This is a genomic window from Ignavibacteriales bacterium (genome assembly GCA_016709765.1).
Lineage (GTDB): Bacteria > Bacteroidota > Ignavibacteria > Ignavibacteriales > Ignavibacteriaceae > IGN3.
This window is the reverse complement of the sequence record JADJMD010000012.1, coordinates 1-57,671: the sequence shown is the minus strand read 5'-3', so window position 1 is coordinate 57,671 and position 57,671 is coordinate 1. Positions and strand designations below refer to the sequence as shown.

39 protein-coding genes, 1 tRNA gene and 1 pseudogene (1 of these 41 running past the window's edge) are annotated in these 57,671 nt (G+C 32.8%); 20 read left to right on the top strand and 21 right to left on the bottom strand.

All coding sequences use genetic code 11. The features are described 5' to 3' along the window. The 3 genes from IPJ23_06255 to glgC all read right to left on the bottom strand — a co-directional run. A protein-coding gene (locus IPJ23_06255) for a hypothetical protein (GenBank protein MBK7630284.1) crosses the window boundary here: on the bottom strand, positions 1-697 show its 5' portion. 479 nt of this gene lie to the left of the window's left edge; 697 of the gene's 1,176 nt are visible here — the first part of the coding sequence; its start codon is at positions 695-697; its stop codon lies off the left edge, out of view. Positions 698-810: 113 nt separating this feature from the next. After that, positions 811-2,625 carry an excinuclease ABC subunit C gene (locus tag IPJ23_06250; protein ID MBK7630283.1) on the bottom strand — a complete coding sequence of 605 codons (1,815 nt, stop codon included), beginning with the start codon at positions 2,623-2,625 and terminating at the stop codon, positions 811-813. A gap of 95 nt (positions 2,626-2,720) precedes the next feature. Continuing rightward, a complete protein-coding gene (gene glgC, locus IPJ23_06245; protein ID MBK7630282.1) occupies positions 2,721-3,962 on the bottom strand; it encodes a glucose-1-phosphate adenylyltransferase in 1,242 nt (413 codons plus the stop codon). 207 nt (positions 3,963-4,169) lie between these two features. Between glgC and IPJ23_06240 the strand changes: the two genes are divergently transcribed. The 4 genes from IPJ23_06240 (at position 4,170) to IPJ23_06225 (ending at position 8,964) form a co-directional block, all read left to right on the top strand. Further along, positions 4,170-5,762 (top strand): M1 family metallopeptidase, encoded by a 1,593-nt coding sequence (locus IPJ23_06240; GenBank protein ID MBK7630281.1) that lies wholly within the window; start codon positions 4,170-4,172, stop codon positions 5,760-5,762. Positions 5,763-5,827: 65 nt separating this feature from the next. Next, positions 5,828-6,550, top strand: coding sequence for a UDP-2,3-diacylglucosamine diphosphatase (locus tag IPJ23_06235; GenBank protein ID MBK7630280.1), 723 nt, complete (start codon positions 5,828-5,830; stop codon positions 6,548-6,550). A gap of 16 nt (positions 6,551-6,566) precedes the next feature. Beyond that, positions 6,567-8,792 (top strand): PBP1A family penicillin-binding protein, encoded by a 2,226-nt coding sequence (locus IPJ23_06230; GenBank protein ID MBK7630279.1) that lies wholly within the window; start codon positions 6,567-6,569, stop codon positions 8,790-8,792. Between the two features lie 88 nt (positions 8,793-8,880). Next, positions 8,881-8,964, top strand: a tRNA-Leu gene (locus IPJ23_06225). A gap of 167 nt (positions 8,965-9,131) precedes the next feature. Here the strand turns inward: IPJ23_06225 and IPJ23_06220 are convergent. Further along, positions 9,132-9,536 (bottom strand): STAS domain-containing protein, encoded by a 405-nt coding sequence (locus IPJ23_06220; protein MBK7630278.1) that lies wholly within the window; start codon positions 9,534-9,536, stop codon positions 9,132-9,134. A gap of 265 nt (positions 9,537-9,801) precedes the next feature. Here IPJ23_06220 and hpnC point away from each other — a divergent pair, with 265 nt between their 5' ends. The 10 genes and pseudogenes from hpnC (at position 9,802) to IPJ23_06170 (ending at position 24,723) form a co-directional block, all read left to right on the top strand. Beyond that, positions 9,802-10,605, top strand: coding sequence for a squalene synthase HpnC (gene hpnC, locus IPJ23_06215; GenBank protein ID MBK7630277.1), 804 nt, complete (start codon positions 9,802-9,804; stop codon positions 10,603-10,605). Then, positions 10,605-11,448: pseudogene (gene hpnD / locus IPJ23_06210) on the top strand (presqualene diphosphate synthase HpnD). The gene hpnC and the pseudogene hpnD overlap by 1 nt, the downstream one beginning before the upstream one ends. Then, a complete protein-coding gene (locus IPJ23_06205) occupies positions 11,448-12,731 on the top strand; it encodes an oleate hydratase (GenBank protein MBK7630276.1) in 1,284 nt (427 codons plus the stop codon). Before hpnD ends, IPJ23_06205 begins: the two are co-directional and overlap by 1 nt. 23 nt (positions 12,732-12,754) lie before the next feature. Continuing rightward, on the top strand, positions 12,755-13,255 hold the full coding sequence (locus tag IPJ23_06200) for a cupin domain-containing protein (GenBank protein ID MBK7630275.1): 501 nt from the start codon (positions 12,755-12,757) through the stop codon (positions 13,253-13,255). Between the two features lie 336 nt (positions 13,256-13,591). After that, a complete protein-coding gene (gene sprA, locus IPJ23_06195; protein ID MBK7630274.1) occupies positions 13,592-20,443 on the top strand; it encodes a cell surface protein SprA in 6,852 nt (2,283 codons plus the stop codon). 62 nt (positions 20,444-20,505) lie between these two features. Next, positions 20,506-22,074 (top strand): response regulator, encoded by a 1,569-nt coding sequence (locus IPJ23_06190; protein MBK7630273.1) that lies wholly within the window; start codon positions 20,506-20,508, stop codon positions 22,072-22,074. Between the two features lie 2 nt (positions 22,075-22,076). Beyond that, entirely contained in the window at positions 22,077-22,505 is a 429-nt protein-coding gene (tsaE, locus tag IPJ23_06185) for a tRNA (adenosine(37)-N6)-threonylcarbamoyltransferase complex ATPase subunit type 1 TsaE (protein MBK7630272.1), read from the top strand. Then, positions 22,498-23,172, top strand: a complete 675-nt coding sequence (tsaB, locus tag IPJ23_06180; protein ID MBK7630271.1) for a tRNA (adenosine(37)-N6)-threonylcarbamoyltransferase complex dimerization subunit type 1 TsaB — start codon at positions 22,498-22,500, stop codon at positions 23,170-23,172. The genes tsaE and tsaB overlap by 8 nt, the downstream gene beginning before the upstream one ends. Further along, positions 23,165-23,881 (top strand): DUF1573 domain-containing protein, encoded by a 717-nt coding sequence (locus tag IPJ23_06175; protein MBK7630270.1) that lies wholly within the window; start codon positions 23,165-23,167, stop codon positions 23,879-23,881. The genes tsaB and IPJ23_06175 overlap by 8 nt, the downstream gene beginning before the upstream one ends. A 2-nt stretch (positions 23,882-23,883) precedes the next feature. Continuing rightward, positions 23,884-24,723, top strand: coding sequence for an acetyl-CoA carboxylase carboxyltransferase subunit beta (locus tag IPJ23_06170; protein ID MBK7630269.1), 840 nt, complete (start codon positions 23,884-23,886; stop codon positions 24,721-24,723). A 5-nt stretch (positions 24,724-24,728) separates the two neighbouring features. Here IPJ23_06170 and IPJ23_06165 read toward each other — a convergent pair whose 3' ends face one another. Continuing rightward, positions 24,729-25,502 carry a biotin--[acetyl-CoA-carboxylase] ligase gene (locus IPJ23_06165; GenBank protein ID MBK7630268.1) on the bottom strand — a complete coding sequence of 258 codons (774 nt, stop codon included), beginning with the start codon at positions 25,500-25,502 and terminating at the stop codon, positions 24,729-24,731. Between the two features lie 256 nt (positions 25,503-25,758). On the opposite strand from IPJ23_06165, the gene dnaK reads away from it, so the two are divergent. The 4 genes from dnaK to IPJ23_06145 all read left to right on the top strand — a co-directional run bounded on the left by dnaK (position 25,759) and on the right by IPJ23_06145 (position 31,817). After that, the gene (dnaK, locus tag IPJ23_06160) at positions 25,759-27,672 is read left to right on the top strand and encodes a molecular chaperone DnaK (GenBank protein ID MBK7630267.1); all 1,914 of its coding nucleotides are present in this window, start codon (positions 25,759-25,761) and stop codon (positions 27,670-27,672) included. Positions 27,673-27,794: 122 nt separating this feature from the next. Beyond that, on the top strand, positions 27,795-28,892 hold the full coding sequence (locus tag IPJ23_06155; protein ID MBK7630266.1) for a DUF1624 domain-containing protein: 1,098 nt from the start codon (positions 27,795-27,797) through the stop codon (positions 28,890-28,892). A 2-nt stretch (positions 28,893-28,894) separates the two neighbouring features. Next, complete coding sequence (ruvB, locus tag IPJ23_06150) at positions 28,895-29,920, top strand: Holliday junction branch migration DNA helicase RuvB (protein ID MBK7630265.1); 1,026 nt, start codon at positions 28,895-28,897, stop codon at positions 29,918-29,920. Positions 29,921-29,936: 16 nt separating this feature from the next. Then, the gene (locus tag IPJ23_06145; GenBank protein MBK7630264.1) at positions 29,937-31,817 is read left to right on the top strand and encodes a M1 family metallopeptidase; all 1,881 of its coding nucleotides are present in this window, start codon (positions 29,937-29,939) and stop codon (positions 31,815-31,817) included. 83 nt (positions 31,818-31,900) lie between these two features. On the opposite strand, the gene IPJ23_06140 is transcribed toward IPJ23_06145, so the two are convergent. The 7 genes from IPJ23_06140 to IPJ23_06110 form a co-directional block, all read right to left on the bottom strand. Further along, a complete protein-coding gene (locus IPJ23_06140; protein ID MBK7630263.1) occupies positions 31,901-33,679 on the bottom strand; it encodes a DEAD/DEAH box helicase in 1,779 nt (592 codons plus the stop codon). A 297-nt stretch (positions 33,680-33,976) separates the two neighbouring features. Then, positions 33,977-36,082 (bottom strand): glycoside hydrolase family 97 protein, encoded by a 2,106-nt coding sequence (locus IPJ23_06135; protein ID MBK7630262.1) that lies wholly within the window; start codon positions 36,080-36,082, stop codon positions 33,977-33,979. Between the two features lie 56 nt (positions 36,083-36,138). Then, complete coding sequence (locus IPJ23_06130; protein MBK7630261.1) at positions 36,139-37,464, bottom strand: SpoIID/LytB domain-containing protein; 1,326 nt, start codon at positions 37,462-37,464, stop codon at positions 36,139-36,141. 116 nt (positions 37,465-37,580) lie between these two features. After that, positions 37,581-43,571: a PAS domain S-box protein gene (locus IPJ23_06125; GenBank protein MBK7630260.1), complete on the bottom strand. Its 5,991-nt coding sequence runs from the start codon at positions 43,569-43,571 to the stop codon at positions 37,581-37,583. 304 nt (positions 43,572-43,875) lie between these two features. Further along, positions 43,876-45,159 (bottom strand): HlyC/CorC family transporter, encoded by a 1,284-nt coding sequence (locus tag IPJ23_06120; GenBank protein MBK7630259.1) that lies wholly within the window; start codon positions 45,157-45,159, stop codon positions 43,876-43,878. A gap of 188 nt (positions 45,160-45,347) precedes the next feature. Next, positions 45,348-45,545, bottom strand: a complete 198-nt coding sequence (locus tag IPJ23_06115) for a hypothetical protein (protein MBK7630258.1) — start codon at positions 45,543-45,545, stop codon at positions 45,348-45,350. 215 nt (positions 45,546-45,760) lie between these two features. After that, complete coding sequence (locus IPJ23_06110) at positions 45,761-46,630, bottom strand: isocitrate lyase/phosphoenolpyruvate mutase family protein (GenBank protein ID MBK7630257.1); 870 nt, start codon at positions 46,628-46,630, stop codon at positions 45,761-45,763. Between the two features lie 549 nt (positions 46,631-47,179). Here IPJ23_06110 and IPJ23_06105 point away from each other — a divergent pair. Next, on the top strand, positions 47,180-47,449 hold the full coding sequence (locus IPJ23_06105) for a type II toxin-antitoxin system Phd/YefM family antitoxin (protein ID MBK7630256.1): 270 nt from the start codon (positions 47,180-47,182) through the stop codon (positions 47,447-47,449). Then, positions 47,440-47,748 carry a type II toxin-antitoxin system RelE/ParE family toxin gene (locus tag IPJ23_06100; protein MBK7630255.1) on the top strand — a complete coding sequence of 103 codons (309 nt, stop codon included), beginning with the start codon at positions 47,440-47,442 and terminating at the stop codon, positions 47,746-47,748. Before IPJ23_06105 ends, IPJ23_06100 begins: the two co-directional genes overlap by 10 nt. A 271-nt stretch (positions 47,749-48,019) precedes the next feature. On the opposite strand, the gene IPJ23_06095 is transcribed toward IPJ23_06100, so the two are convergent. The 9 genes from IPJ23_06095 to IPJ23_06055 all read right to left on the bottom strand — a co-directional run bounded on the left by IPJ23_06095 (position 48,020) and on the right by IPJ23_06055 (position 57,643). Then, entirely contained in the window at positions 48,020-48,469 is a 450-nt protein-coding gene (locus IPJ23_06095; protein ID MBK7630254.1) for a hydrogenase, read from the bottom strand. Between the two features lie 340 nt (positions 48,470-48,809). Continuing rightward, a complete protein-coding gene (locus IPJ23_06090; GenBank protein MBK7630253.1) occupies positions 48,810-49,424 on the bottom strand; it encodes a hypothetical protein in 615 nt (204 codons plus the stop codon). Positions 49,425-49,669: 245 nt separating this feature from the next. Beyond that, the gene (locus IPJ23_06085; protein ID MBK7630252.1) at positions 49,670-50,029 is read right to left on the bottom strand and encodes a hypothetical protein; all 360 of its coding nucleotides are present in this window, start codon (positions 50,027-50,029) and stop codon (positions 49,670-49,672) included. 252 nt (positions 50,030-50,281) lie between these two features. Beyond that, entirely contained in the window at positions 50,282-52,138 is a 1,857-nt protein-coding gene (locus IPJ23_06080; protein ID MBK7630251.1) for a T9SS type A sorting domain-containing protein, read from the bottom strand. 524 nt (positions 52,139-52,662) lie between these two features. Then, positions 52,663-53,277: a hypothetical protein gene (locus IPJ23_06075; GenBank protein ID MBK7630250.1), complete on the bottom strand. Its 615-nt coding sequence runs from the start codon at positions 53,275-53,277 to the stop codon at positions 52,663-52,665. 256 nt (positions 53,278-53,533) lie between these two features. Beyond that, on the bottom strand, positions 53,534-54,910 hold the full coding sequence (locus IPJ23_06070; protein MBK7630249.1) for a hypothetical protein: 1,377 nt from the start codon (positions 54,908-54,910) through the stop codon (positions 53,534-53,536). A 224-nt stretch (positions 54,911-55,134) separates the two neighbouring features. Further along, positions 55,135-55,566: a hypothetical protein gene (locus IPJ23_06065; GenBank protein ID MBK7630248.1), complete on the bottom strand. Its 432-nt coding sequence runs from the start codon at positions 55,564-55,566 to the stop codon at positions 55,135-55,137. 246 nt (positions 55,567-55,812) lie between these two features. Further along, entirely contained in the window at positions 55,813-56,571 is a 759-nt protein-coding gene (locus IPJ23_06060; GenBank protein ID MBK7630247.1) for a T9SS type A sorting domain-containing protein, read from the bottom strand. Between the two features lie 55 nt (positions 56,572-56,626). Next, positions 56,627-57,643 (bottom strand): hypothetical protein, encoded by a 1,017-nt coding sequence (locus tag IPJ23_06055; GenBank protein ID MBK7630246.1) that lies wholly within the window; start codon positions 57,641-57,643, stop codon positions 56,627-56,629. Positions 57,644-57,671: the final 28 nt, after the last annotated feature.

Sequence of the window (57,671 nt, the reverse complement as noted above, 5' to 3'; positions counted from 1 at the left end):
CCAGACTTCTAATTTCTTTTACAACAAGAGAATCAAATGAATTATTTGAACTTGTGTATTTATTGGTTGGGACATCAAATCTAAAAACATCTTTTCCAGTTTTGCTGTTTTTAGCAGCGGGATAAAAAATACTAGTTATAATTGCAGTATCCGAAATAACTGATATTACTTGTTCGGCTTCTTTATTCGGCGTTTTAATTTTTATGAACTGACGAAAAACAAGTTCAGACATGTATTCCTCAAGTGAATAATATGAAATTCTTTTTAAATTTATAATATCTTTTGAATTAAAATCTTCTAAAACCACTGCAAATCTACGCGATCCAGATTTTTTAAAATTTAAATTAAGATAACCGTTTAAAGATTCATCTTTTAGAATAAGATTTAAATCCTTATCAACAATCGCAAATAAATTATAAACCGGATTTTGGTTTTCTAAAAGTAGCGTATAATAATTTGAATTGTTAACCTCAATACTATCAACATCAATTTTATTAAATGATTTTAGTTCAGCATCAAAAGTAAAAAGTCGGTTTAAAATTTTTCTACTATTTTCATCGCCATTAATTGCAGTTCGTGTTAATTTCAGAAAAGTTTCACCATTAAAAAAAAATGGTTCTTCTTCTACTTTTTCTTTGCAGGAAAAAACAGTTAACAGAGCTGCAAAAACTAAAAATAATTTTATTTGATTTTTCATATCAGTAACATTTATTGATTCAAAGATAAGCAAAAGTGAATTTTAATTTGCCACAAATTACACGAATTAAATCTTTTGTGAAAATTATTGTAATTCGTTGTTAAGAAATCAAATTAAGCCTTAAAATAATTAAAAAGTATTGCAGTTTTTTTTTTACCCACAATTTTTTCAAGTTCTTGTTGAGTAGATTTTTTTATTACTTCTAAACTGCCAAGCTTTTCCAGTAATAGGTTTGCTGTTTCAGTTCCAATTCCTTTTATATCAGTCAGTTCAGATTTTATTGTACGCTTGCTTCTTCTTACACGATGAAATGTTATCGCAAATCTATGCGCTTCATCTCGAACCTGTTGAAGTAACTTTAACCCCGAAGATGTTTTGGGAATTAATTCAGAATCAGAATTACCTGGTAAAAAAACTTCTTCTAATCTTTTTGCAAGACCTATAATGTTGTAATTAGTGAATCCAAGATTATCTAAAATCTCAACTGCACTGGAAAGCTGTCCTTTTCCGCCATCAACCATAATTAAATCCGGCAAGGGCTGTTTTTCTTCCTTTAATCTGGTATATCTTCGTTCGATAACTTCTCGCATACTGGAAAAATCATCAGGGCCTTCAACAGACTTAATTATAAATTTTCTATAAAGACTCTTTTTAGGTTTGCCATCTTCAAACACAACCATACTTGCGACAGTGTCTGTTCCCTGTAAATTAGAAATATCAAAACATTCAATTTTTCTTGGAAGAATTTTTAATCTTAAATCTCTTTGCAATGCAGAAACGGAATAAGAGACGTTGCCAAGATTTTTCATCTTTTGTAATTGTATCTCTTTTAGTTGAAGTATTGCATTTTCTTTGCACATTTTTACTAATGATTTTAAATCGCCGCGTTGTGGTACAAAAATTTTAACTTTTCTATTTGATTTCATCTTAAGCCATTCTGCAAGGGCTTCAGCATCTTCTGGCGGAATTTCAACAATTACTTCTCGTGGAATTTCTACTTGATCACTATAATAAAACTTAATTGCGGCTGAATATATGTTTGCTAATTCTTCACCTTCTTCAATTGCAAGTTTAAGTTGCTTTTTGCCAATCAGTTTTCCTGATCTAATATTAAACACTGCACAAGTGGAATCTTTAGCTTCAAAAGCGATGGCAAAAATATCTCTATCTTCAGCATCATCATTAACAATTTTTTGTCTGGATGAAATTGAATTTAACTGATCAATTTTATCTCGAAGTTCTGCCGCTTTTTCATACTCAAGATTTTCTACCGCAGTTTGCATTCGTGTTTTTAAATCTTTTATGAGATCATCAGTTTTGCCTTTCAAAAGTTTTACAACCTCATCAACCATTTCATTGTATTCTTGTGCACTTACAAGATTTTCGCACGGTCCATCGCATTTTTTTATATGATAATCCAAACAGACTTTAAATTTTTTATCAGCAATATTCTTTTCGGTAAGATCTAATTTGCAGCTACGGATTTTGAATATCTGATTTATCATTTTTAAAGAACCGCGCATACTTCTTACATCCGTATAAGGACCAAAATATTTTGAGCCATCGTTAAAAACTTTTCTGGTAGGATAAATTCTAGGAAACAGTTCATTGGTTACTTTTATAAACGGAAAAGACTTATCGTCTTTAAGATTTACATTGTATCTTGGTTTTAACTCTTTGATTAGATTACTTTCAAGAATCAATGCTTCAAGCTCACTATCGGTTACAACAAGCTGTAAGTCATCTATTTTGCTAACCATCGCCACAGTTTTAGCTGATCCCGGATTTTCTTGAAAATAACTTCTCACTCGGTTTTTTAAATTCTTAGCTTTACCTACATAAATAACATTTCCACTTTTATTTATAAACTGGTAAACTCCGGTTAATGATGGTAAGTTTTTTAAATTAGTTTCTAATTTAGAATTCATAGTCTTGGGGTCATAAAATTAATTCCGCTGATTTTATTCATTAATTGCACAAAGCAGCGAATATCAAGTCTGATTATAAGAATTGTATCGAAATTTTACTCTGGCAAAACAGTATTCTTAGCTATTACAACGATACCGGTTTCGGTCATTGTAAATTTTTTCCTGTCGCCTTCAGGATCAAAGCCAACTTCGTATCCTTCAGGAATAACAACATTTTTATCTATGATTGTTCTTCTAATTCTTGCGTGTCGTCCTATAACCACGTTATTCATTATTATAGAATCTGTAATATAGGAATAACTGTTTACCTTAACGTTTGATCCGAGTAATGATCTTTCAACCAAACCTCCCGATACAATAGTGCCATCGCAAACCAAGGAGTTTAAAGTTCTACCAACTCTTTCGCCTTCATGTGAAACTGTTTTTGCGGGCGGATATTGATATTGATATGTTCTTAACGGCCAATCAGGATCGTATAGATTAAAATCAGGAATAACACTTATCAAATCCATATTTGCTGCATAGTAACTATCAAGAGTTCCAATATCTTTCCAGTAAGGAAGCGTTTTTTTATTTTCATCTTGAAATCGGTATGCAATAACTTTTAATTTTGATTGAACCATATATGGAATTACGTGTAGACCAAAATCATGATTCTTAATTTTTTTAGATTCCATCTCCAATAAAACTTCTCTTAAAACATTAGCGTTAAAAACATAAATACCCATGTTAACAAATGAGAACCCCGGTTTATCCGGAATCTGTGGTGGGTTAGCAGGTTTTTCTATAAAAGATTCGACATTGTATTTATCATCAACACCAACTATACCAAATCTGTTTGCTTCATCTTTTGGAACTTCAATACATGCGATTGAAAGATCAGCCGATTGATCTATATGGTTATCAAGAAATTTTAGATAATCCATTTTATAGATGTGATCACCGCCAAGAATTAAAACCCATTTCGCTTTTTTATCAGAAAATAAATTTAAGTTTTGATGAATTGCATTTGCAGTGCCAAGATACCATTCGTTATTTAATTTTCTTTGTGGTGGGACAGAATATATAAATTCACCAAGCTCTGGATTGAATATACTCCACGCTTCGTAAAGGTGCATATTTAGGGAATCAGATTTATATTGGGTAAGCACATAAACTCTTCTAAAACCTGAGTTAAGGCAATTTGAAAGTGCAAAATCAATAATTCGGTATTTACCACCGAAGGGAACAGCAGGTTTACTTCTTACAGCGGTCAAGGGATGAAGTCTTTCACCTTGACCACCAGCCATTATTACAGTAACTGTATCTCTCAAAATCGAAGAACCAGGCGAAATCATAAATACTCCTTAAAATTGCACTAAAATATATTTAATTATCGTTTGTTTAGCAATTAAACAAATGGTTAAATTATTTTTAGTTGTTATTAATAATTTTTATTTAGAAAGTATTCTCCTGTTATGATTAAGCAATTAAACTTTTCAATTCTTTTACTTTTTGTGTTTCTGATGAACAGTGGCTTTTCGATAGCACAATTTGGATCCAAATTGTCTGATACCAAATCTGTTGTTAGCAAAATACAAAAGCAGGTTGATATGCTTCACTATGATCTAAAGATTGATCTAAACATCAATGATAAAATATTAAACGGCATTGCCACAATAACGGCTATTAAAATTAATAATCAATCTTTTGATTTATTATCCTCATCCAATTCTAAACTTGAACCGGAACTTGAGGTCAATCTATATGACAACATGAAGGTAACAAGTCTTAAAGTGAATGGCATCGTCACGGAATATTTAAGAGATAAAAATAAATTATACATTAATCCAGCAGTTGAGCTAAAAGATACTTTTAAAATTGAAATTATTTACTACGGAACTCCTAAAAGAAGCGGATTTGATGGATTTGTGTTTGGGAATGTAAATGGTCAATCACTTGTTTATAATATAAGTGAGCCGATTTACGCATCAACTTGGTTTCCTTGCGATGATGATCCTGCAGATAAAGCTTTGCTCGATATTGAAATTACAAACGATTCCCAATTTGTATCGGTATCAAATGGTAATCTTATTGATGTTGAAGCAAAAGGAGCTAAAAAAAACTATTATTATAAAACTGTTTATCCAATCTCAACATATCTTATCGCAGTTTACTCGGCGCCGTACAAATCTTATTTTGATGTGTACAAAGGACTTGACGGAAAAGATTCAATGAGAATAGAGTATTATGTTATGCCTGAGCATTTTTATGAAGCAAAAATCGATTTTGCTGAACATTTAGATATGATGAAAACACTTTCAGAACTTTTTGGTGAGTATCCTTTTATAAAAGAAAAATATGGTGTTGCAGAATTTCTTTGGAATTTTGGAGCGATGGAAAATCAAACTATAACCGGAATGGGATATGCATTTATAGGTGGTAATAATTTTTATAGAGATACTTACGTTCACGAACTTTCTCATCATTGGTGGGGAAACTCTGTTGGACCCAAAACTTGGAATGACATCTGGCTTAATGAAGGATTTGCAACATATTCAGAAGCTTTATATGCTGAAGCCAAAAACGGAAAGGACGCTTTAAAATCTAAGATGTTAAGCAAGTTTAGTGATAATTTTACTGGAACACTTTACGCTCCAAAAGATCTTTTTGGAGAAACAGTCTATGATAAAGGCGCCTGGGTGTTACATATGTTAAGATATGAAATAGGGGATAGTAATTTCTTTAATTCGCTCCATAAGTATTATGATCTCTATAAATATTCTAACGCTTCTGTAGAAGATTTTAAAACCGTTTGCGAAAATGTTTGTCAAAGAGATTTAGATAAATTTTTTGATCAATGGGTTTATACTGGAACCAATAACATTTTTTGCTCTTATAATTTTTCGTGCTTGGATCAAGAAAATCAAAAGGGGTGCGTTGTTGATATTATTCAACAACCGCAAGAATATAAAGAATTTAATTTCTCATTAGAAATTCAATTTCAGTTTAGCGATGGAACATCCACATTTGAAAAAGTTTTTATTAATAAAATCAAAAATGAGTTTGCATTTAATTTAGATAAAAAAGTTGAGACAATTTTACTTGATCCGGATTCTAAATTATTGGGAACATTTGAAAAATCTTATACTCGTTAATCTGGGAATATGTTTTATTTCTTTTTGCATATCAGTAAATTTAACTTAATTAAAAATTATACACTGTGAATAAGACTTATCTTTTTATCTCCGACATACATCTTGGTCTTCAATCCAAAGAAATTGAGGATAAAAAAGAAAGAATGCTTGTAAAGTTTTTAGAGTTTGCTAAAGAAAATAGTGATGAACTTTTTATTGCAGGTGATCTTTTTGATTATTGGTTTGAATATAAAAGAGTTTATCAAAAAGGAAATTACAGAACTTTAACAGCTTTGAAGAATCTAACTGAAGGTGGAATTAAAATCCATTACTTTATTGGTAATCACGATTTTTTTCACAAAGATTTTTTTGAAAAAGAAATTGGTGTTAATCTTTATCACGAAGGAAAAGAATTTATATTAAACGGTAAAAAGTTTTTTATAGGACACGGAGATGGACTTGTGATAAATGATATGGGCTATAATATTTTGAAAAAGATTTTGCGAAATAAATTTACACAATGGCTCTACGGATTAATCCACCCAAATTTGGGAATTGCAATAGCTAGCAGAACAAGTAAATCGAGTCGTGATTATACAACTAAAAAAGATTACGGTGAAGAAGATGGTTTGTTTGATGCTGCAAAATTAAAGATTGATGAAGGTAATGATTTCGTTTTGTTCGGGCATTTGCACAAAAGATGTTTTATTGATTATAATAAAGGAATGTACATTAATTTGGGCTCATGGATTGACAACCCTTGCTACGGAAAATTTACAGACAATTTTGAAATTATAGATTTGAATTAAAAAGAGTTTTTAGAATATGGCTAAATTAAAAAAGAAACAAAATAACAATAAAAAAACTAAATGGATTATTTGGGGATCAATACTATTTGTGTTTATAGCTTTAACGATTTACACAATAAGCGGTTTACCTTCACTTGAAGAGCTTGAAAATCCAAAACCTGTGCTGGCAAGCAGAGTTTTTTCTGCGGATGGTGAATTGATAGGACAATTTTACATTGAGAATAGAATTGAAACCGACATTGATAGTTTGCCTCCTTATGTTCTTAAAGCTTTAATTGCAACAGAGGATCGAAATTTTTACGATCATTGGGGTGTAGATATACCGCGTTTCTTTAAAGCAATGATAAAAAATCTATTTTCACTTTCTTTGCGTGAAGGTGCAAGCACAATAACTCAACAGCTTACTAAAAATCTCTACGCACTAAAAGAGGGAAGAGAAAATATATTAGATAAGGCTGTTAGAAAAGTCCGTGAATGGATTTCCGCTATCCAGATCGAAAAAACATTTACCAAAAAAGAAATTGCAGAATTATATCTTAATGTTTCCTACTTTGGAAGAAGCGCTTATGGAATTGAATCTGCTTCAAAAGTTTACTTTAATAAGCGCGCAAAAGACTTAACATTGCCCGAAGCTGCATTATTTGTTGCACTTTTAAAATCTTCAGTCAACTACGATCCGGTTGCAAGATATGAAACCTCCTTGCTTCGAAGAAATCAAGTTATGTACAATATGGTTGATACTGATATGCTTAGTGAAGAGGAGTACAACAGATTAAAACTGCAGCCAATCCAACTTGCCTCTGAAAGATTAAGTCATGTAAAATCTGAGGCGCCGCATTTTCTTGAGTATATCCGCCAGCAGATGACAACTCTTGCGGATAAATATGGATACGATCTTTATCGAGATGGATTGAATATTTACACATCGCTTGATATGAGGATGCAGCGGATTGCAAATCGATCTGCTAAAAAGCATATTGCGGAATATCAGATCTTATTTGATAAAAATTGGAATTGGGATAGAAATAAAAGCTTGCTAACCAATCTTGTTGATAGAGCAATTAAGGATGATCCACGATATAAAATAAAAATAACAAGTGATGCGAAAGCTAAAGTTTACAATAAACTTAAATTAGATTTGAGTTTTGTTGATTCCGTAAAAAAAATTGCCTCTAAAGTTGAAGTTGGATTTGTGGTACTTGATCCAAAAACAGGATTAATCAAAGCACTTGTTGGTGGTGAGAATCAGGATTTTGGTAGAGGACTAAACCATGTAACCGGAATTAGGAGACAACCAGGCTCCTCGTTTAAACCATTTGTTTATGCAACTGCAATTGAGAATGGATATTTTCCTGCAACAACTGTCTTAAATCAAACATTTAATTTTAATGGTTGGTCTCCCGGAAATTCCGGTAATGATTATAGTGGATATGAAACATTGCGTTGGGGGTTAGCAAATTCTGTAAACGTAATCGCTGGAAGATTAACCATCAGTGATATGGCACCACCATTTCAAGTTGTAAAATTTGCGCAGAGGATGGGAATAAAATCTCACATGGATGCTTATCCATCAATTGCACTTGGAACAGTTGAGGTTACACCGCTCGAAATGGTTTCTGCAATGGGAACATTTGTTAATTCTGGCGTTCACATTGATCCTATTTCAATATTGAAAATTGAAGACAGAAATGGTATAGTACTTGATGAATTTGTACCGGAATCTGTACAGGCAATTTCTCCGCAAACATCTTCGATCATTGTGGATATGATGACAGATGTTATTAATTATGGAACAGGTGCCGGAGTAAGAAGATATTTCCAATATCCTGCAGCGGGAAAAACTGGGACAACACAAAAGTTTTCGGATGCATGGTTTGTTGGTGTTACTCCAGATTTAGTAGCCGGTGCTTGGGTTGGATTTGATGATCATAGAGTTAAGTTTACAAATTGGTACGGGCAGGGTGGTAGAGCTGCTTTGCCAATCTGGGCGATGTTTATGGAGGGTGCATATAAAGAATTAAAACTTCCATTAAAATATTTTACGCTATCTGATGGTGTAGAAATGGCAACATTCTGTAGAGAAAGTATGAATCTTGGTGATACGAAATTAGCAACGGATGCATGCCCCGAAACTTACACTGATTTAGTTGATGCAAACAAAATGCCCGGTTATTGTGAAATTCACACAGGCAGTGGTGGAAGGATAATCCATGAAAACAAACAAGGGGATAGCCAATGGTAACTTTTAAGTACAATGTCTAATTTACAATTGGATGTTATTTTGCAGGTTAATTGATAAACGAGATTTTAAATTTAAATGTTTTTTGTTTGCCCGAATGGCGGAATTGGTAGACGCGCTAGGTTCAGGGTCTAGTGGATGTACTTCCGTGGGGGTTCGAGTCCCCCTTCGGGCACAAAATAGTTTTTGGCCTTAAAAATCGTTTTCAAATTTTAATTTGCATCTTGCAAATACATTTTATTATACACTAGAGTTTTAAATAATTTAAAATAAAAAACCTCTCTGTTAAGAGAGGTTCACTAACCAATGAAGAACATTTTCCCAATTTTGCCTTTCATTGCTTTAAACTAATATTGGTGCTCCGTTTCCTAAGTAATAATTTTTATCGCCTCTAACTTCATAACTTCTTATGGCTTCATCCATTGAATCATAAAGATTAAAGACATTCAAGGTTCCCGCTTTTTCCATTAAAGTTTTTACAACTTCCGCAGGTTTAATCAATCTTATATCGCCACCAATTTTTGCGCTTGATTTTAATGATAAAACAAGTACGCCTAAAAATGTTGAATCAATGAATTCACATTGACTTAAATCTACAATGACTTTCTTTTGATTATCCATAATTAAATCATCAAGATTTTTTTTTAGTTGACTTGCTTCTTTATAAGTAGCACGACTTAGATTAACAACCTCAATCACTAAATCGTTTACATGAAGCATTTTAAAATCTTCAGTTATCGCCCTCATAATCTACTCTCCATTCTCTTTACCATACTTTTGACCCATGTTATTTGAAATAGTTTAAACATGCATCGTGCCATATAAGACAAGATTTGTTCCATAGTTTTTTATTCCTTTTTTGTTAAATTTTACACTGTAATAAAAATGTTTGCCTCATTATGATATTTAATAGCAAACATTATTTTCATTTTGAAATTGAACAATTGTTGAATATTAACCAACATTTAACCCTATGACTGACTTCAAAATATTAGAAAAAAGAATATCGACCTTGACTAAAAATCATTATGAAAATTTTCCGGTTGCCTCTTTCTTAATTCCAAAATATTATCGTAAAGATGTTGCAATAGTTTACTGGTTTGCAAGAACTGCTGATGACTTAGCAGATGAAGGAAATGTTGATTCCGAAAAAAGGTTAACTGAGTTAAACAATTTTGAAAATGAATTTACAAAATCATTAAAAGGTGAGACTGAAAATCTTAATTTTAATTTACTTGCAAAAACTATTACTGAGAAAAAATTATCAATAAAACACTTTTATGATTTACTTTCCGCCTTTAAGCAAGATGCAGCTAAAAAAGAATATGATAATTTTGATGAAGTTTTAGATTACTGCAAAAGATCTGCAAACCCTGTTGGAAGAATTTTACTTGAACTATTTAAGATTTATGATGAAGATGCGATAATAAGTTCAGATAAGATTTGTACTGCATTACAGCTTACAAATTTTTATCAGGATACTAAAATTGATTTGGAAAAAGACAGGAATTATTATCCGCAAGATGAGTTGAAAACGTTTAATGTTACTAAAAATATGTTTGAGTTAAAGCAAAATAATCATAATATTAAAGCGTTAGTTAAACATAATGTTGAAAGAACTCAGGTCCTTTTTGATGAAGGAAAATATCTGCTAAAATATTTAAATGGCAGATTTAAACTTGAAATAAAATGGACGATTGCAGGCGGCGAAAAAATTTTAGAAAAGATTAGAAAAAATGATTATGATGTTTTTTCACAACGACAGAAACTAACTAAAGTAGATTTTTTGTCACTGTTAATTAAAAATATTTTTTGATGTCAGAATCAGCAAAAGAAATATCTAAAAAAAGTAAAAGCAGTTTTTACTATGCGTTCAATCTTCTACCGGAAGACAAACGCGATGCTATGAATACTGTTTACGCATTTTGTCGCAAGACTGATGACATTGTTGACGAAAATTCTGATTCTACAGATTTGAAATATGAAAAACTTAGAAAATGGCGAATCGAATTTGAAAAGAGTTTTTCTGGACATTCTGAATTTACTTTGCTAAATAAACTTGGAACAACAATTTCAAAGTTTAATATTCCACTGGATCCGTTTTTTGAGCTTATTAAAGGGATGGAAATGGATTTGCAAAAAGATCGTTACAGATCTTTTGAAGACTTGCAGCTCTATTGCTACCGTGTTGCTTCTACAGTTGGGTTAATGTGCATCGAGATATTTGGCTACAAGCATCCATCAACAAAACAGTTTGCCGTTGATCTTGGGATCGCTTTGCAGATGACAAACATTTTACGTGATATTGGTAAAGATGCAAAGAATGGTAGAATTTATTTACCACAGGAAGATCTAATTAAATTTAATTACAGCGAGCAAGAGATTTTATCACTCGTGTACAATGCTAATTTTAAAGACTTGATGATTTATGAATCCAGGCAGAGCAAAACAATATTTTAATTCAGCCACCGCACACCTCGATCTTGATGATAAAAAAACAATGTTCGCTGCGCGAGCAATGCAGCATATCTATTATAAAATGTTAGAAAATATTATTGCTGCCGACTATGATGTTTATAACAATGAAATAAAAGTCTCAAAGTTTGAAAAAGTTGGAATTGCCTTGGGAGTTTGGGCAAAGTATAATTTAGTTTATTAATGAAACGGTGCTTAATTATCGGTGGTGGAATAGCTGGCTTAACTGCTGCATCTATCTTATCGCAAAAAAACATTTCAGTTACAATTATCGAATCATCCCCAAAATTAGGCGGCAGAACCTATTCTTTTTTTGATAAAGAAACTAATTCCATAATTGATAACGGACAGCATATTTTGATGGGCTGTTACAAAGAAACTATTTCATTTCTTAAACTAATTGGTGCGGAAAATAATTTTGAATATCAAAAAAATCTTTTTTTAACATTTATTGATAGAAATAAAAAACTATTTTTTTTAGATGCCTCCAGAACATTTTATCCGTTCAATTTGTTGTTTGCAATAATGAATTATAATGTTTTTACTTTTTCGGATAAAATTTCCTTCATCTCCTTTTTGATAAAACTGCCATTTTTAATTAAAAAATCTTTAAAAAGAATAAATATTAACGAATGGTTGTTTAAGGAACATCAAAATAAAAACATCACTAAAAATTTTTGGGAGATACTTTGTGTTGCAGCTTTAAACTCTAGTTTAGAAAAGGCCTCCGCATTAGTTTTTTATGAGGTGCTGATGCAAATATTTTTTAAAGGGAATTTTGCTTCAACCATAATTCTACCAAAGTTTGGATTGAGTGAAAGTATAATCAACCCTGCCGAATATTTTATCAAAAAGAATAATGGGCAAATTATTTTATCAGAAACTGTAAAACAAATTTTGGTAGAAAATCAAAAAGTTGTGGAAGTTAAAACAGATAATAATGTTTATTATGAATTTGATTGTATAATTTCTGCAATTCCATTTTATGCATTTGATAAGCTTATTTCTAAAGATACTATAGAGATGGATATCAAACTTGAGTATTCCACAATTCTAAACATCCACATTTGGTTAAATGATATAAAACTTCAAGATAAATTTTGTGGATTGTTAGATTCACCTTTACATTGGATATTTGTTAAAGAAAATCACATTAATATTGTAATAAGCAATGCTGATTATCTTTCTGAAAAAAGTAAACAAGAAATTTTTGATTTTGTGATTAATGAACTTTTTCAATACACATCTATCGGTAAAGGTGATATTACAAATTATAAAATCATAAAAGAAAAACGTGCTACATTTGTTCCTGATGTTAATACTTTAAACAAAAGACCCGATAGTCGAACCAAAATTAAAAATTTATTTTTAGCGGGAGATTGGACCAATACAGGTTTGCCATCAACTATTGAAAGTGCGGTTAAAAGCGGGAAGGTTGCCGCTGAACTAATATTAAATGAAAACTAATATCACAAAAGAATAAAAGAGCTATGAACGAAAAAGCAAGATATTATATCCGAAAACTTGAACTTAAAAAACATCCTGAAGGCGGGTACTATCGAGAGGTTTATCGTGCGGGGGAAATGTTCTCAATCGATCCACCCAAAAAACATCTTAAAAGGAATGCTTCAACTTCAATTTATTTTATGCTTGAAGGTACACAAAAATCTAAATTCCACAGATTAAAATCTGATGAGCTCTGGCATTTTTATGATGGAACTTCAGTTAAAATTTATGTGATTGATGAGAAAGGATACCTCTCCGAGAGTATACTTGGCAAAGCAACAGAACAGGGCGAAGTATTTCAGACAGTAATCAAAAAAAATAATTGGTTCGCTGCAGAAGTATTGAATAAAAGATCCTTTTCATTAATTGGCTGCACCGTTTCACCGGGATTTGATTTTTCTGATTTTGAATTAGCTGATAGGGAATATCTGCTAGAAAGTTTTCCCAATCATAAAAAATTGATTTTAGAATTTACTAAATCGTAAAAGAGCAGTGTTTTAGTTGCGAAAAAAAAATACCTTCATTTATGTTAGGTATTTGAATAACTTGAGTTCATTAAATTAGATATTGTTTATTTTTAATTGAATTTATAACTGTTTTTATCTAATTTTTGCATCGAATTTTGAAATTTATTTAGGAGCTTTATCGATTATACTCTACGGATTTATTTTGTTTCACTTTACTAGGAATACTGCATTAAACACAAAATAAAAAAGATCATTGTTGAAGCCGCCAAATTATTTGTGGTTTCTTTGGTGATGTTTTACGCAGGTATAAATCTCGGATTTGGCTCCGAGTATAAATCTCAGGTAAACGAAGTTATGCTTCAAGCTGCCTGTTTTGATTTAATTTCCGATCTACGGAATTTAAATCTGCATAATCAATACAATACCGGATTGATTAAACCCGAACCTGAAACTAAAGAATTAAATGATGTATTAATCATCGATAATTCCTCTTCACCTGATTCTCCATTCGTTGCAATTGATGATTCAATTTTCTCATTAAGTGATTCATTGGGTTTAAGCGGATTACTTGATTCAACAAGTATTTTAGCAACTGGAAAAGACTCATCAAAAAATAAAGTAAAAATTAATCAGGATTCGTTGCGGTTAGTACAAATGGCATTGGATTCCACTGCCCGGTTACAGTACTTCCGATATCAACGTGAGGATTTACCATACACCACGTTACAGCAGAAGAAGAAATCTAAGTTTTTTATTGAACCTTCTGCTACTTATAAGACAAGAACAATTACAATTGATTCCACAGGTAAGTTTGTTGAGATTAAAGAAATAATTGCTGGCAAGCCAAGTAAAATAATTTTAAAAGTCCCAATAGAAGAGTATATAGAAACTCGTTTGCAAGTTGAGGAAAGGAAAAAATGGGAGGCACTTGGATATGCTTATGAGTTAAAAAATTCTCAACTTGGTCTTGGCGATTTAATTAAGAATTTTACAGACTTTGAAATTCCATTACCGAGCGTTGGTGTGTTAAGTATTTTTGGTGCACCAAAAATTAGCTTAAAAATTGGCGGTTCGGTGCAAATTCACGGTGCATGGAGGAGCGAAACAACAGAAGGAGTTACTGCCTCCAGATTGGGTAATACAAGGAATGAACCTGATTTTAAACAACAAGTACAGATTAATGTTAACGGAACAATTGGGGATAAACTTAACATAGTTGCCGATTGGAACACAGAACGAACCTTTGAATATGAAAACCAGCTTAAGATAAAGTACACCGGATATGAAGATGAAATAATACAGAGCATCGAAGCTGGAAACGTATCACTTCAAACTTCTCCATTAGTTGGTGGAAGTGAAGCTTTGTTTGGAATTAAAGCTCAAATGAAAATGGGTCCGTTTTCATTAACCACTATTGCCAGCCAGAAAAAAGGCGAAACAAAAGAAGTTCAGGTCTCAGGTGGATCTTCAGAAGTCCCGTTTCAAAAAAGAGCATATGAGTATTCTACAAACCATTATTTTATTGATACAGTTTACGCTTCTAAAACAAGTAAAGTATTTTATAATTATTATGGAAATCCTACACCTCAAGTTAACTCAAGTTTACTAGTAACAGATATACAAGTATGGAAATCAGTAATTCAGTATACGCTTGATAATTCTAAGGAGAGATTTGCAAACGCATATATAAATTTGGATCCTAATAGTGTTGGACAGCTACTATATCCGGATAATTTACGTTCCGATACCGTTAGTACTGTAGGAGGTCAAATTTATTCCGGAAGATTTACGCTGTTGACCCCGGATGTTGATTATATTCTCCATGCTGAAACTGGATTTATTACTTTCAAAACGGCAATTAACGATAAAGACGCTATCGCCATTGCATATCGGCAAGAGCAGGGTGTGGGCAGTTCGAATGATGATTTTTTCTATGGAGAATTCTTAGCTGCTGGAGATACTAACACAACCAGGCGATTGGTTCTTAAATTGGTTAAACCTGAAAATCTTCAACCTGGTGGGGACTTTACAACTGCCTGGAGTTTAATGCTTAAAAATATTTACGCCTTGGGTCCACGAAATATCAAGCAGGAAGGTTTTGAATTTGATATAAAGAGAGAGATCGAAGGCCAGGAACCGACTAGTGAGATCGGAACAACAAGACTATTAAAAGCTTTTGGCTTAGATCTTCTAAACTCCAGTTCGCAGGCTCAATCAGATAATATCTTCGACTATAGACCAGGAATAACTATTATACCGGAGACTGGAGAAGTGGTTTTTCCTAATCTTGAACCATTTAGCGATGATCTTCCGGCAGATTTAGCTTACGATACTTATAATTTTGATGAAGTGTACGATACAACTAAAAATTTTGCTGGTCAGAAAAAGATAAAAGATAAATGGATTCTTGTTGGAAAAAGTAAAGGTAGTTCCTCATCAATCTATCAACTTGGATTTAATGTTGTAGAAAATTCTGTAAAAGTTTTGTTAAATGGACGTGAACTTAGCGCAGGAAGTGATTACATAGTTGACTATAATATCGGTCAATTAACTATTAGAAATGATGCAGCACTAGTACCAGGCGCTGATTTAAAAATTACTTATGAACAGAATGACCTATTTCAACTAGCATCTAAAACTCTTTTGGGTGCAAGAGGTATTTATGAATTTTCTAAAAAAACTAAACTTGGTTTTTCAATCTTAAATCTTAATCAACAAACACTAAGTGATAAAGTAAGGATTGGTGAAGAACCATTAAGCAACAGCATTTATGGGTTAGATTTTTCAACTAGTGCAGATTTACCATTTGTTACAAAATTATTGGATAATGTTTTCTCAACAAGAGAAATGTCAAGTTTTAATTTATCAGCTGAATATGCATATATCGACCCTGACCCTAACACCAAGAAAAGCACAATTCTCTCTGATGGTGGAAAAAGTATTGCTTATATAGATGATTTTGAAGGTGCAAAAAAGACTATACCGATTGGGATCTCTTACACTTCCTGGAAAGATATTAGTCCTCCTGATTCCCTCTATTTATTGTATGAATTGAACAAAGACGAAAAAATGCATTACAAGGGTAAATCTTTCTGGTTTACAGAAACCCCTGCCCAAGTAACGGTTGAAGATATTTATTTCGATAAAAAGCAAGTTGCAAGAGCAGATCAGCAAATAACGGTGATGGATTATGTTTTTCTTCCAGATACTCCAGGTACTTATAATTATCTCCCTACTCTCCAAGAGAGAAATAAGAACTGGGGTGGTATACAAAAAATACTCTCGTCAACTGCCAGCAATTTGATTGAAGAAAATATCGATTATGTTGAATTCTGGGCACAAATAATTGATGCTCCCTCTAATGCAAAATTATATATTGATATAGGAAAAGTGAGTGAAGATGTTATACCCAATAATAAACTAGATACTGAAGATAAAGATCGTAATGATGCCATAGACTCAGATGGTAATGAAGATACAGGTCTTGATGGGATTCTGGATGATGTAGAGCGCAGTGAAAATGGCAGTACGAAGTCTGATCCAAGTGGCGATAATTTCTTTTTCCAACGAAGTAATCCACAAAATCTCTTTGATTATTTCAGTATTAACGGAACTCAAGGCAACGCCATTCTAACAGATGTAGGAAGGTTACCTGATACTGAAGATTTAAACCGAAATGGAAATCTTGATAAATATGATAGTTATTTTAGATATGAAGTAGCTCTCGATACGAACTTTTCAACTAATGAATTTTTAGCTGATGGTGGATTTAATCCTAGACTAACCAATAAATGGTATTTATTTAGAGTCCCATTAAAAGATTATGCAACCACTGTAGGATCCCCTAGTTTTTCCGATGTTGAAACTATCAGATTATTTATTCAGGGTGTTGATAGTATGGTTCATTTCAGAATCACTGAATTCAATCTTGTTGGAAATCAATGGCAAAAAAATCTGCCGGATTCAATAGCTCGCACCGATACAATTCTTTCGGTTTCCGTTGCCAGCCTTGAAGAAAACAGCGATTATTCAAGTCCTCCGGGAGTATTTCAGGAGAGGGACAGAACAAGACCGGATGAGAATATCTTAAGAAATGAACAATCGCTTTCTTTAATCCTGAATGGACTAGAAGACGGCGATAAGAGAGAAGCGGTTAAATATCTTTATAGACCATTGGATGTTTTTAATTATAAGCAAATGAAATTGTTCATACATGGAGATCAGGATAATAGACCAGGAAGAATTTCTTATGCGGATACTTCAGGCGGAGTATTTCAGCACTCTTCAGAAGTATATTTTAGATTTGGTGGCGACACAAACAATTACTATGAATACCGTCAGCCTGTTTTTCCTGGTTGGAATGAAGTTACATTTAACTTTGATGAATTAACTGCTTTAAAACAAGCCAGAGGGGACAATGATACTTCAGCATATTTTCAGGCTGTGGTTGGTGCACCGACAGGACATTTTTACGTTATAAAAGGTAATCCAACGTTAACAACTGTTAAATTTTTATCTGTTGGTATTGTAAATCTGGATAATGGTTTTAATACTGGTCCACTTTCCGGCGAAGTATGGGTAAATGAACTACGCGTTGTTGGAGCAGATGATTCTCCAGGCTGGGCTTATAGTTTATCCACATCATTGAAGCTAGCGGATTTTGCAACAGTTTCATTCAATCTGAGCGAGAAGAATCCGTATTTCCATAGACTTTCTGATAGATTTGGCAGCAGAGTTGAGCAGCGTAACTGGTCAGTTTCGACAGATGTAAATCTTTTAAAAATTTTGCCGGTTAATCTTCCGGAAAGTAATTTAAGATTAAACTATTCACATACTGAAAGCATAGGTAAACCACTTTATTTACCCGGCAGCGATGTTAGAGTTGATAATGCTGTCGAAAATCAACAAGCATTATACGATAGTAATAAAACAGTAAAATCTCCGGAACAATTAAGAGAAGAAACTGAAACAGAAAGTATTTCTGATTCATGGTCTGCATCAAATATTAAATTAAAAATTCCTACAAAGTTTTGGTTAATTCGTGATACGTTTAATGCAATAACAATGGGCTTTAATTATAATAAAGCTTTTAGCCGTGGTCCAACAGTGCTTTCAAATAGAAGTTGGGTTTGGAACGCAAATTTAAATTATGGTTTGTCTTTAAGTCCGGAGTATTACTTTAACCCGATAGATATTCCGGTAATTGGTGTACTGTTTGCACTGTTAAAAGATTACAGCGGAACAAAAGTTTATTTTACTCCGCAGAATTTTTCTTTAGCATTAACCGCCAAAAGAAATTCTTCAACAAATATTACACGTGAAAGAAAAAATTCACCGTCGAGTCAGGTTTCTTCCAGAGATTTTACAACTTCGCGTGGGTTTAATTTTGCATGGAAACTTACTGAAGGTGGATTTCTAAATCTTACAACAAGTTATGCGTTGAATATAAGTTCATCGCTTGCGTACTTAGAAACTTATAATGATTCGGCTGCAACACCACGTCTTGAAAGTGAAATATGGAGTGAGATTTTTAATGGGGCCTTTTTCGGAAGAGATAATCGTTACCAGCAAAATTTTGATATCCGTACTGCACCAAAACTTCCATCTCTGTTTGATATAAACAAATACTTTACATTAACAGCGTCTTATGGTGCAAGCTATCAATGGACGAATGATTTTCGTCAGGAGATAGTCGGCAGGAGTGCTGGATTCAGCAATAAATCCACAGTCGGATTAACAATGAGATGGAAATCTTTGTTTGATCCATTATTTAAAGATGATGTTAATAAAGACAATCAGCAAAAAAATAATTTTATTGGTAATAAAGGAGTTTTATTAAATAAGGAACCGAAGGAAACAGAATATGATTCTCTAGGAAATGTTATTTCTGTGGTAGATTCTGTAGCTTTGATGGATTCTCTCTTAATCCTAGAAAATAAACCTTCAATGGTATCAAGGGCGGTAAGTTTTCTTGTTGCAGCAGCAAAATATGTTTTTCTAGATTATGAAATGATTTCATTCAATTTTAGTAATGATAATACGCTTTCCAAATCAGGATTAAAAGCTCAGGGGACAGGTTTCCGTAATTTTTGGGGAATATTTTATGACGATGATGCCGGACCGACGCGTGGGTTTATGCTTGGTTTAAGCAGCGACGCAGGACCCCGAGTAGGTTCTGCAGGAACGAATCTTAGTGATGTTTATTCTCAAAAGAATAATATTGATTTTAAAACTTCAAGACCATTGTGGGAAGGTGCAAAGATTGATATTAGCTGGAAAACAGGTTGGTCTGTAAATAAAAACTCAACTATAAATGTTGAAGATGATGGATCAGTTTTTGTAACTAATGTAAATTCAACTGGTACATTAAATAGATCCTTTTTAACAATACCACCGGTGTTGTTTTTATCAGCATTTAAGAGTGGCATAAAACAAGTTGCGGAACTTTATAATCCTCAAGATCCAAATTCAAACTTATCTAAAGCATTTGTTAAAGGATTTGAAAGCCTTCCAATATTTGCAAACTTTGGATTCTTAGAAGATTACGCAAACTATATTCCTCGTCCCAACTGGCGCATTACATGGGATGGTCTTGAAAAATTACCATTCTTAAGATCTTTGGCAGATAGAATTTCATTAGATCATTCATATTCATCTTCATACACAGAAGGCTGGAAGTTAAGCCGTGAAGGAAATGAAGAAGTTCAGGTTCAAAAAATAGAATATGGATTTGCTCCGTTACTAGGATTAAATCTTACATTTGGTCAGCTCTGGGGAGGTAATTTTACAGGTAACCTAAAATATTCAACAAGAACTTCATTTGATCTTGGAATAACAACGAGTAATATCACAGAAAATTTTTCTAAAGATATCGGGTTTACTTTGCAGTTCTCAAAATCAGGATTTGAATTACCATTGTTTGGAGTAGCGCTTAAAAATGATATTGAATTTAGTTTGGCTTACACAAGTTCAAGAAGTGCCGCGGTAAGATATGAGATGTCAAAAATTCCGTTTAACGAAGAAGGTATTCCACAGGATGGAACTACAAGAGTTACAATAGAGCCGCGAATTAAATATACTATAAGCGCAAAGGTCACTTTGTCTGTATTTTACAAGCGATCAACGGTAGAGCCTGAAGGTGCATCAAGAATTCCGCCAACTACTTCAAATGAGGCAGGATTAGACGTTAGTATCTCAATCAACTAAATGAAAAAGTTTGAGAATATTATTGATATGGATAGGTGAATTAATATAAAGGTTGTGCAAAATTGGATAGAAAAAAAATTCTTTGGGTAGATGACGAAATAGAACTTTTAAGATCTCATATTATTTTTCTTTCCGAAAAAGGATATGAGGTTGATACTGTTACGAATGGTGAAGATGCAATTTCATCAGTTAAAGAAAATTTATATGATTTGATTTTTCTTGATGAGATGATGGCAGGAATGGGCGGACTTGAAACACTTGCCCAAATAAAAAATATCCGTAGTTCAATTCCGGTTGTAATGATTACAAAATCAGAAGAAGAAACTTTGATGAACGAGGCAATCGGGGGAAAAATTTCTGATTATTTAACAAAGCCGGTTAACCCAAGCCAGGTTTTACTTGTCTGCAAAAAAATTCTGGAAGGTAAAAAAATATCCGGGCAATATGCTGCCAAAGATTATTTGCAGGATTTTAATCAAATTACACAAGCATTAAGTTCTAATCTTGATTTTACGGAATGGATTCATATTTACCAAAAATTGGTTAATTGGTCTATAGAACTTGATCAGCATCGAGAGATTGGTTTAGAGCAGTCGCTTAACGAGCAATTTAAAGAGGCGAACAAAGAGTTCTCAAAATTTGTTGAAAGAAATTATAGACCATGGCTTGATGAAAATAAAAGTTCAGACGTTCCGAATCTTACACCTCAGATAACAGAAAAATATGTTTTGAATCATTTGCGTGATGAAGGTAAATCAGTTTTTTATTTTGTATTAGATTGTCTTCGCCTAGATCAATGGTTAGTGATGGAAAAACATCTTACCGATTTATTTAAAATTGAAAAGGATTATTATTATTCAATCCTTCCAACTGCAACACCGTATGCAAGAAACGCATTGTTTGCTGGATTATATCCTTCCGAAATTGAAAAACATTATCCAAATTTATGGATATCTGGTAACGATGATGAAAGCAGCATGAATAAATATGAAAAAGAGTTATTGCAGCTTTTACTTGATCGGAAAAGAATTAAACTTCGTAATGATCTAAAGTATATAAAAATTATTGATCCTGAAGTTGGTAGAAATTTTGAACAGAATATTCACTCATATCAAAATACTCATCTTACCGCAGTTGTTGTTAATTTTTTAGATATGATTGCTCATGGAAGATCTGACTCGGATATCCTAAAAGAAATTGCTCCTGATGAATCCGCTTACAGATCTCTAACTAATAGCTGGTTTAGTCATTCCTCACTGCTTAATATTTTTACAACACTTTCTAAAATGAAGAATGTAAAAATTGTTATAACGACTGATCACGGCAGCATAAGATCGTTACGAGGAGCTAAAGTACTAGGGGATAGAGAAGCTTCAACAAATTTAAGATTTAAGTATGGCAGAAATCTTAAAGTTGATGAAAAACATGCAATTTTTGTGAGGAACGCAAGCGATTATAAACTTCCAAAGCGCGGTGTAACCATTAATTATATAATCGCCAAAGAAGATTATTATTTTGTTTATCCAACGGATTATCACAAGTTTTTAACTCATTATAAAGATACTTTTCAACATGGTGGAATTTCGATGGAAGAAATGATTTTACCAATCATTACTATGGAACCAAAATAACCATGCAGTTTCCTTATTCGCTAAAAAGTATTTCCGAAGATGATACAATCTTAATAGCAGATGAGTTTGGCAAATTGTTAAAACCGGGAATGGTAGTAATACTAAATGGTGATCTAGGAGCAGGCAAAACTTTTTTTATCAAACAAGTTTTGAAAAAGTTTGGTGTTACAAATAGCAATAGTCCTACATTTGCAATTGTAAATGAGTATTTCGGTAAAGAAACATTTTATCATTTTGATTTTTACAGAATTAATAAAGAAGCTGAATTACTTGATATTGGAATTGAAGATTATTTTAGCAATGAACAATCCATTATTTTTATTGAGTGGGGAAATTTATTTCCACAAGTTATTCCAAGAAAACGAATAGAAATTAGCATCAGTTTTGAAAATGATACTCAACGAGAATTTTATTTTATGGAATATGAATAATATCTTTCCTTTATTAGCAATTGAAACCTCAGACAGTGTTTGCGGTGTGTGTGTTTATTTTAATGATGAAAAATATTTCTCAACAAAACTCGTTTTAAAACACTCACATGCCGAAAAACTTTTTGAACTAATTAATTCAGTTCTGAAAATGGCATCTATCAATCAATCCGATCTTAAAACTATTGCCGTCTCAAGTGGACCAGGATCTTTTACCGGACTACGGATTGGAATGTCTTCTGCTAAGGGAATCGCTCAATCGATTTCAATTCCAATTATACCTGTTCCAACATTTGAAGCTTTAGCCTATCAAATTTCAAGAATATTACCTGAAAAATCTTCTTTTATTATAGCAAATAAAGTTGGTAGGGATGAATTATATTTTGCAAAGTTTCAAATTAAGGGTAATAATTATATATTTATGGAAGAGTTAAAAATTGTACCTCGTTCAGAGTTTGATTTGCTTATTAACGATATTCCTGTTTTTGGGAATGCTACTAGTGTTCACTCTGAAAATAGTCATTTACTCAAGAATCTTTCTTCACCTGATCCGGAATTTGTTGCCAGATGGGCTGCTAATTTTGGAGTGGATAAAAAGATTACAGATTTTGATTTTCTCGAACCAAATTATATGAAAGAATTTATTGTTAAGGAGAAAAAACATGATTAGATATTTTTTTGTGATTTTTATAGTTAGCGCGATCGCAATCATGCCCCAAATGATTGCCCCAAAAGTTAGCGTTCAGCAGCTTAGTCATGATTTTGGAGATATCAGTGAGAATGAAGTTGTTAAGCATACTTATGTTATTTCAAATAACGGTGGTGATTTACTTAAGATCTCAGATGTCAGAGCATCATGTGGTTGCACCGCAGCAAAACCGGATAAAAGTGAACTTAAACCAGGTGAATCAACAAATCTCATTGTCTCGTTTAATTCCAAGGGAAGAAAAGGACCACAAAGTAAAACAGTCACTGTTGTAACAAATGATCCTGAAACACCTAGTATTACATTATCTTTTAAATGTAATATTGTGGTTAGCAAAACCGTTGAAAATAAATATGGAGCAATTATTTATTTGCCTGAAACTCAACATGATTTTGGAAAAGTTCCTGAAGGAAAGAAAGTTGAGTACACTTTTAGTTTTGAAAACAAAGGAACTGAATCACTTACTATAAAAGATGTAAAAACATCTTGTGGTTGTACTGCGGCTGTAGTTAGTAACAGCAGCATTAAGCCTGGTGAATTTGGATCAATTAAAGTTGATTTTGATACAAAGAACCGTTCAGGTAGAAATAGTAAATCGATTACAATTGTTTCTAATGACACCAAAGAGCCAAACAAAGTAATAACCATTTATGCAGATGTGCAGAAAAATTAATTATGCCTTGGTTTAAAAGATCGAAACAAAATATTGCTGATACTACTCAGCAAAAAGAATTGCCAGCAGGCTTGTGGGATAAATGTCCTTCGTGCGGAGAAATAATTCACAAAAAACAACTTGAGATAAATCTTTGGACATGTTTGAAGTGTGATCATCACTTTAGAATTTCTAGTTTAGAATATGTTTCATTTCTTTTTGATAAAAATTCATTTAAGGAAATGGATAAAAAAATGCGCTCTGCGGATCCACTTGAATTTACGGATACTAAAAAATATGCAGATCGTATTTCATCCACTATAAAAAAGTTAGATCTTAATGATGCAGTAAGAACGGGAACCGGAAAAATTGATGATAGGGAAGTTGCTTTTGCCTGTATGGATTTTCAATTTATCGGCGGCTCGATGGGTTCGGTAGTTGGTGAAAAGATTGCAAGAGCTGCAGACAAAGCTTACAAAAGTAAAATCCCGTTAATTGTTATTTCATCAAGCGGCGGTGCAAGAATGATGGAAGGTGCATATTCGCTTATGCAAATGGCAAAAACCAGTGCACGTTTAGCAAAATTGGCAGAAGCAAAAATACCGTACATTTCAATTCTAACCGATCCTACAACCGGTGGTACAACAGCCAGTTACGCAATGTTAGGTGATATTAATATTGCCGAACCAAAAGCACTAATTGGATTTGCAGGACCACGTGTAATTAAACAGACTATCGGGAAAGATTTGCCGGAAGGTTTCCAGAGATCTGAGTTTTTGGTAGAACATGGTTTTGTGGATTTTATATCCCACAGAAAAGAACTTAGAAATAATTTAATTAGAGTATTGGAATTGTTAGTCTGAAAAAATTAACCCAGACTAACATCTCCATAATGAATTTTTTCAATTCCATCCCTGGTTTTCAGAAGTAAATAACCTTCTTCATCAATGTCGTAAAATATTCCAAACTTTTCTACATCATTCTCAACGATAGATATTTTTTCACCAATCATTTTACACTTTTCTTTCCAATCGTGAATAACTTCTATTTTATTCTTCTTTAGTTTGTCTAAAAGCATTTCAAAATTATTTAATATTTCTGCCAGAAGTCTTTCTCGATCAACACTTCGTCCAAGTTCGATTCGGATTGAAGTAGGAGGATAATTAAACGTTCCTTGAAACGATATTTGATTTACATTTATTCCAAGACCTATTACAAATCGTTCAATTTTATTACCTTGAGAAGAAGACTCAATCAATATACCGGATGTTTTTTTGCCGTCTATCAAAACATCGTTCGGCCATTTGAGTTCAGTTTTTAATTGAAATAAATTTTCAATCGATGTGGCAATCGAAAGTGAAGCAGCAAAATTTATAAGACTGGAATTATTTGCTAAAAATTTATCTTTAGTTAATAGAATGGAAAAAGTAAGATTTGAATCTGGGGCGCTGTACCAAACACGGTCTTTTCTTCCTTTTCCACTAGTTTGTTTTTCGGCAAGCACAACCGTTCCGTTTTGATTATATCCGCTTTGTTTATCCATTAAAAATGTGTTTGTGGAGGATAGCTCTTCTGCATAGACAAAAGTTCTTCCGATAAATTCTGTATTAAGTTTTATGTCAAAGTTTTCTATATTGAACAAAGTAGCTCCAATTGATGATTTCAAAAATACGTTATTTTAATCAAAATGTCAGTCAAACCGCCGATATGCCTTCGATTAGCGACATAATGGCAGGCAATTAAATACTTCCAATTCTCAATAATTTAAGTGATTGCTATAAACCTTTTATTTATAATGTTTTACAAAATTGTAACAACTTGGCACTATGCTTGTTTGTGTATAATGCAAGCTAAACAAAAAATCAAAACTGAATAAAAAAAATTAAGGAGTATATATAATGGGTAAGATAATAGGAATAGATCTGGGAACAACAAACTCTTGCGTTGCGGTTATGGAAGGTAACGATCCTGTTGTAATTCCAAATTCCGAAGGCGGCAGAACTACACCATCCGTTGTTGCTTTTGCAAAGTCTGGTGAAAGATTGGTTGGTCAACCAGCTAAAAGACAGGCAATTACTAATCCAAAGCATACGATATTTTCTATAAAGAGATTTATGGGAAGAGTTATTAGTGAAGTAAGTAAAGAAAAAACTGAAATCCCTTACGAAGTAGTTGCTGGTGATAACAACAGCGCGCGAGTTCAAATTGGAGACAGAATGTATTCTCCACCTGAAATCAGTGCGATGGTTTTACAGAAAATGAAAAAAACTGCTGAAGATTATCTAGGGCAAGAAGTAACTGAAGCTGTAATTACAGTTCCTGCTTATTTTAATGATGCTCAGAGACAGGCAACAAAAGATGCCGGTGAAATTGCCGGATTAGTTGTAAGAAGAATAATCAATGAACCTACAGCAGCGGCTTTAGCTTATGGGCTTGATAAAAAAACAAGTGATCACACAGTAGCTGTATATGATCTTGGCGGCGGGACATTTGATGTTTCAATATTAGCACTTGGTGATGGTGTGTTTGAAGTAAAATCAACCAATGGTGATACCCACTTAGGCGGGGATGATTTTGATCAAAGACTTATTGATTTTCTTGCAGATGAATTTAAGAAGCAGGAAGGTATCGATCTTAGAAAAGATGCAATGGCGTTACAAAGATTAAAGGAAGCTGCTGAAAAGGCAAAGATTGAATTATCAACTTCGCAATCAACCGATGTTAATCTTCCATTTATCACTGCAACACAAGATGGACCAAAACACTTAAACTTAAATCTTACTCGTGCAAAGTTTGAACAGTTAGTGGATGACTTGGTAAAAAATACAAAAGCTCCTTGCGAGCAAGCTATGAAAGATGCTGGTGTTAGTCCAAAAGATATAGATGAAGTGATACTTGTTGGTGGATCAACGAGAATTCCAATGGTTCAGCAGTTGGTTAAAGATTTATTTCAAAGAGAACCACATAAAGGTGTTAATCCGGATGAGGTTGTCGCGATTGGAGCAGCAATTCAGGGTGGTGTTTTAGCCGGAGATGTTAAAGACGTACTACTTTTAGATGTAACTCCGCTTTCACTAGGAATTGAAACTCTAGGTGGAGTGATGACGCGTTTGATCGAATCAAATACAACTATTCCAACAAAAAAGAGTGAAGTGTTTTCTACTGCTTCTGATAATCAACCATCTGTTGAGATTCATATTCTGCAGGGGGAAAGACCAATGGCAGCAGATAACAGAACATTAGGAAGATTTCATCTCGATGGAATTCCTCCAGCACCGCGTGGTATCCCACAGGTTGAAGTTACTTTTGACATTGATGCTAATGGCATTTTACACGTTGGAGCAAAAGATAAAGCTACTGGGAAAGAACAAAGTATCAGAATTACTTCTTCAAGTGGATTAGATAAGAGTGAAATTGATAAAATGAAAAATGCTGCTAAAGAGCACGCTGCTGAAGATAAACAGAAGAAAGAAGCTGTGGAAGTTAGAAATCAAGCAGATAGCTTGATTTTTCAAACGAAAAAGCAAATTGATGAGTTAAAAGAAAAGGTTCCGGTTGATGTTAAATCTAGACTAGAATCTGAAATTAAAAAAGTTGAAGATGCAATTGCAACAAATAATACTGAGCAAATTAAAACGGCAACCGAATCTTTAAGTAAAGTATGGAATGAAGTTGCTTCACAGTTATATTCACAACCCGGTGCTCAGGGACAACCTGCTCCAGATCAGCAACCTGGTGAGCCAAAACCTGCTGATGAAAAAGGTGATGTTCAAGATGCTTCTTATGAAGTTGTTGATGATGATAAAAAGTAAAATTATCTAATTTTATTTTAGTCACTTCCAATAAATTAAAGCTCCGATTAAATTTTTATCGGAGCTTTTTTGTTTACATCTCAAATGGTTATTTTAGGTTTTAAGATAATATTTCATCAATCATGGTTCGAAGCGAAAAGAAACATCGAATAATATTTATTGATCTTATGCGTGCATTTGCAGTTATTCAAATGGTGCAAGGACATACGGTTGATACACTTTTAGCGCCGGAATTCCGTTCAGAACAGTTCTCAGTATATTATTTATGGAATTTTATGAGAGGCATGACAGCCCCGATTTTTATGTTTACTGCGGGTACAGTTTTTACATACCTTTTTCGCCTCACGAATGAATCATTTGGAAAAAATCCCAGAGTAAAGAAAGGTTTTTTTAGATTTTTACTTTTATTAACAATTGGTTATTTGTTAAGATATCCTACTTACACAATATTTGATTTTTCAAATGTTACGCAAGATAGATTGAATATATTTTTTGCAGTTGATGTTTTGCAGTTGATTGGCTTTGGGCTATTGTTTGTTATGACAAGTGCATTCATCGCAGAAAAATTAAAACTGAGCGATACAATTGTATTTACTATTTTTGCTTTGTTCTTTTTTATTACAACTCCATTCTTTTCAAAAATCAATTGGCTAAATTATTTTCCTCAGCCAATTGCTGGATATTTTTATGATGGATCCGGATCATTGTTTCCATTATTTCCCTGGGCTGGATATGTAGTTTTGGGTGGCGTCTTAGGAAGTTATCTGGCAAGAAATCCATTAGTATTTAAAACTAACAGGTTTAGTTTTAATCTGGCAATTTTTGGATTTGCGTTAATATTTGTTTCTGAAATATCAGTATTAGTTTCAAGTAATTTATTTAACTATAATTTTGTCCCTTCATCTTATGCAATCGAAACAATAATCTTAAGGGTTGGATTTGTTTTAGTTCTTAATTCATTAGTTTCTTATATCTCACAAAAGATCGAATCTATTCCACGAATCATAATTCTTATAGGAAGAAATACCTTACTTATTTATGTGGTTCATTTAATGATATTGTATGGTAGTGCATGGAATCCTGGACTATCATTATTTTTTGGCGGCTCGCTAAACGTCATTCCAACAATAATCTTTGCTTTATTTATGATAACTCTAATGGGATTATTGGTAATTTTGCTTAGCAAATTAAAATTTAGAAACAAACAACTTGTAACCTAACGATGCGTAAATCAAACACAACGAATCCTGTACCTTTGGATGATGAGAAACAAATTGATCAATCACTTAGGCCTCAGTTTATAAATGATTTTTCAGGACAGAAGCGAATAACTGATAATCTAAATGTATTTGTTTCCGCTGCCAAAAAAAGGAATGATTCGTTAGATCATGTTTTGCTTACAGGTCCTCCGGGGCTTGGCAAAACAACTCTCGCACATATAATCGCAAATGAACTAGGTACAAAAATAAAAATTACTTCGGGTCCTGTATTAGAAAAGCCAGGTGATCTTGCTGGGCTTCTTACAAACTTAGAAGAACATTCTGTTTTATTTATAGATGAAATTCATAGACTTAGTCCTGTTGTTGAAGAATATCTTTACTCGGCTATGGAAGATTACAAATTGGATATTATGATTGAAAGCGGACCAAACGCTCGTTCTGTCCAAATAAGTTTGCCTAAATATACATTAGTTGGTGCAACAACACGCGCCGGAATGTTAACTTCACCATTGCGTGATAGATTTGGAATAAAATTCCGTTTAGATTATTACGATAGCGAAACACTTAATAAAATTGTTAATCGTTCTGCAAATATTCTTAATCTTAAAATCAGTTCTGATGCTTCACTTGAACTTGCCAAAAGATCGCGAGGAACACCAAGAATCGCAAATCGGTTATTAAGACGCACAAGAGATTTTGCAGATTTTGATAACAAAACTTTAATTGATTTAGATGTTGCTAAAAAGGCATTAACTGCATTGGAAGTTGATGAATTTGGATTGGATGAAATGGACAAAGATATAATTCTTGCAATAATTGATAAGTATAGTGGTGGTCCTGTTGGATTAAACACTCTTGCTGTTGCGGTTAATGAAGACCCTGGAACTATTGAAGAAGTTTATGAACCATTTTTAATTCAACAAGGATTTATACAACGAACGCCGCGCGGAAGAGAAGCTACAACTTTAGCATATAAGCGTTTCGGTCGAAACAAATTTGATAAAAACAACCAAACACTTTTTGAATGATGAAAGGGAACTTACATTGAAGCAGATTACAATTCTACTTTTTGTTTTTTCGTTTGTAATGATTTCTTTTGGACAAAATAATCTAAAAATTCCTCTGAATATTAAACCTGCTTATGAAAAAGGTACAAGATCATTGGATGGGATGCCAGGGAAAAATTATTGGCAAAATAAATCTGAGTATAATATTAAAGTTAATCTTGACCCTAAAACAAAACTGCTTCAAGGATCTGAAGATATTATATATCATAACAATAGTAACGATTCATTATCCCAAATAGTAGTTAGACTATATCACAACATTAGCAAACCAAATGCAAGGAGAGATTTTAATCTTAATGAGAATGCGTTAACAAATGGTGTTCAATTAAAAAAAATAATTTTGGATAGTAAAGAAATAGAACTAACTGATAAATCTATAAGTAATGTTTCAGGTACAAATCTTATTCTTAAACTAACCGAAAAACTTGCACCAAAAACACAATTAAATTTTTCGATTGATTGGGAACTTAGTATGCCTGCTGTGCAGTCTATTCGATATGGCAGTTATGATTCCACAACCATGTTTATAGCGTATTGGTATCCACAAGTTTCTGTTTATGATGATATTGATGGTTGGGATATGCTTGATTATTCCGGAACTTTAGAAATGTATAATGATTTTAACGATTACAACATTGAGTTTAATGTCCCTGCAGGATTCCAAATATGGGCAACTGGAGTTTGGCAAAATGCTGATGAAATTTTAAATCAAAAATATTTTGAAAGATATAAAGCGGCGTGGAAGTCTGACGATGTCGTTAAAATAATTGAACCATCGGACTTAATTACAAACAGTATTTATCAAACAACTACAGGATTTCATTCTTTAAAATTTAAGGCTGAAAATGTTCCTGATTTTGCCTTTGGAATTAGCGATCATTATCTGTGGGATGCTGTTAGTTTTACACCTGATAAGAGTTCTGATCGAAGAGTTTATTGTGCAGCTGCTTATAATGAATCAAGTAAAGATTTTATTGATGTTGCTTTCTTAGCAAAAGAAGCATTAAAATATTTTTCTTATGAAATACCAGCAGTTCCATACCCATTTCCTTCAGCAACTGTTTTTAATGGGTCGGGTGGAATGGAATATCCGATGATCGTAAATAATGGCAGTGCTAGTACAAAATCAGGGACTGTGCATTTAACTTCTCATGAACTTTGTCATCAATATCTTCCATTTTATATGGGAACTAACGAAAGAAAATATCCATTTATGGATGAAGGCTGGGCCGTAATGTTGCCTTTTGATTTTCAAGAGAGATTTGCGGAAGGATATAATCCAAGAGAAAGATATGTTAAAACTTACGAAGATTTTGCCGGTAATGAGTACGATCTTCCTGTTATTATTCCTTCACCTACTATGAATTACAGGTCTTATAGAACTTCGGCCTATAATAAGCCGGCAAATGCCTATGAGATATTAAGAAAAACTCTTGGGGACGACCTTTTCCTAAAAGCATTACAAACATTTATGGAAAGATGGAATGGCAAGCATCCCATACCAACTGATTTTTTCTTCACATTTAATGAAGTTACAGCGCAGGATTTAAACTGGTTTTGGAAACCATGGTTTTACGATTTCAATTATCCGGATATTTCTATCGAAAAAGTAAGATCTAAAAAGAATTCGATTTTTGTTAAAATTAAAAATATTGGTGGTCTCCCGTTACCGATCAAATTACAGGTTATGTACAATAACGAAATGATAAGGGAGATTTATAAAACAGCAGAAGTCTGGAAATCGGGAAAAGACAAAATAGAAGTTAAAATAAATGGTGTTGAAAACTTTGATGCAGTTATATTGGGAAGTGAGCTTATTCCGGACGTGAACTCGATAGATAATGTTTACTTTAAGTAATTATTGATCGAGACTTATTATAATTTTTAATTAGATTGTCATTCCTAACTAGAATGAATAACAATCTATAAATTTAATTCACTCTATCTTTTCTTATCCTTCGAAAAACTCTTCGTACGTTTAAAATCTTTCTTCTCGCCAAACCCTTTTTTATCTCTTGAAAAACCGGACTTCTTAAATTCGCCTGAACCTTTTCTATCTGAATTATATTTAGGTTTACCGCCGCCGCCGCGTCTTTTCTCGGCTATCTCAATATTAATTTCTCTTTTCTTTAATTTCTGGCCTTTAAATCCATCCATAATTTCAATTTGAAAATTTGTATCAGCTTCAAAGAAAGAAAAGTTTTTTAAGATTTCAATTTCGCCAACTGCTATATCACGCATTCCGGTAAAATCATTAATCATTCCTATTAACTGCGTTGGTTTTAAACCATCAGTAACACCCAAATTGATAAAATATCTTGTATAATTATTATTACCACCTCTTGATGGTCTTGATCTATCTTGGTCACGGTCTTTAAACTTTCCTTCACTCGGACTATTTAGATCTGCCATATTTTTATAGTATTCTAAAAACCGATTAAACTCAATAGAAACAAATCTCTGAATTAGATCATTTCTATCCATCCACTCCAACTTTTCATAGATCTTTGGTAGGAAAGGTTCAACTTGCACGGTATCAACCTCTACTTTTTCAACTTTATCGATTAAATGAAAAAGTTGTTTCTCACAAATTTCTCTTCCAGAAGGAATAGGAAGAACTGTAAATTTTTTACCCAACTGTTTTTCAATCGTGTTGAGTTTGTATTTTTCTCTAAGATTTGCAATTACAATTGATGTTCCGCTTTTGCCTGCTCTGCCGGTTCTTCCACTTCTATGTGTGTAGATTTCTAATTCATCCGGAAGATCATAATTTATGATGTGTGTTAACGCATCAACGTCAAGTCCTCGAGCTGCAACATCAGTTGCAACTAAAAGACGTAAATGTCTTGTTCTAAATTTGTTTAAAACTGCTTCACGCTGTGATTGGGATAGATCTCCGTGAAGTGCATCAGCGTCATATCCATCTTGCATCAGTTTCTCAGAAACGTCCTTTGTCTCTTGTCTTGTTCTACAAAAAACAATTCCATAAACGTTTGGATGAAAATCAACAATTCTTTTTAGTGCAAGATATTTATCACGAGCATGCACGAGGTAACTAATATGCTCAACATTTTCAGCGCCCGAATTTTTTCTGCCAATGGTAATTTCGACAGGATTTTTCATATATCGATTTGCAATTGAGAGAAGGGGATTAGGCATTGTAGCCGAAAATAAAAATGTGTTTCTTGTCTTTGGTGTTGTTTCTAAAATTGCTTCAAGTTCTTCTTTAAAACCCATGTTGAGCATTTCATCTGCTTCATCAAGAACAACGGCTTTAACATTACTTAAGTTTACTACTCCTCGATTTATTAGATCATTCAATCGGCCGGGCGTTGCAGAAATGATCTGTGCACCTTGTTTTATTTTCTGTATTTGTCCATCCATACTAGATCCACCAAAAATGGCAGCTATCTTAATACCTTTATTATGTGCTGCATAATCCTTTAAGTCATCTGCAATTTGTAAACACAGTTCTCTTGTAGGTGCGATTATTAAATATTGTACCTGTCGCAAACTTGTATCTGTTTTATGAATGATTGGTAAACCAAATGCAGCTGTTTTACCTGTTCCGGTTTGTGCTAAAGCAATTATATCTTGTGGCTCATCCTGTAGAATCATTGGAATTATTTTTTCTTGAACCGGCATTGGGTTTTCAAAATTTAATTCTTTTATAGCACTTAATATGTTTTTATCTAAACCTAACTCTTCAAACGAATTCATTTAAAAACTTTCTAATTTTTTTCTGTTATTTGATTATTGATTACTCTTGAAATGATTTTACCGGCTGGAATATCAACTACTTTTATTGTTAGTATATCAGGCAAGTTTAATTTCTTTTACTCTAAATTGAATCGGAATTAATTAAAACCGCAAACAAGAAGTAAATCGTTGCTGTAAAGATAAGGAAAATAAAGTGAATCACAGTTATATAAATCACTTTAGATTAATGGTTTACAAACAAAAAACCCCTTTCTGGTAAAAAGAAAGGGGGTAAAGAGTTCAAATAGTTCTCTAAAATCAGTCAGATGGTTTTAGAATTATAGCCGTTCCACCACCCGGTGCAAGTTTTAATTTTAAAACGTCCTTATTGTTAATTGTCCTTTTTTCAATCTCATATTTCATCGGATTCTTTTCCCAATCAGCATCAGGTGCATCTTTGTAAATAGTCATTTCATATTTATCAGCAGGTAGAAAATCAAGTTTAACATCAAAATCTCTGGCTACTTCATCTGTTATTGCTCCAATGTACCAATCATCCGAGTCTTTATCCTTGCGAGCAATGATGATATAATCACCTGGTTCTGCTTTTAAGATTTTTGTGTCACTCCAATTTACAGGAACCTGCTCGATGAATGTAAATGCATCTGGAAATCTTTCATAATTTTCCGGAAGATCTGCGGCCATTTGTATTGGGCTATAGATAGTAACATAAAGCGCAAGTTGTTTTGCCAATGTTGTATGAACCTGGTATTTACTCGTGGGATTATAATAATCCATTTTTATTTGAAAAATTCCAGGAGTATAATCCATCGGTCCGCCTATAAATCGAGTAAAGGGAAGAATGGTTTCATGCTCAGGTGGATTACCAATACTCCAAGCATTAAATTCATTTCCACGAGCAGCTTCTGCTGCCAACCAATTTGGATATGTCCGATGCAATCCTGTTAACCTTACTGATTCGTGTGAATCTACACATATTTTATACTTCTCTGCTTTTTCTAAGACACGAGTAAAATGATTTACCATCCATTGTCCATCATGATGCTCACCACGTGGAATAATTTTTCCTACATATCCGGTCTTTACAGAATTGTATCCATGATTCTTCATAAAAGTAAAAGCTTCATCAAGTCTACGTTCATAATTTGTAACTGAAGCTGAAGTTTCGTGATGCATTATTAATTCTATATTTTTCAATTTTGCATAATTCTGTAATTCAACAACATCAAAATCCGGATAGGGGGTTACGAAATCAAAAACATCTTCTTTCCATTTTCCAAACCAATCTTCCCATCCAATATTCCAACCTTCAACAAGCACAGCATCAAAACCATGATTTGCAGCAAAATCGATATAACGTTTAGTATTTTCTGTAGTTGCACCATGTTTACCATTTGGAGTAACTGATTTCCAATCAACTTCACCCAATTTTACATTACTTATATCGGAATAATTCCATGACGTTATTCCAACATGCATTCCCCACCAGATACCTATATACTTTTTAGGTTTAATCCAGCTAACATCTTCAAATTTTGATGGTTCGTTTAAGTTGAGAATTATTTTTGATGCAAGAATTTCTTCAGCTTTATCACTAACAATAATCGTTCGCCAGGGAGTTTTACAAGGAGTCTGCAGATAGGCTTTGTTATTGTAAACGTCAGGGCACAAATGAGATTGAAGTGCAAAATCTTTTCTATCAACTTTAAGATACATTGCCGGATAATTTAGCAGAGCAGCTTCGTGAATATTGATGTACAATCCATCTCTAGTTTTCATCATTAAGGGAGTTTGAACAAAATTATCCCCAGGGATAGATTTGACTCCAATCTCATCAACATTTTTTCCAATGCCTGAATTGACTTCCGAAAGCAGGGAAGTGGTGTAAGTATATTCTTGAGAATCATAATCACCGGGAATCCAAAATGTTTTGTGATCTCCAGTTAAATTAAATTGTGTATTCTCTTCAAGCACTGTAAAGTATGTTAAATTATCCTGTACAGGAAACTCATATCTGAATCCAAGTCCATCGTTAAAAATTCTGAAAGTAACAATCATCTTTCTCTTTTCTGTTGACTGAATAAGAGTAACCTGCATTTGATTATAGTTATTTACAATCTTTTCAACTTCACCCCAAACAGGCTTCCATTCTTCTTTAAAATTGGATGTTACAACAGCATCTATATTAAAACCACTAGTTAGATCAGACTGATTTAATAAGTCAATTCCTAACTTGCTATCCTTAATTACGACTTTACCTTGTCGGGATAGGTTATAAATCAACTCATTATTTTCAGATAGTTTTACGGTAACAGTTAATTTAGAATCTGGTGAGGATGTTTGCTGTGAATAGCTGCATTGAATTGAGATTGCAAAGATGAATAGAATGAATATGATTCTCATTTCAAGGTTCTTTCTTTAATCTTGTACAAAAATAAGAAAATGTTTAATTCAATTTGTTAATTTGTACTATACACTGATTTGATTTCAGTTTCAGGAAAATAATGGATCAATATTTCATTAAACGTTTGTCCTGAAAAGGCGCGGGCAACAGCACCGGATTGACACATTCCAACACCGTGTCCCCAACCAGAGCCATTAAATTTATAGGATATTAAACTATCCAGCGAAATAAGTTCTTCATAAATAAAACAGGAACTTTTAAATGGTGGTTTTTTGATTTTTCGGATATCAAGTTCAGAATTTAAATCAAGAGAATCTATACTTCCGATAAATTTTGCCTTAATAATTCTTCCTGAGTTTCCTCGTTCGATAATTTTAATGTCTTTTAACTTCCCAATGGATTTGATTTCGTTCAGATTGATTGTCAATTCATCATTAGTCATAACAACTTCCCAACGAAAATTTTTTTTACTCCATTCAGGTAGTTCAGGATGAAAATATGGATTGCAAAAAACATCTGGATTGCTTTCAATCCATTGCTCAGGATTATTCTTTGGATTGTAATTTAATTCTGCATCAGAATCAAAATTTGAACTCCAATAGGGAACTGCACCTGATCTATCAGGCCAAACGTTCTCAACATTTTCAGAAGACCCGCCGCAATTTGACGCATAGTATGCTCCAATAACTTCTTCGCCATAAAAAAGGCACATACCTCTTGTCTCTTCAATCGCCTTGTCTGTTTCAGAATTCCGTTTGCTGTTTCCAGCAAAAACTTGACATTCAACATCAGCGCAGATATCATAATTACTTCCTTTGTACTTGCCTGAAATCAAAGCAGATACAGTTTCAGATCTTGCGGCTATAACTTGTGCTTTTAGTGCCTCAAGTGGTGCATCATTCCCGATTTCATAAGGTACGACTCCGCATAAATATTTTTCTAACGGCAATTCAACAACTACATCAAACTTATTATTTCCATTTATTGATATTTCAATATTGCCCTCGTATATACGGTCTTCAATTCCTTGCCACCACCAGCCGATTCCGTAAGGAACATTTTTTATCTTAACTGTACCTGAAGGTTTATCTGATTTTAATAATATACTTTTATGAAATTTAATTACATTGGCAGTGGAGTTTTTTATCGAGATTAAGTCATCTTCAATAAAGATAATCAGCGAATCATCAATATTAAATAATATTTTATCGCTGGCATTATTATTTGTCAAAATCCAGGAATTATTAGAAATTAGGTTTAAAGTATCTAATGTATAGATTATTCTAACTTTTACTATCGGTTCTTCCGAGAATATTTGCGCATGAACTGAATTAAAAAACAAGGTTATTATTAGAGCTATAATTAAGTGAAACGTTTTCAATTTATTTCTTTCTGATAGAAAAGGATATACTCTTAGTTAAGCAATGGTTTATTTTAAAAGATTAAGCCATTCTTTATTTACAAACAATTAATAGAATAGATACAAAAAATTATATCTTATTTTTTGTCAATTGCACTATCCAATAAATTTAATAGCTGGTTCTTAACAAATGGTTTTGATAAATAATGTGTCATCCCTTTAGATAAAAAGATTTCTTTTTCCTGCCCCATAGCAAAAGCTGTAATAGCAATTATGGGAACAGATTGATACCCATCAATTTTTCTTATTACTTTGGTTAGTTCTAAGCCATCCATTCCTCTATGTAAATTTATATCCATTAAAATGGCATCATACTTCTTCTGTTTTACTCTATTCAAAGCTTCATCACTGTCTTTTGCAGAATCAACATCATAAAGGTTTTTTGTAATTGTTGTTACATACTTTACAGAAATTTCGTCATCTTCTACATAGAGAATTTTTATTTGAGGATTATTTTGGATCGATTCGACAGGTTTATTTAGTTCAGTATTATTCAACAAGTTAGATTGAGTTGACGCACTATTTGAAAGAGGAAAAGTAACATTGAATGTAGTTCCTTTTCCCAATGTACTTTTAACTGTTATATTGCCATTCATCAAATCTGCATACTTTTTGGCAATTGTTAAACCAAGCCCGGTTCCTTCAAATCCTCTATTGTAGCCTTCACTAGCTTGCCTAAATTCTTCCCAAATAAGATTTTGTTTCATCTCAGATATTCCCACGCCTGTATCAGAAACCGAAATGTTTACTGATTCTGAATCAGAAGTTACACTTATCGTTACGTTTCCGGAATCTGTAAACTTAATTGCATTATTTATTAGATTATTAAATATGCTTGTGAAAAGTTGTTGATCAACATTACAAATTATTTCAGGATAGTCATTACTAAAAGAATATTCAATACTTTTTTTGGCTGCTGCCGATTCAAAGAATCCAAAACTTTCTTCTAATAATGTAACTATGTTCTGAGACTGTAGATTAACTTCAACTTTAGAAGCTTCAAGTTTAGACAAATTAAGAATTAGGTTTAATGTTTCAAGCAATCTATGACCGGATACATTGATTGAATTAACCATCGTAAAATAGTTTGAATTATCTTTTAATTCGTTCATCAAAAACTCACTAAAACCTAAAATACCTACCATTGGTGTTCTTAGCTCATGACTCATATTTGCAAAGAAACTTGACTTTACTCTATTCATCTCTTCAGCTTTTTCTTTTGCAAAAATCAATTCCTCAATCATTTTTTTCTTTTCAGTGATATCTTCCTTTACTGCAATGTAGTTTGTAATAACGCCCTCGCTATTTATGATTGGTGCTATTATTGCATTTTCCCAGTAAATATCGCCGCTTTTCTTTTTATTCTGAAATTCACCTTGCCATATTTTACCTGATAGTAAGGTACTCCAAAGATTATTATAGAACTCTTTTTTATGGATACCGGATTTTAGAATATTTGGATTTTTACTTTTTACTTCAGCTAATGAGTAACCAGTAATTTCAGAAAATTTTGGATTAACATATTCAATATTTCCACTAGGGTCAGTTATCATTACGATTGTTGGGCTTTGTACAATTGCTGCAGAAAGTTTTGATGTTTCTTCTTCAGCTTTTTTATGCTGGATATAAATGCTTAGTTCATGAGCAACAATTTCAAGAATCTCTATGCTTGATTCATCATAAGCATTTGGATTATCATAACTTTGAACTACTAAAACTCCAATTACTTTTCCGGAGATTTTAAAAGGAACTCCTAACCAAATCTCTGGAATTACACCAATCATTCCTGCCTTACGTGAATTTATTAATTGATTTATATCCTTTTTTGTAAGTAATAATGATTTATTTTGCTCGATAACATAGCCAGTCATAGACCCCTTTGCTGGCCATTCAGAAATTTCTTCAACTTCGTCCTTATCAACATCCGATCTTAACATCCCAGTAGCTTCATCATAAATGGCGATAAAGAAATTATTCACATTAATTATTGCAGATAACTCTTGTCTAATCGATTCAAATAATTCAGTTAGGGTTTTAAAACTAACAACTGCATCAGCAATGTTATACTGTATCTTCTGAACTATTTCGGTTTGTTTACGTTTAGTGATATCTTCAACGGCACCATATACTCCTAATAACTTATTATTTTTATTATCCCAGATTGGCTGAGCATATGATTTGACCCAAACGAGTGAACCGTTTTTATGAAAAGTTTTAATTTCACGATTAACTTTTTCATTTCTTTTTAATTTTTCCAAATCCAGATCATCAAGTTTCAATTCATCCGGATGAATTGTGGCTCTCCATCCACCAACCTTTTTATATTCATCTACAGTATAGCCAGTAATTTTTTCAAATGAACCTGCAATCCAAACCAAGCTATGTACACCATTATCATCAGCCTGTGTAGAGAACAAATAATCTGAAGTTAGATTTGAAATTGCTCGATATCGCTCTTCACTTAGAGCTAATGCACTTTCAACTTCCTTTCTGCCTGTTATATCTCTGGAAACTGCTAATATTCCGTTTGGTGCATCATCATCACCTCGCAAAAATGAAACTGTGGCTTCTATCCAAACTTTACTTCCATTTTTACAAAATTGTTCCAACTCAAAAATTCTACTTCTTCCCCTATCAGCATTCCCATTTATTTCATTTTCCAATTCTTCAAGAAGAACATTTTGTAAATCGTTAAAGTCATTTGGAGAAATAATCTTCTCAATTCCAAGGGACATTAATTCTCCAGAAGTGTATCCTAATAATTTTGATACCGAAGGACTTATGTAGGTGTAATTTAGTTTTAGATCAAAAACTGATATGCAATCAGCGGTATTTTCAGCAATCAGTTTATAACGTTTCTCACTTTCACGTAATAAAAATTCTGCTTTTTTCTTTTCTGTAATATCATTGGCAATAGCAATAACAACATTCTTGTTAAAATAATTGCCCGGATACAAGCGAACATCTTTAAGAAATTCTTCACCATTTTTACGTTTACCCCAAAACTCAAATTGTTGTTTTTCACCTTTAAAAGCTTTGCCTAAGGAAATTGCTACTGACTGTAAATCGTTTTTACCAGATGCACTTACATCTTCAGGAGTTTTTCCTATCAATTCATCTCGATCATAACCATACATTATACAAGAGCCTTTATTCACATCCAGAAAAATACCACTCTCATTAAGTATATATATGGCTTCTGAAACGCTGTCAAATAATCCCCTATAGCTTATTTCACTTTCTTTTAGACTTTGTTCAGCTAATTGATGTTTTGTTATATCATGGGCAACCCCTTGTAAACCAATTACCTTTCCATCAGCCAAAATTGGTCTTTCATAAACCTCAATCATAACTTTGTTGCCATTTGCATGTAAAATTTCTACATAAAATGGATCGGTTATAACAGTTCCTGCAAGATGAGCTTTGGTTCTTTCTTTTGCTTTATGATTTATTGGTGAATCTGATACATACCAATGATTTTGATTAAGCCATTGCTTGACAGAATATCCAGTAATATTTTCAACCGAAGGTGAAATGTATTCGACATTTCCCATTAAATTTTGGACGTAGAAAAATAGATGCGGCGTACCTTCAATAAGCAACTGCATTCTATCTTTACTTTTTTGAACTTCTGCTTCAATAGCTTTGCGTTGGGTTATATCTCTCCAAATAGTAAATAGAATTTGTTTATCTTCTAACGGAACGGAGGTGAGCATTACATCAACAATTAGATCTTCACCAGATATTTTTTTATGAACCCATTCAAATTTAGCCGCACCTTCTTTATATGCCTGTTTAATTAATTTTTCGGCTTTTTTAACTGATGAAATACCATCTGGCTGAAAATCTGGGGAAAGTTTAGCAGGGGAGAGAAAAAGCAATTGTTCTTTGGAATTACATCCCATCAAATCTAAAGCTGCTTTATTGCAATCAAAAAAAACATTTCCATCTAACAATAACATTGCATCAGATGACTGCTCAAATAGAGAACGAAATTTCTCTTCACTACTATGTAAAGCTTTTTCAGTATTAATTCTTTCAGTGATATCTATCGAGATACCTAATACACCAATAACTTTTCCATTGTTATCTTTAATTGGAACTTTATTTGTATCAAACCAAGTAATTTTACCTGATGCTTGATGTTGTTTCTCAATAATGTGACGTTTTGTTTTCGTATTTACTATCACATCTTTATCATCATCTCTATAATATTCTGCTTCAGTATCAGCCCAAGGGAGATCAAAATCAGTTTTTCCTATTATCTCTGCAGGAGAATTTAGTCCAGCACCAGCAGCAAAAGCTTGATTACACCCAAGATAAATTGAATTAACATCTTTCCAAAAAACAATACCAGGAAATTGTGCTAAAATATTTTGAAGTGTCTCTTGCGATCTTAACAAAGCAGTTTCAATATTTCTTCTTTCAGAAATATTTCTAAAAACACCTTGTATAACTTTTTTACCATTTAGTGTTAAAATACTTGCTAATACTTCAACTGGTATTTCTTCTCCAGTTGCAGTAACAAGAAAATTTTCAAAAGGTATTTTTAAATCAATTACTTTAATTTGCTCATTGAATGATTTAGTTGAGTATGTGCTTAGTCTTTTTGGATGCAGTTGGGATTGGTGCATCCCAATAACTTTTGAGTAAGGCATTTTTAATAATTTTAATGCTTCTTTATTTGAATCAATTATATTGCCTGATTCAGGATCTGCCAAAAAAATTGCATCTGGTGCATTATCAAAAAATGCTTTATACCTGTGTTCACTTTCCTTCAATAGTTCTTCAGTCCTTTTTTGATCTGATATATCTATAACTGAAGACTGATAACCAATAATGTTTCCATCACTTGAAACAATGGCTGTTGCAACCGCTTGTGCAATAAATTCGGATCCATCTTTTCTGATTGCAATAAAATCACCCCTCCAAAAACCTTTTTTATTTAATGAAGTTAATATTGTTTCAACATCATTTTTACTTTTTATAAACTTGTATAACTGTTTGCCAATAACTTTGGTTTTTTGAGAATATCCCCAGCATTTTAAAAATGCAGCATTAGCATCAATTATCTTTCCATCAAGATTAGCAGCACTATTTGCGGTAATTGAAGATTCGAAAATTATATTTTTAAGTTCTAAAGACTCTTGAGCTAGTTTTCGTTCACTTATATCTTCTATAAATCCTTCAAGAAAAAGTAATTTACCATCTAGTGAGTATACACCTCTTCCTCTTTCCCATAACCATTTTAATTTCCCGCTTTTATTAATTATAGGATATTCAAATTCGAAGAATGATTTATCTTTTAAAACTTTGTGCCATTTATTCCTAATAGACTTTTGGTAGCTTTCAACTATGAGATCATTGAATGAGATAGTTTTTTTCCTAACAAAATCATTTTGTGAGTAGCCTGTAATTTTTTTACATACTTCACTGATATACACAATCGTCCATTTTTTATCATTCAAACAGCGATAAGTGAAACCCGGTAAGTTGCTTATTAAGGTAGAGTACTTTCTTTCTCTTTCTTCAAGATCGATTTGATTTTTTCTCTCTTCAGTTTGATCTCTAAAAACCAAAACAACACCAATAATTTCTCCTTTATCGTTTTTGATTGGAGCGCTGCTATCGGCAATAGGAATTTTATTTCCTGATTTTGATATCAGCAAAGTGCGGTTAGCAAGCCCAGTTATTTTACCTGTCTTAATAACTTTTTTATAGGTTGCTTGCAATTTTTTTCCAGTTGCTTCACTGATAATATTAAAAACTTTTTCGAGAGGTTTATTTTTAGCCTCAGATTCTTTCCATCCACATAGCTTTTCAGCAACATGATTCATTTGGAGTATACTGCCTTTAATATCAGTAGTAATAACTGCATCACCGATACTATAAAGAGTTGTTCGGAATAAAGATTCGTTTTGAAGGGACGGTGCAATTTGTAACTCTTGTATTTCCTTTAAAAGATTTACTAAAGTTTTATTATCCGGAGTTTTACCTTTTTCAAGATATTTTATAGCTTTGTGGAGCTTCTGCTTAAGTTCGTTCACTTCATTATTTCTTTGTTTCATACTTTGCACTCTGATTTTAGAAATATTGTACTTTGTAGGTTTTATTAAAATTTGATAAGCGTGATTTGATACTAATAATACCGTACACAACAAAGAAGATGGATTTAACGGAGGAATATTTATTTTGTATCAGCATCATAGAAATAAGCAAATAATTAATTCTACAATATTATCATTATTAGTAACTTAAATGTAAAGAAAATTGTTTTTTGAATGCAATTTTGAATAAAAAAATCTATTGTATAATTGAAAAATTTTCAACCAGAAAATGGTTTAGTTACAGGTACCAATTTTGCCAAAAAAATCAATGGGTCTGATTTTTAGTGCTGACAAGTACTTTATCCACTCTGTTACCATCCATATCAACAATTTCCAGTGTGTAGTTTTCATATATAATTTTATCCCCAACTTTTGGAATCCTGTTTAGATTGTACATCATAAATCCGCCAAGAGTTGTGTAATCAGCATTTTCATCAAAATTTATCTGAAGTTTTTCTTTTAACTCATCCAATAGAATACTTCCGTCAATCAGCATAGATCCATCCTCACGTTTAAAGATTTCAGGATCTTCTTTTTCATTCACATCCGGTAAATCGCCAAAAATATTTTCTATGAGATCGTGCAAAGTAATTATTCCTTCAAAAGAGCCGTGCTCATCAATTACAACTGCAACATAAGTTTTGTTGTCCCGGAATTTTTCAAATACAGTTATTCCTGTAATATTATCTGGTATAAATAATGGTTGAGTCAGAATATCCCGGATAGAGAAATTTTTATCGGTATTAAGCTTGTGAAAAAAATCTTTAATGGTAAAAATTCCAATAATGTTTTCCTGTTCGCCATCGTAAACCGGATATCTTGAAAAAGTATTTTCATAAATACGATTTGCTATTTTTTCGGGGGCTTCTGTAACGTCAATTAGAATAACATCCTGCCGGTTGGTCATAATCGAATAAGCTTTTCTATCACCAAATCTAAAAATTCTTTTCAGCAATTCTGATTCACGATGTTCAAGAGTACCAAATTGTGTACCTTTTTCAATTAAAATTTTTAATTCATCTTCAGTAACCGGAGTTTCATCTTTGGGTTTTATCATTAAAATTTTTAAGAAAACTTTTGTGGAAAAACTTAAAAATGCAACAACAGGAGTTGTAAACCACGAAAGAAATTTCATAAACGGTGCAAGAGTAATTGTAATAGCTTCGGGGTTATTAAACGCAATTGTTTTCGGAACAAGTTCCCCAATCACTAAAGAAAAATAAGTTATGATGGTAACTACAATTGCAATCGCCGCTTGCTTGGCATAAGGTGCTAGCCAACTAATATTTTCCAAAGTGGGTACAAGATCGTTTGCCAAAGTTAATCCGCCAAAAGCACCGGCAATAATTCCTACAAGCGTAATTCCAATCTGAACTGTAGAAAGAAATTTTTCCGGCTCATCTAAAAGTTTAAGAGCAGTTTTGGCTCCTGTGCTTCCTTTTTTAGCTTTCTCCTCAAGTCTGGCTCGTTTTGATGAAACAAGTGCAATTTCGGACATTGCAAATAATCCGTTTAACAAAAGCAAAAGAAGAATTATAGAATATTCCATTTAGTAATAATTAGTTTTTGGTTGGTATAATTTAATAAAAGATGTGAAGAAATTAAGAAGTGAGATATATAAAAAGGGATTGGGAATACAACTTTATCATTACAAAACGCCAAGTGCTAAAATGCTTTCGGCGTTGAGACGCTGGTTAGGGGGCTTATTATTAAATGCATTTAATAATAAATTGTAACCTATTGTTTTACAACTTCTTTTGGTTTAAAAATTTTATCAAATAAAAATAGAGCTATATAGCTTAAAACCATCCAAATTGATAAATCGATCAGAAGTCCAACAAAAGGGGAATATTCTTGAAATGGATAGAAATTAAATAGCCAATAGATTGCTTTTGTAAGTAAGTAAGCAAATACATATGGAACAAAATATTTCATATTATTACCAATAGCCCTTCCCAAGATTTAATATCACCTAACGACGTTGCGCCTAACCCGCCGCCCAGAACAAGAGAGTCGAGTAAAATGTAAATGCCAAAGAATAAACAAACTACTCTCAACTTTAAAAGTACACACCAACTTAAAAATTCCTATAGAATTTTCAGAGTGAGGAATAACAACAATTACTCATAGTCAATCTTAGAGGTTATTCTTTATTTGTTCAACCCTATTGCCATTTTATATGCCATCGCGGCTTCGGGAAACGGTGTTAAAGTATCTAATAAAATATTGTATGTTCCCTTTTCTGATAGTTCATCAGCAACTTTTTTAATTAAGGCTAAAGTAGCTTTCATTAAACCTGAACCCAGGCTTAAGCGGGCCACACCTAAATCCTGCAGTTCACTAACTGATAATGGTAATCCTGTCCCAATCGTAGGGTTTGAAAGAATATTTATTGGAGCATTAATTTCCTTAACCAATGTTGAAATCGTTTCTTTTTCCCATACGGGTTGTACAAATATGCAGTCTGCACCAGCTTCCCGGTATTTATTGCCGCGCTTAATTGATTCAGATAATTTTTCTCGTGTCGAACCTGACGAAGTATAAAATGAATCCGTTCTTGCATTAATTACTAAATGAAAGCGCAGTGAATCTGACAATGCCCGAATAGCTGATATTCTTTCACAAAATTCTATCTCGTCAATTAATTCTGGACTTAAATCAACACTATCTTCAATGTTTATTCCAACTATTCCTGTTGCAATTATCTTTTTAACAGAATCAATTATTTCATTTATATTATTTCCATATCCGGATTCTATGTCTACAGTAACCGGAACTTGTACTCCATTTACGATCCCCGTTATAGATTCAATCATTTCTGACAATGTTATTATCTGGCAGTCAGGATAACCTAATGAGGCAGCTATTCCCATACTTGTTGTTGCGATTGCTTTATAGCCACATGCTTCTATTAATTTGGAACTTCCGATGTCCCACGAGTTTAATAGAACCAGAATTTCTTTGTCTTGATGAAATTTCAAGAACAATTCGGCTTTTTCTTTTTGAATACTTGAAACCATAATAGGATCCTTTTTTAATGTCTAATATAAATACATCTGTCTTCTAGTTGAATAGCCACGTTAACAGAAATCTTTAAAGAAATTATATAAAATCTATTATATTTTGATTATACATACTTTGATACAAAGCAAATAACGGCGTTGCGTCTACCCGCCGCCCATAACAAGGAAGCCGAGCTAAAACGAAACGCAAAAGATTAAGCCGTAGGTGCGTAACTTGTTTTCATACGCACCGAAGACAAGTCAATTAATTAAGTAAGAACACTTAGAACCTGCCTGCCGGCAGGCAGGCAAAATCACAAAAACACAATTTCAAAAATCTTCAGGACGTGAGATAATGTTTTTGTAAAAATAAAAAGCTATTTATTGAGTAACACTTAAAACACCAATAAAATTATAATCCCTATCTCACGTCCTAAAATACACCCAACTAAAATGGCGCTTGTCCCTTCGGGAGTCAGCGTTGAGGCGCTGGTTATATTGCGATTAACATTTCTCTTGCAATTATCATAATAATGATATAATTTTGATAAAAACAAAGGAGCCAAAATGCCAATAATAAAACCAATATCTGATTTAAGAAATAAATCAAATGAAATTTCTGAATTAGCGCATAATTCCAATGAGCCAATTTACATAACTAAAAATGGTGAAGGTGATTTGGTCGTTATGTCAATGTCTCATTATTCAAATCTTCAATTAAAACTTGATTTGCTTTCCAAACTTTCTGTCGCTCAAAATCAAAAAGCTCATGGCGATAAAGGAGCAACTTTAAAGCAAGTTATGACAAATATTCGGAAGTCAAGTAAATGTCAGTAACTAAATATCAAGTTAGACTTCTCAAAATAGCTGAAGAAGATTTCACCGAAATCATTTCATTTATAGCAGCCGATAATGTCAATGCCGCCAATTCACTTGCAAACAAAATTGAAAAGAACTTAGAATTATTATCTGATAATCCAAGATTGGGAAGGATTCCAAGAGATGAAGAAATTAGACAACTTGGTTACAGATATATAATTGTTCAAAATTATATTATTTTCTATACGGTTGAAGAAAGAACAATCCTTATCCACAGAATATTACACGGAGCAAGAAATTATAAAACACTTCTTTAATCTTTCAGCAATATAACGGCTTTGCGCATAACCCGCCGCCCCAAATTACAATTTTATAAAATAACGAATAATAAAATTACCATAGCAGTTTTTAATTTGCCATCGGCAAAAACTGCGACTTAACTTTTGGAATATTGTTACCTTTTAACAAAAACTAAAGTTAAACTTTCGATGCCAAATTTTACAAATTCACCCGACTGAGTTCGGCGGTCAAGTTGATTTGCTTGTTATACGCATATATTTTATTGAAAATTGTTTTTGATAGAATAATTTAATTTGCCTTTTGATATTTATCTCTAAGACCCCATAAAAGTACTAAACAAACTGATACCATTGAGAATGATAATGATACTAATCCAGTCTTAATAATAATTTCTTGCAAAGTTGTTCCTTGTAAGTTGCCACCAGCAATTGGCATCATTTCAGACCCAGCTCCCCATATGCTTGCTAACAGTGTTGTAATCCAATTAGTAAATGTTCCAAATATTGCAAGGCTGAAACATATTTTTGATAATTTATTTGTAAGGTTTAATTTTGGCCAAATTAATCCAAAAATAATTAATAGCATTCCGTTCATTGTGGCTTCAAGATGACTTGATAAAGCCATTCGGGGATTTTCTAATATCGGAATTATAAATCCAGTAATTAATCCTAGAAAAAATAATATTATTCCATAGCGGATTAATTTTCTACTGTATTCAGTTTGGGCATTAATATTCAATTTTAGTATTCCTGTTTTGTAGATTGTAATTTAATATTACTTAATACTCATATGTTTTTCAACAAAATATTTTTAGCACCTAACGGCCTTGCGCCTAACCCGCCGCCCATAACAAGGAAGCCGAGTAAAACACAATTGCCGATGATTAAGCCGTAGGTGCTTATCTTGCGTCAGCAAAGCACCGAAGGCAAGCCTTAATTAATTAAGTAAGAACACTTAGAACAACAAACTTTAACTAAAACACAATTTCAAAAATCTCAAATCCGCCGAACTAAAATGGCGCCTGTCCCTTCGGGAGTCGGCGTTGAGGCGCTGGTTAGGTGCGCTTAAATATTATTGATTATTTCTTATTGATATTACTAATAAATTCATCCACTGCATTTGAAAATGAAGAGTTTAAACTATTAACTAATAACCCATCATTAATGGCTGCTTTCACTTCAAGAGAAAAAACTGCTGCTCCAACATCCTTGTTCCAAATATCAAAATACATTGTAGTCTTGGTTTCACTTTGTGAATATGAAAATGGCACACCAGTAGTAGTATTTATTGATTGCATCTTAGAATCTTCTCCGACTAAAACCTGTTGAACAAATACAAGATATTTGGTTTTTGTATTTTTTAAGAACTGTGTTCCGGCTTCTTTATTAATTAAAACTCCTCTGAAATAACTAGGAACTGATTCTTTCCCAATAATTACATTTGTTCGCGGTGAAACTTTTTCAATACTTTCTTTTAACATATTTGTGATTTCGTATTTAGCATCTTCTTCTTTGTAATCAGCATACTTGTTATTGGAAATTGAGACAGATAATGGAGAATATATTGTAATTGAACTACTATAAAAGTCATTAGAGTTAAAAGAAGGATCACTGTTAAGCAAACTAGATTTGGTGGATCCACAACCATACAAAAAGACTAAAATGATAATAGACGATAAGGAAAGTTTTTTCATAAAATACTCCACTATTATTTTATTAGCACCTAACGGCCTTGCGCCTAACCCGCCGCCCAGAACAAGGAAGCCGAGTAAAGCACAACTGATAAATATTTAGCCGTAGGTGCGTAACTTTCTCAGTACGCACCGAAGGCAAGTTAATTAATTAAAACGAACACTTAGAACAAAATCTATAACTAAAACTACACCTCTAAAATAATTAATCCGCCGAACTAAAAAGGCGGTCGGCGTTGAGGCGCTGGTTATATGCTAAACTTGTGAATACGATTTTGAATTATGTTTGAATAATTAAAAATAATTAGTAAGCCTATTTGGGCTAACATTAAAAAAGCGTAACGCAATAAATATGGTTCTTTTGACAAAGAGAATATTAAAACTTCAAATAGCAAAGTGCCAATAAAAACAATATTGAATAAAAGCTTTGTATGTTGCCATTTTTTATAAATTGCAATAATTATAATTAAAGCCCAACCGATTCCAATAGCTTCAAACTTTCCGGAATGATGAACAAAAAGAGTTTTGAAAAGGCTAGGGATAATCGAAACGACAACTAAAGCAAAATAGAAAGAATACAAAAAGAATTTTTCTTTAAATGTTTCCATTATTTCACCAAAAGATAAAGCATATAACGGCCTTGCGCCTAACCCGCCGCCCAGAACAAGAACGACAAACTAAAACGCATTGCCAAATATTTAGCCGTAGGTTTGTAACTTGTTCAGTACAAACCGAAGGCAAGTTAATTAATTAGAACGAACACTTTGAACAAAATCTTTAACAAAAATAAAACGCCAAAAATTATAAATCCGCCGAACTAAAAAGGCGGTCGGCGTTGAGGCGCTGGTTAGGCACTTTCCTTATCTTAGGATGATAAATTTTTTAGTCTCAGAAAAATCCCCAGCGCTCATTTTGTAAAAATAAACACCACTTGAAAGATTGCCACCATCAAATTCTATTTCATACTTGCCTGCAAATTGTTCCTCACTTACTAACGATTTAATCTCTTGACCAAGTAAATTAAAAATTTTTAATTGAACTGTACATCGTTCTGGAATCTCATAATTGATTTTAGTTGTTGGATTAAAAGGATTTGGATAATTCTGACTCAGAGAAAAATTCGCCACCTTATTATCAAAAGAAACTCCTGTGGGTTCTGAAGTTATATAAATACCGTTGTCCGCCGTTCCTGCAAGCAAATATCCACTTGGATTCTGGGCTAGACATAATATTCTATCAAAAGGAAGACCAGAACTAATGTCACTCCAGGTATTTCCTTCATCAGTTGACTTTAAAAGTTTCCCTTTTTCTCCTCCAGCAAATATTTCCCCGTTACTATTTATAAAGAGCACATTAAAATTACCTTCCGTAATAGATGTATGATTCCAGTTAACACCATTATCTGAAGAAATATAAATTCCATACCCAGTTGTGCTGGAACCATAACTGGCCGCCACGATATATCCTTGTGAGGTTGTAACCATTGAAGTTATAGAAACTGGGCCAAGACCATTTGCTGATTCTACCCAAGTGCCCCCATTGTCTGTTGAGCGATACATTGTTCCCTCGTACTGGCCTGAACCGGCAAGCAATATTCCCCCTGCCTTAGATGTAAAGGAAAAAACCGATACAGAACCTAATAGGTGCTGTAATATGTTTTGTTTTACATGGTACCTATATAAACCTTGATGCATTTCAGTACCAATATAAATTATACTGTCATTTTCATTCTCTAAAAACCATACTTCAGCATCTAATATTTTCGTCCACGACTGTCCATTTGGAGAACGAAAAACTGCACCTATTATTCCTCCACTTGAAGTTCTTGTTCCCATAAACATTATACCTGTTCTCAATTTTTCAAAATCTTTTACATAATAATTGTTTGTAGAGGGATAAAATGGGTACCAATTTTTTCCATCATCGGTTGGATTATAGATCCCTGCATTTACAACAGCAAATAGTTTACCGTAAAAATCGTATTCTAATGAATTTACAATTTGATAATCGGTTCCAAAATTTTTAAAAGTCCAACTTGAGCCGTTGTCGGTCGAAATCCCAACACCCTGATCACTTGAAGCTATAACAACGCCATTCCTCAACAAAATATTTTTCACCCTTGTAAATTTCCATCCAGTTAATACCCAGCTTTGTCCATTATCATCTGATCGATAAATCCATCCCCTTAAATTTGTATCATCATAACACGATGCATAGATTTGATTGCCATTTGAAGACAATGATGTAAAACTTCCACTCAAGACATTAATCCAATTATTTCCATAATCTGTAGATCTGAATATTCCATTAAAAGCTGTTGTTAATACTATAGAACTATCAGAAGCAATGGTAATATCTGTTACATAAAGATATGATAATGGATCTTGAGGTAGTCCGTTAGAAACTTGAGTCCAAGTATTTCCGTTGTTAGTTGAACGGAAAACCCCTTCAAGTAAAGTAAGAGAACCGGCAAAAATGTATCCATTTGGATGAACAATAATACTACTGTATCTACCGGATGTTAGGCCTCCACTCAATCTTTCCCAATTTAAACCGTTATCAATAGATCGATAAAGTCCATTCTCATTTGAAGCAGCAAAAAGTTGAAGATTTGAATTCACAGTGATATCGGTAATACTTGTGTTCAAACTAGTCTGTGTCCAGGTGACCCCTTTATCCGATGATTTAAGAAGAGAATAATTGTCTGAGCCAAACATAAGATTATCATTATATACAAATAATGAATTTAACTTAGATTTCTCTGAAACATTTATCCAGTTGAACCCTCCATCAGGTGATTTTATAAAACTAGTAGTACCTGAAGCATAAATAATTCCACTTGAATCTACAGCAAATGAATATACTAATTCTCCAGTGGGCCCGCCATACTGCTGCCAATAATTAGCCTGAGGATAAATAATAATTGTAATAAAAAATAAAAATAATATCAGTTTCTTCATCTTAAATATTTTTTAATTGTTATGTATTGTGTTATTTAACTGAGTGCCTAACGGCTTTGCGCCTAACCCGCCGCCCCGAACAAGGAAGCCAAGTAAAACACAACTGATAAATATTTAGCCGTAGGTGCGTAACTTGTTTTCATACGCACCGAAGGCAAGTTAATTAATTAGAACGAACACTTAGAACAAAATCTTTAACAAAAATAAAACGCCAAAAATTATAAAATCACCGAACTAAAATGGCGGTCGGCGTTGAGGCGCTGGTTATATTGCATTGTTTCCTAGAATATTTCTTTAAACAAATTTTTATACTCCATAAAAGGATTTATATAATTCCAATCCCATAAATCAAATTCATTGAGTTTATCAAAATAAGAGTAACTTAATTTAGTATTTGGTAATTTTTCGATATCATCTAATTCTATATGATTAATGTAAAGTGAGTCATTAGAAATTTTATAAACATTGTAAATAGTGTCTTGATGGATAATGCCGTAATCTGATTTTATTTTAATGATGTAATAAAAATAATCTTTCTTAACGTTTATTTTATATTTATAAAAGTTTGCCCTTTTATCATCGAAAGGCAATAAAGAAGTCCAAGAGTATAATTCTGCTATCGATTTATTAATTCTATATGGAAGTTCTTTTATTACAAATAATCCAGTAGAATCTTTATAATGATATATCGTTAAGATTTGCCTTGTATCAAAAGAATCAATGAGCGGATCATATTTCCCTTCCCACTTACCAATTGTCATTGGATTATCATCTTTAACCTTCAAAAGAGCATTATTGAAATGATTATAATTAAAGTATAGATAAATATTCTTTATTACGGGGATCAACCATAAAATAAAAAAAAACAAAATCGATATTTTTATTACTTTTTTCATTTATGATTTAAGCAATATAACGGCTTTGCGCCTAACCCGCCGCCCATAACAAGAGCGACAAACTAAAACACAATGCCGATGATTAAACAAACTGCACTTAACTTGCTTTCGCAAGTGCAGTTTGTAAGTTTAATTAATTAAGTAAGAACACTTTGAACAAAATCTATAACTAAAACACAATTTCAAAAATCACAAAACCGCCGAACTAAAATGGCGGTCGGCGTTGAGGCGCTGGTTATACAACATTTTAATAATATTATTCTTCTAAATCCGGATAATATTTACTACTCAAAATTTTAAATCCACTATCATCAATAGTTAATTTAGATTTTACAATTCCTTTTGTTGGACAGCAACAAGCATCATCGTGTGAATATACTGGCAATGTAATTGTCATATTTTTTAGATCAATCGTTCTTCCTCTGCAGAACCAATAATCTTCAGGTTTAACCCATTCATAGACACAATCCCAATTGGGTATTTTTAATTTTTTCCATCTGCCTTTTCTATAGAGAATATATTCACCATTATCATCACCACCATTTCCATCAGAAACATAAATATGGATTATTAATCCATATTTAGTATTCGTCATATCGACATCATAAAATTCAATAAAATCTTTAGGATAGAAAAAATGTATTGGTTTGAGATAATTTCTATTTTTCTTTCCCTCATAGATAATGAAATATTTATTATAATATTGTCCATTATAATCATCCTTATGTGCATATAAGCCAAAGTAATATTGCTTGCCGTTCACAATTCCTACATATTTGAATTCCTTAATTTTACAGTCAACATCTTTTAAACTATCATCGCAAGCATAACAGTTGTTCTGCAAATATTTTATTGTTTTTTCGCAATAAGAAAAAGTATCCATCACAGCATCGGATTCTGATCTATGGATTTGTGAATTAGGTACGTACTCAGATTTAATGATTTTAAATCTACTTTTTTCTACAACTAGCTTAAAATAAGTAGACCCGATAATTTTATCGCGTCTAAATTCTTCTACGACCGGAAATTTTATAGTAAAAGTTTTCAAGTCAATTTTTATATAATTATCTGATGTATAATAATCTAAATAATAACCCTCCGGTAATAATCCTTCCGAAGCACAGTACCAATCTGGAACTCTTACTCTTTCCCATTTACCTTTTCGATTGATAATATATTCTCCTTCATCTAATCCTGGTGCTTGATCAACCAGATGAATATGTATTATTGTTCCATACTTTGTTTCTGCCATTTCGCAATCGTAATGACTAACGTCGTCTTCCCATTTAGACTTAGTGAAATGAATAGGTTTTAAATTTGATTGGTTTTTATCTCCCTCATAAATTATAAAAAACTTTTGCCAGTGTAGTTTATATAATTGTGGAAAATCTCTATCATCAAGTTTATAAACACCATAATAGTATTGCTTGTCTTTTGCTTCACCAAGATAATTGAACTTCTCTACAAAACATCTTCCACCATCATATCTTTCCCCACAGTAATAACAATTCTTTTGCAAGAATTCAATAGATTTTTCGCAATCAAGCGAGTAAGGGACATTTACTTGTGAAAAAATATTTTTTAATAGAAAAGTAAGAAATAGAATTATATGAAAAATCCACTTATGATTCATAAAATATCTTTGAGATAAAAATTACTATTTTAGTTGTATAACGACGTTGCGCCTAACCCGCCGCCCATAACAGGGAAGCCGAGTAAAGCACAACTGATAAATATTTAGCCGTAGGTTTGTAACTTGTTCAGTACAAACCGAAGGCAAGTTAATTAATTAGAACGAACACTTAGAACAACAAACTATAACTAAAATACAATTTCAAAAATCACAAATCCGCCGAACTAAAACGGCGGTCGGGTTGAGGCGCTGGTTATATTCCATCCGCTTTCGAGTGGAATGAAGAACGCCCATCCCTTTTCAATAGAAATATCATTGTCAGTAATGTTTCTAACATCTGAGAGAGTGCTATTAATATTTAATTTCTCTGATGTGACAAAAGATTCATCATCAGTCGAAATATAGATGACTTTTTTGAAGTCATTAACTGCTACATAATAATTTATATTTTTACAATTGACTGAATAGGCATTAGAAAATTGAGAGGAAGAAATCAATAATGAAAAGTCAGGAACACCTCTAGGATGAAATAGATTGCTAAGACTTGGAAGTTCATCCAAAATCATTGGATTATTTTTAGTCACAGTTTCAGAAGTAGAACAAGATAGAAAAATTCCTAATAAAAGTATTGCAGAAATAGTTAAATAATGTTTCATATTTATTTAGTTGTATAACGACGTTGCCGATAACCCGCCGCCCCAAACAGCAATGCAGATTAAAAAGACAAAGCCAAAGATTTAGCAAACTGCACTTATCTTTCTTTGCAAGTGCAGTTTGCAACAATGTTAATTAATAGAACTACTTAGAACAACAAACTTGTAACGGAACAACCAAACCAATAACTTAAAAACTGCCGGGTGCGAAAAGGCGGTCGGGTTGATTGGCTGGTTATAAATTAAACCCTATTTTATTAAAACAAATTTTTTTGTCGAAACAAATTCTTCAGCTTTTAATTTATAGAAATAAACACCGCTTGATAATATAGACCCATCAAAAACTATTTTGTAATTGCCAGATCGAAGTTTTGAATCAACTAATTTAGCGACTCTTTTACCTAAAGCATTATAGACTTCTAGAAGTACTTCTGATTCTCTTAAAATATTAAAGCTTATTGTTGTCACGGGATTAAATGGATTAGGATAGTTTTGGAATAATTCAAAAGATGAAAACCAGTTTATTTCTTCAGAAATCCCAACTGGACGTACGCCATATCCTTCTAATGTTAGTGAGTCAGGAGAAGAGTAATTATTTGTAAACAAAATCAACTTAGCTTCATAATATGCTAATGAAGTTGGGGTAAAAGACAAATGTAAAGACAGAGAATCCCAAGGGGATATAAAATTGTTTTCATAATTATAGTTGAAAACTGAATTGCTTGTTCTTATTGAGTCTATAAATAGTGTATCAACACCCAAATTCCTTACTGTTAACGTGGTATCTTTTGTAATTCCCAATTCAACTTCCCAGAATGAAACCGTTTGAAAAGGAATCTGGATAACAGGTATACCCGCGTAACCTTTTAACAAAACGGTCTCGGAATCAATAATTGAATTATTATAAAATGTAATTTTCCCGATATCCACACCGGTTTGTATCGGATTATATGAGTAAACAAAATATATGCTATCATCCTGATTTATCGAAAAATTTTGTGATTGCAATTGAAATACTGTATTACTTAAAGAAACATCTGAAACGATAAGGACGCTATCACTTTTATTTTTTTATTAATATCGAATCCATAGTGACAGTATTTGGGTGCTTATAATATTTCTTTGTTCTTTCCTTAGGTAAAAACCGAAATAGTGTAAACTTACTACGATAAATACCACCATAATAACTACCTAAATAAAAATAACCTTTTGAGTCGGTTGTCAAGGTCATAGGTTCATCATTTCCCAATCCATCACCAAAAGAATTCCATTTGTCTGCTTCATCTATTGAGGTATAATAGCCCTTAGGGAAGGTTATTACAGATATATGATCACCTTCATCAACAAGTAATTCGGAAATGCCAAGATAATTTAGACCAGTGTTTTTGGGTTCGAATGTGCTACCGTAGTCAGATGAAAAAAATATACCTCCATCATAAGTTCCAAATAAAATATTATCATTATTTGTGACTACTCCGGAATTGATGGAATGATGAGTTGATCCGGTTCTTAAATCACCAATTCGTTGCCAGGACAGACCATAATCAAATGATCTATAAATATCACCACTTATATGAGAATAAATAGTGCATTTGGAATCGAAACTTATAGATTGAACTAAATCTTGCCCAGTGTTAAATATTTTTTCCCAATTTTCACCTTCATCTGTTGATCTGTAAATTCCACCCCAAGTTCCGGTAAAAATATCACCTTTAGGAGAAGTTGTTAAATATCCAAAAGCGTTAGTTCCGACATTTATTGACTCCCAAAGCACACCTTGGTTAGTTGATTTATACAGTCCGTTCTCAGTTGCAGCAAATACTTTTTGAGAATTTATCACAAGCAAATCTCTGATTATCTTATAGCCCGAAATGCCATTGTTAATTTCTATCCACGTCATACCATCGTTAGTGCTCTTGTAAATACCGTGAGTATTTGTTCCAGCATAAATAATATTTGAGCTACTATCAAATGCCAGACTTAAAACTGGAATCGAATCTGGGAAGGATGTACTTTCCCAAAGGCTTTGGGAGTAAATTAAGGAACTTAAGAAAAGGAGTAAAAATATTATTAGTTTCATTCCATCTCCTTTAATTTATAACGGCGTT

Coding starts and splice junctions, on each gene's coding strand:
- IPJ23_06250 (MBK7630283.1), bottom strand. CDS start 2,625: ATGAATTCTAAATTAGAAACTAATTTAAAAAACTTACCATCATTAACC.
- glgC (MBK7630282.1), bottom strand. CDS start 3,962: ATGATTTCGCCTGGTTCTTCGATTTTGAGAGATACAGTTACTGTAATA.
- IPJ23_06230 (MBK7630279.1), top strand. CDS start 6,567: ATGGCTAAATTAAAAAAGAAACAAAATAACAATAAAAAAACTAAATGG.
- IPJ23_06220 (MBK7630278.1), bottom strand. CDS start 9,536: ATGAGGGCGATAACTGAAGATTTTAAAATGCTTCATGTAAACGATTTA.
- IPJ23_06205 (MBK7630276.1), top strand. CDS start 11,448: ATGAAACGGTGCTTAATTATCGGTGGTGGAATAGCTGGCTTAACTGCT.
- IPJ23_06200 (MBK7630275.1), top strand. CDS start 12,755: ATGAACGAAAAAGCAAGATATTATATCCGAAAACTTGAACTTAAAAAA.
- sprA (MBK7630274.1), top strand. CDS start 13,592: ATGCTTCAAGCTGCCTGTTTTGATTTAATTTCCGATCTACGGAATTTA.
- tsaE (MBK7630272.1), top strand. CDS start 22,077: ATGCAGTTTCCTTATTCGCTAAAAAGTATTTCCGAAGATGATACAATC.
- tsaB (MBK7630271.1), top strand. CDS start 22,498: ATGAATAATATCTTTCCTTTATTAGCAATTGAAACCTCAGACAGTGTT.
- IPJ23_06175 (MBK7630270.1), top strand. CDS start 23,165: ATGATTAGATATTTTTTTGTGATTTTTATAGTTAGCGCGATCGCAATC.
- IPJ23_06170 (MBK7630269.1), top strand. CDS start 23,884: ATGCCTTGGTTTAAAAGATCGAAACAAAATATTGCTGATACTACTCAG.
- dnaK (MBK7630267.1), top strand. CDS start 25,759: ATGGGTAAGATAATAGGAATAGATCTGGGAACAACAAACTCTTGCGTT.
- IPJ23_06155 (MBK7630266.1), top strand. CDS start 27,795: ATGGTTCGAAGCGAAAAGAAACATCGAATAATATTTATTGATCTTATG.
- ruvB (MBK7630265.1), top strand. CDS start 28,895: ATGCGTAAATCAAACACAACGAATCCTGTACCTTTGGATGATGAGAAA.
- IPJ23_06140 (MBK7630263.1), bottom strand. CDS start 33,679: ATGAATTCGTTTGAAGAGTTAGGTTTAGATAAAAACATATTAAGTGCT.
- IPJ23_06135 (MBK7630262.1), bottom strand. CDS start 36,082: ATGAGAATCATATTCATTCTATTCATCTTTGCAATCTCAATTCAATGC.
- IPJ23_06125 (MBK7630260.1), bottom strand. CDS start 43,571: ATGAAACAAAGAAATAATGAAGTGAACGAACTTAAGCAGAAGCTCCAC.
- IPJ23_06120 (MBK7630259.1), bottom strand. CDS start 45,159: ATGGAATATTCTATAATTCTTCTTTTGCTTTTGTTAAACGGATTATTT.
- IPJ23_06115 (MBK7630258.1), bottom strand. CDS start 45,545: ATGAAATATTTTGTTCCATATGTATTTGCTTACTTACTTACAAAAGCA.
- IPJ23_06110 (MBK7630257.1), bottom strand. CDS start 46,630: ATGGTTTCAAGTATTCAAAAAGAAAAAGCCGAATTGTTCTTGAAATTT.
- IPJ23_06105 (MBK7630256.1), top strand. CDS start 47,180: ATGCCAATAATAAAACCAATATCTGATTTAAGAAATAAATCAAATGAA.
- IPJ23_06100 (MBK7630255.1), top strand. CDS start 47,440: ATGTCAGTAACTAAATATCAAGTTAGACTTCTCAAAATAGCTGAAGAA.
- IPJ23_06090 (MBK7630253.1), bottom strand. CDS start 49,424: ATGAAAAAACTTTCCTTATCGTCTATTATCATTTTAGTCTTTTTGTAT.
- IPJ23_06085 (MBK7630252.1), bottom strand. CDS start 50,029: ATGGAAACATTTAAAGAAAAATTCTTTTTGTATTCTTTCTATTTTGCT.
- IPJ23_06080 (MBK7630251.1), bottom strand. CDS start 52,138: ATGTTTGGCTCAGACAATTATTCTCTTCTTAAATCATCGGATAAAGGG.
- IPJ23_06075 (MBK7630250.1), bottom strand. CDS start 53,277: ATGAAAAAAGTAATAAAAATATCGATTTTGTTTTTTTTTATTTTATGG.
- IPJ23_06070 (MBK7630249.1), bottom strand. CDS start 54,910: ATGAATCATAAGTGGATTTTTCATATAATTCTATTTCTTACTTTTCTA.
- IPJ23_06065 (MBK7630248.1), bottom strand. CDS start 55,566: ATGAAACATTATTTAACTATTTCTGCAATACTTTTATTAGGAATTTTT.
- IPJ23_06055 (MBK7630246.1), bottom strand. CDS start 57,643: ATGAAACTAATAATATTTTTACTCCTTTTCTTAAGTTCCTTAATTTAC.